54 protein-coding genes (1 of these 54 only partly in view) are annotated in these 57671 nt (G+C 45.8%); 19 read left to right on the top strand and 35 right to left on the bottom strand.

Features of this window, described 5'->3' with window-relative positions; all coding sequences use genetic code 11:
- The 17 genes from QZY95_RS15695 to QZY95_RS15615 all read right to left on the bottom strand — a co-directional run.
- Positions 1-63 carry the 5' portion of a glucokinase gene (locus QZY95_RS15695; protein WP_290925261.1) on the bottom strand. Its footprint begins 915 nt before the window's first position, so 63 of the gene's 978 nt are visible here — the first part of the coding sequence; it begins with the start codon at positions 61-63; its stop codon lies off the left edge, out of view.
- A gap of 191 nt (positions 64-254) precedes the next feature.
- Entirely contained in the window at positions 255-989 is a 735-nt protein-coding gene (gene hisA / locus QZY95_RS15690) for a 1-(5-phosphoribosyl)-5-[(5-phosphoribosylamino)methylideneamino]imidazole-4-carboxamide isomerase (protein WP_290925259.1), read from the bottom strand.
- A complete protein-coding gene (locus QZY95_RS15685; protein ID WP_290925257.1) occupies positions 986-1636 on the bottom strand; it encodes a hypothetical protein in 651 nt (216 codons plus the stop codon). The genes hisA and QZY95_RS15685 overlap by 4 nt, the downstream gene beginning before the upstream one ends.
- Positions 1636-2226, bottom strand: a complete 591-nt coding sequence (gene hisB, locus QZY95_RS15680; RefSeq protein WP_290925255.1) for an imidazoleglycerol-phosphate dehydratase HisB — start codon at positions 2224-2226, stop codon at positions 1636-1638. The genes QZY95_RS15685 and hisB overlap by 1 nt, the downstream gene beginning before the upstream one ends.
- Before the next feature lie 91 nt (positions 2227-2317).
- Positions 2318-3439 (bottom strand): twin-arginine translocase subunit TatC, encoded by a 1122-nt coding sequence (gene tatC / locus QZY95_RS15675; protein WP_290925253.1) that lies wholly within the window; start codon positions 3437-3439, stop codon positions 2318-2320.
- Positions 3439-3816: a Sec-independent protein translocase protein TatB gene (tatB, locus tag QZY95_RS15670; protein WP_290925250.1), complete on the bottom strand. Its 378-nt coding sequence runs from the start codon at positions 3814-3816 to the stop codon at positions 3439-3441. The genes tatC and tatB overlap by 1 nt, the downstream gene beginning before the upstream one ends.
- Before the next feature lie 29 nt (positions 3817-3845).
- On the bottom strand, positions 3846-5396 hold the full coding sequence (gene guaA / locus QZY95_RS15665; RefSeq protein ID WP_290925248.1) for a glutamine-hydrolyzing GMP synthase: 1551 nt from the start codon (positions 5394-5396) through the stop codon (positions 3846-3848).
- A gap of 21 nt (positions 5397-5417) precedes the next feature.
- A complete protein-coding gene (gene guaB / locus QZY95_RS15660) occupies positions 5418-6875 on the bottom strand; it encodes an IMP dehydrogenase (RefSeq protein ID WP_290925246.1) in 1458 nt (485 codons plus the stop codon).
- 346 nt (positions 6876-7221) lie between these two features.
- Entirely contained in the window at positions 7222-7797 is a 576-nt protein-coding gene (locus QZY95_RS15655; RefSeq protein ID WP_290925244.1) for a hypothetical protein, read from the bottom strand.
- On the bottom strand, positions 7790-7924 hold the full coding sequence (locus QZY95_RS15650) for a CcmD family protein (RefSeq protein ID WP_019999436.1): 135 nt from the start codon (positions 7922-7924) through the stop codon (positions 7790-7792). Before QZY95_RS15650 ends, QZY95_RS15655 begins: the two co-directional genes overlap by 8 nt.
- A 36-nt stretch (positions 7925-7960) precedes the next feature.
- Entirely contained in the window at positions 7961-8113 is a 153-nt protein-coding gene (locus tag QZY95_RS15645) for a hypothetical protein (RefSeq protein WP_290925240.1), read from the bottom strand.
- A 35-nt stretch (positions 8114-8148) separates the two neighbouring features.
- On the bottom strand, positions 8149-8823 hold the full coding sequence (gene ccsA / locus QZY95_RS15640; protein WP_290925329.1) for a cytochrome c biogenesis protein CcsA: 675 nt from the start codon (positions 8821-8823) through the stop codon (positions 8149-8151).
- 113 nt (positions 8824-8936) lie between these two features.
- Positions 8937-9614 carry a heme exporter protein CcmB gene (locus QZY95_RS15635; RefSeq protein ID WP_290925238.1) on the bottom strand — a complete coding sequence of 226 codons (678 nt, stop codon included), beginning with the start codon at positions 9612-9614 and terminating at the stop codon, positions 8937-8939.
- Positions 9608-10255 carry an ABC transporter ATP-binding protein gene (locus tag QZY95_RS15630; RefSeq protein WP_290925236.1) on the bottom strand — a complete coding sequence of 216 codons (648 nt, stop codon included), beginning with the start codon at positions 10253-10255 and terminating at the stop codon, positions 9608-9610. The genes QZY95_RS15635 and QZY95_RS15630 overlap by 7 nt, the downstream gene beginning before the upstream one ends.
- Positions 10245-12158 (bottom strand): cytochrome c-type biogenesis CcmF C-terminal domain-containing protein, encoded by a 1914-nt coding sequence (locus QZY95_RS15625; RefSeq protein ID WP_290925235.1) that lies wholly within the window; start codon positions 12156-12158, stop codon positions 10245-10247. Before QZY95_RS15625 ends, QZY95_RS15630 begins: the two co-directional genes overlap by 11 nt.
- 72 nt (positions 12159-12230) lie before the next feature.
- On the bottom strand, positions 12231-12644 hold the full coding sequence (locus QZY95_RS15620) for a cytochrome c maturation protein CcmE (RefSeq protein ID WP_290925234.1): 414 nt from the start codon (positions 12642-12644) through the stop codon (positions 12231-12233).
- A 238-nt stretch (positions 12645-12882) separates the two neighbouring features.
- Entirely contained in the window at positions 12883-13926 is a 1044-nt protein-coding gene (locus QZY95_RS15615; protein ID WP_290925232.1) for a hemolysin family protein, read from the bottom strand.
- A 405-nt stretch (positions 13927-14331) separates the two neighbouring features.
- Between QZY95_RS15615 and QZY95_RS15610 the strand changes: the two genes are divergently transcribed.
- The 4 genes from QZY95_RS15610 (at position 14332) to QZY95_RS15595 (ending at position 18654) form a co-directional block, all read left to right on the top strand.
- Positions 14332-14943, top strand: a complete 612-nt coding sequence (locus QZY95_RS15610; RefSeq protein ID WP_290925231.1) for an HAD family hydrolase — start codon at positions 14332-14334, stop codon at positions 14941-14943.
- Positions 14944-15975: a glycosyltransferase family 9 protein gene (locus QZY95_RS15605; RefSeq protein WP_290925229.1), complete on the top strand. Its 1032-nt coding sequence runs from the start codon at positions 14944-14946 to the stop codon at positions 15973-15975.
- A 62-nt stretch (positions 15976-16037) separates the two neighbouring features.
- Entirely contained in the window at positions 16038-16202 is a 165-nt protein-coding gene (locus QZY95_RS15600; protein WP_290925227.1) for a hypothetical protein, read from the top strand.
- Between the two features lie 136 nt (positions 16203-16338).
- Complete coding sequence (locus QZY95_RS15595; RefSeq protein WP_290925225.1) at positions 16339-18654, top strand: mechanosensitive ion channel family protein; 2316 nt, start codon at positions 16339-16341, stop codon at positions 18652-18654.
- Between the two features lie 2 nt (positions 18655-18656).
- On the opposite strand, the gene QZY95_RS15590 is transcribed toward QZY95_RS15595, so the two are convergent.
- From QZY95_RS15590 to QZY95_RS15570, 5 genes are all read right to left on the bottom strand, one after another.
- Positions 18657-19379, bottom strand: coding sequence for an ABC transporter ATP-binding protein (locus QZY95_RS15590; RefSeq protein ID WP_290925223.1), 723 nt, complete (start codon positions 19377-19379; stop codon positions 18657-18659).
- On the bottom strand, positions 19379-20146 hold the full coding sequence (gene cbiQ, locus QZY95_RS15585; RefSeq protein WP_290925221.1) for a cobalt ECF transporter T component CbiQ: 768 nt from the start codon (positions 20144-20146) through the stop codon (positions 19379-19381). Before cbiQ ends, QZY95_RS15590 begins: the two co-directional genes overlap by 1 nt.
- A 3-nt stretch (positions 20147-20149) precedes the next feature.
- Entirely contained in the window at positions 20150-20803 is a 654-nt protein-coding gene (cbiM, locus tag QZY95_RS15580) for a cobalt transporter CbiM (RefSeq protein WP_290925219.1), read from the bottom strand.
- A 186-nt stretch (positions 20804-20989) separates the two neighbouring features.
- Positions 20990-22435: a sodium:proton antiporter gene (locus QZY95_RS15575; RefSeq protein WP_290925217.1), complete on the bottom strand. Its 1446-nt coding sequence runs from the start codon at positions 22433-22435 to the stop codon at positions 20990-20992.
- A gap of 467 nt (positions 22436-22902) precedes the next feature.
- A complete protein-coding gene (locus QZY95_RS15570) occupies positions 22903-24342 on the bottom strand; it encodes a sodium:proton antiporter (protein ID WP_290925327.1) in 1440 nt (479 codons plus the stop codon).
- Positions 24343-25014: 672 nt separating this feature from the next.
- Here QZY95_RS15570 and QZY95_RS15565 point away from each other — a divergent pair.
- Positions 25015-25605, top strand: a complete 591-nt coding sequence (locus QZY95_RS15565; RefSeq protein WP_290925215.1) for an RNA methyltransferase — start codon at positions 25015-25017, stop codon at positions 25603-25605.
- Between the two features lie 244 nt (positions 25606-25849).
- On the opposite strand, the gene QZY95_RS15560 is transcribed toward QZY95_RS15565, so the two are convergent.
- The gene (locus tag QZY95_RS15560) at positions 25850-27088 is read right to left on the bottom strand and encodes a glycosyltransferase (protein WP_290925213.1); all 1239 of its coding nucleotides are present in this window, start codon (positions 27086-27088) and stop codon (positions 25850-25852) included.
- A gap of 648 nt (positions 27089-27736) precedes the next feature.
- On the opposite strand from QZY95_RS15560, the gene QZY95_RS15555 reads away from it, so the two are divergent.
- The 6 genes from QZY95_RS15555 to QZY95_RS15530 all read left to right on the top strand — a co-directional run bounded on the left by QZY95_RS15555 (position 27737) and on the right by QZY95_RS15530 (position 34209).
- Positions 27737-28912 (top strand): class I SAM-dependent RNA methyltransferase, encoded by a 1176-nt coding sequence (locus QZY95_RS15555; protein ID WP_290925211.1) that lies wholly within the window; start codon positions 27737-27739, stop codon positions 28910-28912.
- A 108-nt stretch (positions 28913-29020) separates the two neighbouring features.
- Entirely contained in the window at positions 29021-29509 is a 489-nt protein-coding gene (gene gpt, locus QZY95_RS15550) for a xanthine phosphoribosyltransferase (protein ID WP_290925209.1), read from the top strand.
- A gap of 76 nt (positions 29510-29585) precedes the next feature.
- Positions 29586-30656, top strand: coding sequence for a BMP family ABC transporter substrate-binding protein (locus QZY95_RS15545; protein WP_290925208.1), 1071 nt, complete (start codon positions 29586-29588; stop codon positions 30654-30656).
- 30 nt (positions 30657-30686) lie between these two features.
- The gene (locus QZY95_RS15540; RefSeq protein ID WP_290925207.1) at positions 30687-31748 is read left to right on the top strand and encodes an ABC transporter permease; all 1062 of its coding nucleotides are present in this window, start codon (positions 30687-30689) and stop codon (positions 31746-31748) included.
- A gap of 2 nt (positions 31749-31750) precedes the next feature.
- A complete protein-coding gene (locus QZY95_RS15535; protein WP_290925205.1) occupies positions 31751-32671 on the top strand; it encodes an ABC transporter permease in 921 nt (306 codons plus the stop codon).
- A gap of 2 nt (positions 32672-32673) precedes the next feature.
- On the top strand, positions 32674-34209 hold the full coding sequence (locus QZY95_RS15530) for an ABC transporter ATP-binding protein (RefSeq protein WP_290925203.1): 1536 nt from the start codon (positions 32674-32676) through the stop codon (positions 34207-34209).
- A 91-nt stretch (positions 34210-34300) separates the two neighbouring features.
- Here the strand turns inward: QZY95_RS15530 and QZY95_RS15525 are convergent, their stop codons facing one another.
- The 4 genes from QZY95_RS15525 to QZY95_RS15510 form a co-directional block, all read right to left on the bottom strand.
- Positions 34301-35836, bottom strand: coding sequence for a phosphoethanolamine transferase (locus QZY95_RS15525; RefSeq protein ID WP_290925201.1), 1536 nt, complete (start codon positions 35834-35836; stop codon positions 34301-34303).
- A gap of 251 nt (positions 35837-36087) precedes the next feature.
- The gene (locus QZY95_RS15520) at positions 36088-36477 is read right to left on the bottom strand and encodes a carboxymuconolactone decarboxylase family protein (protein WP_290925199.1); all 390 of its coding nucleotides are present in this window, start codon (positions 36475-36477) and stop codon (positions 36088-36090) included.
- Between the two features lie 68 nt (positions 36478-36545).
- The gene (locus QZY95_RS15515) at positions 36546-36905 is read right to left on the bottom strand and encodes a MerR family transcriptional regulator (RefSeq protein WP_290925197.1); all 360 of its coding nucleotides are present in this window, start codon (positions 36903-36905) and stop codon (positions 36546-36548) included.
- A 69-nt stretch (positions 36906-36974) separates the two neighbouring features.
- Positions 36975-37382, bottom strand: coding sequence for a VOC family protein (locus tag QZY95_RS15510; protein ID WP_290925196.1), 408 nt, complete (start codon positions 37380-37382; stop codon positions 36975-36977).
- Between the two features lie 306 nt (positions 37383-37688).
- Here QZY95_RS15510 and QZY95_RS15505 point away from each other — a divergent pair, with 306 nt between their 5' ends.
- Positions 37689-38174 (top strand): DUF1269 domain-containing protein, encoded by a 486-nt coding sequence (locus QZY95_RS15505; protein ID WP_290925194.1) that lies wholly within the window; start codon positions 37689-37691, stop codon positions 38172-38174.
- A 348-nt stretch (positions 38175-38522) separates the two neighbouring features.
- Here QZY95_RS15505 and QZY95_RS15500 read toward each other — a convergent pair whose 3' ends face one another.
- Entirely contained in the window at positions 38523-39866 is a 1344-nt protein-coding gene (locus QZY95_RS15500; protein WP_290925192.1) for a multiheme c-type cytochrome, read from the bottom strand.
- 42 nt (positions 39867-39908) lie between these two features.
- Positions 39909-40475 (bottom strand): NapC/NirT family cytochrome c, encoded by a 567-nt coding sequence (locus QZY95_RS15495; RefSeq protein WP_290925190.1) that lies wholly within the window; start codon positions 40473-40475, stop codon positions 39909-39911.
- A 256-nt stretch (positions 40476-40731) separates the two neighbouring features.
- Here QZY95_RS15495 and QZY95_RS15490 point away from each other — a divergent pair, with 256 nt between their 5' ends.
- The 6 genes from QZY95_RS15490 to QZY95_RS15465 all read left to right on the top strand — a co-directional run bounded on the left by QZY95_RS15490 (position 40732) and on the right by QZY95_RS15465 (position 49415).
- Complete coding sequence (locus QZY95_RS15490; protein WP_290925188.1) at positions 40732-43167, top strand: response regulator; 2436 nt, start codon at positions 40732-40734, stop codon at positions 43165-43167.
- Positions 43160-44602, top strand: coding sequence for a sigma-54 dependent transcriptional regulator (locus tag QZY95_RS15485; RefSeq protein WP_290925187.1), 1443 nt, complete (start codon positions 43160-43162; stop codon positions 44600-44602). The genes QZY95_RS15490 and QZY95_RS15485 overlap by 8 nt, the downstream gene beginning before the upstream one ends.
- A 126-nt stretch (positions 44603-44728) precedes the next feature.
- Entirely contained in the window at positions 44729-45331 is a 603-nt protein-coding gene (locus QZY95_RS15480) for a cytochrome P460 family protein (RefSeq protein WP_290925185.1), read from the top strand.
- A gap of 226 nt (positions 45332-45557) precedes the next feature.
- Positions 45558-46889, top strand: a complete 1332-nt coding sequence (locus QZY95_RS15475; RefSeq protein ID WP_290925184.1) for an ATP-binding protein — start codon at positions 45558-45560, stop codon at positions 46887-46889.
- Complete coding sequence (locus tag QZY95_RS15470) at positions 46882-47532, top strand: response regulator transcription factor (protein ID WP_290925182.1); 651 nt, start codon at positions 46882-46884, stop codon at positions 47530-47532. The genes QZY95_RS15475 and QZY95_RS15470 overlap by 8 nt, the downstream gene beginning before the upstream one ends.
- A gap of 158 nt (positions 47533-47690) precedes the next feature.
- Positions 47691-49415: an aldehyde ferredoxin oxidoreductase C-terminal domain-containing protein gene (locus QZY95_RS15465; RefSeq protein ID WP_290925181.1), complete on the top strand. Its 1725-nt coding sequence runs from the start codon at positions 47691-47693 to the stop codon at positions 49413-49415.
- Positions 49416-49478: 63 nt separating this feature from the next.
- Here the strand turns inward: QZY95_RS15465 and QZY95_RS15460 are convergent, their stop codons facing one another.
- The 5 genes from QZY95_RS15460 to QZY95_RS15440 all read right to left on the bottom strand — a co-directional run bounded on the left by QZY95_RS15460 (position 49479) and on the right by QZY95_RS15440 (position 56111).
- Positions 49479-50873: a glutamate decarboxylase gene (locus QZY95_RS15460; RefSeq protein ID WP_290925179.1), complete on the bottom strand. Its 1395-nt coding sequence runs from the start codon at positions 50871-50873 to the stop codon at positions 49479-49481.
- Between the two features lie 143 nt (positions 50874-51016).
- On the bottom strand, positions 51017-51253 hold the full coding sequence (locus QZY95_RS15455) for a hypothetical protein (protein ID WP_290925177.1): 237 nt from the start codon (positions 51251-51253) through the stop codon (positions 51017-51019).
- Between the two features lie 202 nt (positions 51254-51455).
- Positions 51456-52679, bottom strand: a complete 1224-nt coding sequence (locus tag QZY95_RS15450) for a hypothetical protein (RefSeq protein ID WP_290925175.1) — start codon at positions 52677-52679, stop codon at positions 51456-51458.
- A 10-nt stretch (positions 52680-52689) separates the two neighbouring features.
- Positions 52690-54783 carry a TRAP transporter fused permease subunit gene (locus QZY95_RS15445; RefSeq protein ID WP_290925173.1) on the bottom strand — a complete coding sequence of 698 codons (2094 nt, stop codon included), beginning with the start codon at positions 54781-54783 and terminating at the stop codon, positions 52690-52692.
- A 329-nt stretch (positions 54784-55112) separates the two neighbouring features.
- Positions 55113-56111, bottom strand: a complete 999-nt coding sequence (locus tag QZY95_RS15440) for a TAXI family TRAP transporter solute-binding subunit (protein WP_290925171.1) — start codon at positions 56109-56111, stop codon at positions 55113-55115.
- Between the two features lie 243 nt (positions 56112-56354).
- Here QZY95_RS15440 and QZY95_RS15435 point away from each other — a divergent pair, with 243 nt between their 5' ends.
- On the top strand, positions 56355-57038 hold the full coding sequence (locus QZY95_RS15435; RefSeq protein WP_290925169.1) for a GntR family transcriptional regulator: 684 nt from the start codon (positions 56355-56357) through the stop codon (positions 57036-57038).
- Between the two features lie 122 nt (positions 57039-57160).
- On the opposite strand, the gene QZY95_RS15430 is transcribed toward QZY95_RS15435, so the two are convergent.
- Complete coding sequence (locus QZY95_RS15430) at positions 57161-57511, bottom strand: hypothetical protein (protein ID WP_290925167.1); 351 nt, start codon at positions 57509-57511, stop codon at positions 57161-57163.
- Positions 57512-57671: the final 160 nt, after the last annotated feature.

The raw sequence follows: 57671 nt of genomic DNA, 5'->3' as shown, positions 1-57671 counted from the left end.
TGAAAAGGCGGCAAATCTGCTGTTTGTACCGCCAATATCGGCTGTTAAAATATGTTTTTTCATATCTGCGTGGCGTTTTCCTGAATGAGTTGTTTCCTGCTGTAGTATACGCGTCTCAGCCCAAATGGACTGTTATACAATAGGGGAAGCCATCTTTACGAGTAATAACTAGCACTAATAAGCCTGTAAAGGACAAATAAAAAAGCGAACCTGCAATGCAGATTCGCTTTTCATTATGAATTGGTGAGAAGTTGCTAGCTTTGAGCAGCAATCCAGTCGGAAGCTTCTTTAAGGTCAAGTGTTCCGGTATAGATAGCTTTACCGGAAATTGCACCTTCAAGGTTCGCTTCTTTTGTCAGCGGATAGAGTGCCTTGATATCATCAAGAGTTGCGACACCGCCTGCTGCGATTACAGGTACAGAAGAAGTCTGTGCCAGTTTGGTTAACGCAGGAAGGTTAACACCTGTCTGCATACCGTCGCGGTCAATGTCTGTATAGATGATAAACGCTACACCTTGTTCTTCTAAACGAGGAAGAACGTCATAGATAGTAAGGCCGCTGTCTTCCACCCAGCCTTTTGTTTTCAGTACGCCGCCTTCAGCATCAAGAGATACCCCGATTTGACCGGGAAAGGCTTTGCAGATTGAACCGAAAAGTTCCGGTTCGGTCAGCGCAATTGTGCCGATGATAAGGCGGGAAACGCCTGCATCAAGGTACGCTTTAGCGGTTTCCAGATCACGGATGCCGCCGCCGAGCTGTACCGGCATATCTACGCTGGAGCAGATATTTTTAATAAGATCACGGTTGACTGGTTCGCCGGAAAAAGCACCATCTAAATCGATTACGTGGAGCCATTTGCCGCCTTGTTCCTGCCATTTTTTTGCCATTGCTACCGGATCAGATGAGAACACAGTCTCCTGATCGGCTTTACCCTGTTTAAGGCGAACTGCCTGTCCGCCTTTGATGTCTACAGCAGGAAAAATTATCACAGACCAAGCTCCGTTATAGCCTGACGCATTCCTTCTTCTGCAAGCTGCTCAGCGGTAATCCATTTACCTTTGCGCTTGAACCATTTTTTAATGTTAAGAAGGTTGTTTGAGAGGCTTTCTTGGGTTTCTTCAAAGTGAAAACGTGAAATCGCCGGTTCTTCAATATCAACGCTTAAAGCGTAGAAATCCATATTCACACCGGCAGACTGGAATGCGCCCATGTCGCCACCTTCGCGAGGTGTCCAGTCAATAACCTGAGGAATAATGAGAACGTCGGTTTTCATGCATATGCCAACCTGATTCCAGAACTGAAGCGCATTAAGAGGCTCATCCTTGTGCTGTGCTCGTACAATTTCGTAGCACTGACGTGCAGCTGCGCCTTTTGTGTAAACACGCTGGGTTTCTGTCATCAAAAGTTTTTCAAACTCAGCATCGAGTTGATCGAGAGTTTCAGGAGAGACTTTGTACTGGTCGGAAGGGATGTATCCGGCAAGTAAATCCCCAGTATTGGTTGGCTGGGTAAACATAGCAAGCCCCATAGTTAATGGTGGTAACTGTGGTGGCTGTGTAGATTTAGAGCATCCGGCAACCATAAACAAGCCGAGAAGGCAAAGAATAAGGCCGGTATTACGAAGAGTAGTATGCATTAATCGAGACTCCCTTTGGTGCTGAGAAGTTGATTTCGGTCACGTGAAACAGCCATACGCAGAGCTAATCCTAACCCTTTGCATGCTGATTCGAGCAGATGATGCCCATTTTTACCATAAAGGTAAGAAATATGCATGTTTATTCTTGCACCATAACTTACGGATTTAAAGAATTCGCGCCACAGATCGGACTCGTCTCCTGCAATAACAGGAGGCAGCAGGTCGTCTCCTCTGTATACAAGATATGGGCGTCCGGAGATGTCGATGTTCACTTCAGAAATGGATTCGTCCATTGGTACTTTAGCCATGCCGATACGGTTGATGCCTTTATGGTCACCAAGGGCTTCGCGAAGGGCATTACCAAAACAGATACCAATGTCCTCGAGAGTATGATGTGCATCAACGTGTAAATCTCCGTCACAATGTATATGGAGATCAAATCCGCCCCAGAATGCGATAAGGGTGAGCATATGGTCGGCAAAGCCCCAACCAGTTTTCACGTCTACATTGCTGGTTCCGTCCAGAGTAAGAGTCAAAGCAATTTTTGTTTCGCTGGTGTCTCTTGTAATGGTTGCGGTACGTTGAGTCATACGTTTTCCTCAGATTTAGTCGGTAGATGGTTAAAAGCCGGGCAAAAGCCCGGCCTGTAGTACACCTAGAGAGTGTTGGAAAGGAGTCTGATTAGGACTCAGCCACTGCTTCATCATCTTCTTCGTCGTTTTCGTCTTCTTCTGAATGACGATGTTTGCCGAAGAGAGCGGCAATGACAATTGAGATTTCATAAAGAATCATCAATGGTCCTGCCATGAGGAGCTGGGATACAACATCCGGTGGCGTAAGGATAGCGGCCAGAATAAATGAGAAGAGTATAGCAAACTTACGAGCTTTACGCATCATCGTTGCTGTTACAATTCCTAGCCTGCTTAAGAACAGAGCAAACAACGGCATTTCAAAGACTAGACCGAATGCAAAGATAAGCTTCATAGAGAAACTTAAATATTCATTCAGCTTGAGCATCGCTTGAATGTTACCTGTGTTGAAGCTCATGAAAAATTCAAATGCGAACGGGAATACAATAAAGTAGGCGAATGCGCCGCCGCCGATAAAGCAAGCAGCGGAGAAGAAGGCAATCGGAATGATGTATTTGCGTTCTTCTTCGTACAGCCCCGGTGCAATAAATGCCCAGACTTGGTAAAAAATGTACGGGCTGGAGGCAAAAAAGCCTGCAAGTGCAGCTACTTTAAGGTAGGTCACAAACGCCTCGTGTGGCGCTGTGTAGATGAAAGAACTTTGATCCGGCATAACAGCCACCATTGGCATTACCAGATAATCAAAGAGCTTTTCAGCAAAACTGTAACAGGCAAGACAGCCGATGATGATTGCAAAACTGATGCGCTTTAAGCGCAGACGCAATTCATCAAGGTGCTGCAGGAGCGTCATGGACTCCTCTTCTTCATCCTCATCGTCCTCTTCATCCTCATCGTCCTCTTCATCTTCCATTGCAGTAATGCGATCAGTCAGAGTAACGGCATCAGATGGAGCCTGTTCATTATCGGAAGAATCACCGCCGTCCGGAGCAGCTTGTGCTCCGGACGCGGTGTTATCTATATCTTCATCGTCAAGATCTTCAATGCGATCAGGACGTGGACCGTCTGAGAAATCCATCTCAGCAGAAGGATCAGAGTCGTCGCTTCCCTCTACACGTACATCTTCAGAAGACTTGATGTCTTCATTTTGTTCGTTGTTGGAAGTGGTTTCGTCTGCTTCAGAAGGCTGAGCGTCCTTTTTGTTATCAACGCTCATTATGCCTGTTCCTTCTCAGTCTTTTTCTCAGCAGCTTTCTCAGCTACTGGCTGAGCGTCTGCATTATCAGGAGCTACTGCAAGGTTTCCGGTCGAGTCCGGAGCTGAGGTTTCAGCAGCTGGTTCAGGGTCAGATTTTGCTTCCGCTTTCGAGTTTTGCTCACCAAAAATCTTTTTTTCAGCAGCTTTTTTCTCTTTTTCGTGTTCATCTAATGCTATTTCAGTGTTGATAGTACGCTGAAAATCAGTAGATACACGGCGGAATTCCGCAAGACCTTTCCCAAGTGTACGAGCCACTTTTGGCAAACTCTTAGGACCCAGCACAATAAGTGCTACAACAAGAATAACCAGTATTTCAGTAGTACCGATTCCAAACATGCAGTCACGCCCAATTAGCTAAGGTTGGCTTATTCCCACTCGATAGTGCTCGGTGGCTTGGAGGAGATGTCATATACAACGCGGTTTACGCCGGTAACTTCGTTAATGATACGGCTGGAAATTCGTTCCAGCAGTTCAGAAGGAAGGCGTGCCCAGTCAGCTGTCATAGCATCTACACTATCCACAATACGAAGGGCAATAACGTTTTCGTAGGTTCTGTCGTCGCCCATTACCCCAACAGTCTTAAGCGGCAGCAGAACAGCAAAGCCCTGCCACACTTTGCGATACCATCCGGATGCAGTCAACTCGTTCTGTACGATTTTGTCTGCTTTTCTCAAAATAGTGAGACGTTCATCGGTAATTTCACCGATAATGCGGATAGCAAGGCCCGGACCCGGGAAAGGATGACGCCAAACTACGGAGTCTGGCATGCCGAGTTCGATAGCAACTTTACGTACTTCATCTTTGAAGAGCTCACGAAGTGGCTCGATGAGTTCGAGTTCCATATCTTCAGGAAGGCCGCCAACGTTGTGATGGCTTTTAATTACAGCGGAAGGGCCTTTGTGAGAAACAGATTCGATTACGTCTGGGTAGAGTGTACCCTGAGCAAGGAATTTAACGTTTTCAATACGTGCTGCTTCTGCATCGAAAACTTCGATGAATTCGTAGCCGATGATTTTACGTTTTTTCTCAGGATCTTCAACGCCTTCAAGCTTGGAGAGGAAGCGGTCGCGAGCGTCAACTACTGTGAGGTTGAGGTCGAAGTGTTCACGGAGGTAGCTGGAAACTTCTTCAACTTCATTCTGACGCATGAGGCCGTTGTCAACAAAGATGCAGTGCAGACGATGACCGATAGCTTTGTTCAGAAGAACAGCAACAACGGTGGAGTCGATGCCGCCGGAGAGACCGCAAACAACGTTACCGTCAGGACCAACAGTTTCCTGACACTCTTTGATTACGGAATCGATAAAGCCGGACATAGTCCAGTCTGGCTTTACGCCTGCAATCTTGAAGAGGAAGTTGTTGATCATGGTGTCGCCACCTTCGGAGTGGTGTACTTCCGGATGGTACTGAAGCGCGTAGATTTTTTTCTCAACGCATGCCATTGCTGCAACTTCGAGGGTCTCAGTAGAACCGATAACTTCGAAAGAAGGCGGTACAGCTTTAACCTGATCACCGTGGGACATCCATACACGTAAGGAGTCTTCAAGGTTGAGGTCTGCAAAGAGAGGGCAGTCTTTAACCATGTTGAAGTCAGCAGGGCCGTACTCACGGGTTTCAGAGCTAGCCAGTTCGCCGCCAAGGTTGTGTGCAAGCAGCTGCATGCCGTAGCAGATACCGAGTACAGGTACGCCGAGTTCAAGCAGACCCATATCCAGAGTAGGGGCGTCGTCGTCGCCTACGCTGGAAGGACCGCCGGAAAGAATCACAGCGGAAGGGTTCATTGCTTTGACTTCTTCAGCTGTAACGATGCAAGGGTGAATTTCAGAGTATACGCCCGCTTCGCGTACGCGACGTGCGATAAGCTGAGTAAACTGAGAGCCGTAGTCAACAATAATGACTTTGCTAATTGCGTCCATAAGTTCCTCTAGAAAGATATATTAGTTCCCAATACGGTAGTTAGGAGCTTCTTTCGTAATAATAACGTCGTGAACATGAGATTCACGCAGACCTGCTGGAGAGATTTCCACCATTTTGGAAACTTCTGGCATGTCACCAATAGTTTTTGCGCCAATGTAACCCATACCGGAGCGAAGACCGCCGAGGAGCTGGTAAACAGAATCCTGAACAGGGCCTTTGTACGGTACGCGTCCAACAATACCTTCAGGAACGAGCTTTTTGCTTTTTTCCTGGAAGTAGCGGTCGGAGCTGCCGGCTTTCATTGCATCGATGGAGCCCATGCCGCGGTAGTTTTTGTAACGACGACCCTGGTAAAGAACAGTTTCACCCGGGGATTCGTCAGTACCTGCGAAAAGGGAGCCGATCATTACGGAAGATGCGCCAACGCACAGAGCTTTTACAATGTCGCCGGAGTATTTGATGCCGCCGTCAGCAATGATGTGGCGACCAAATTCTTTAGCTGCTTTACAGCATTCCTGAATAGCAGTGATCTGCGGAACACCAACACCTGCAACAATACGGGTTGTGCAGATAGAGCCAGGTCCGATACCAACTTTAACGGTGTCTGCACCAGCTTCGAAGAGAGCTTTTGCGCCGTCGTATGTTGCTACGTTACCTGCAACAATCTGTGCTTCCGGGAAGGTGTCACGGATAGATTTTACAGCTTTCAGAATATTGAGAGAGTGACCGTGTGCAGAGTCGAGAACGAGTACGTCAGCACCTGCGTCGAGCAGAGCCTGAGCACGTTCTTTACAATCAGCACCAACACCGAGTGCTGCCGCAACACGAAGACGACCGCTCGCATCTTTACATGCTTTAGGATATTTAATTTCTTTTTCAATATCCTTCATGGTGATGATGCCCTGCAAGGTGTTGTTGTTGTCAACAACGAGCAGTTTTTCAATGCGGTGCTTGTGGAGATGCTCTTTTGCCTGTTCAAGGGTTGTGCCCACAGGAACAGTCACAAGTTTGTCTTTTGTCATCATGTCAGACACGAGAGTGGTGTCAGCGTCGTCAACAAAACGAACGTCACGGTTAGTGATGATGCCGACAAGGTTGCCATCTTTAACGACAGGAAGACCGGAAATTCTGTAAGTAGACATTACTTCGAGAGCCTGAGTGATGGTGAGATCCGGCTCTACAGTTACAGGGTCGAGAATCATTCCGGATTCTGACTTCTTAACTTTTTCTACTTCGTGGCACTGCTGTTCAAGCGGCATGTTTTTATGAACAACACCGATGCCACCGTGACGTGCCATAGCGATGGCCATCTCTGATTCGGTGACAGTATCCATTGCAGCAGACATAAGTGGAATGTTCAGTGCGATGGAGCTTGTGAGCTGGGTGGAAAGGTCCACCTGATCCGGCGTGGCTTCTGAATAACCAGGAAGAAGCAACACGTCGTCAAAAGTCAGTGCTTTGCCTAAGATTACGCTCATGGTGTGGGTCTCCAAATAAGTTTTGGGTAGCTATTAAAAAAGGCCACAGTAGCGTAAATTCACGCATTTAACCGGCCTGATGTTCAGTACTTTCTTCCCTAACGTGGTTAGGCGGATAGTACTTTAGGTAATCCCGTTAGCGTATGCGTCCTTTGAGTCCATGTCAACGGTTGTTTATATTTTTTAGTCAACGTGAAACCGATTTCGCGGGACTATATCACAACAACTTGAAAATATATTCTGATACAGCATGAGACAGATACGCAACGTGCACGGCACGTAACGGCTATAAAAAAAGCGCATTGCAAGTGCAATGCGCTTTGGGCTTTACAGTAATTGTTTCATTTTATTTGTCATTGAGTTCTTTCTGCGCTGCGGCTTTAAGAGCGTTGCTGGCAGAGGAGTTCACTATTTTTTCAAACTGCTCTTTGGCCTCTGCCGGTTTGTCTAAGTAATACTTGAGCAGCACACCCAGATTATAGCGCGCAGAAGGATCTTCTGCAATAGTCAGTGACGTCTCAAATGCGCCGGCTGCTTTTTTGAAGCTTTCAAGTTTAAAGTTCGCCATGCCGAGCATGTAGAACAGGTGCGCATTATTTGGCTGTGCCGCAATACCGCGCTGGATAAACTTACGTGCCTGACTGAACTCGTTATCTTCCATAAAGTGCTGAGCAATTTCTTCAATCAGCTTCACATTGTTCGGATCTTTTTGGAGTTTACCCATAAGACCTGCAATGTGTGCAGAATTATCAGATGTTGTTTCAGCAGGAGCAGCGCTGCGAGTTTGCACAAATTTAGTCAGACTCGGGTGCTTTGTACGGTACACACTTGACGTGATAAGCATTGCAGCAAACCCCACAAGGATAGCTGCAATGAATATTTTTGCAGCTGATGAAGGCTGCTTCATTGGAGCATTAGTCATTCAGCAACTCCATTTGGCGAACACGTTTGCTCAGCTCACAGTGTTTGCGAGCAATAAAGAAGAGGTAGCCAGCAATGCCAACCCATACTGCAACGTTAGCCATGAGGAGCCAGTTGGAGCTTTCCATGATGAATCTCCTTGAGTGCCTAGTGAATTCAGGCAGTTATATTTCGTTATGATGTGTTAATTGTTCAATGCTGTCGGACATTTCTACTTTAAGGGAACGCATCCCGATAAGTGCTGCGCAGATAAGGCCGAAGCAGATGGTACAAATAACAACTGCCATGTTCGTCATGATGAAGAAAATGTTTTCCATGATGAAGACCTTTGAAGCGCTTCAGTGTCAGACGGTTATATTTCGTCGTGTGTTGTCAGGTTGTCAATTCGATCTGAAAGCGCCATCTGTGAGGAACGGATTCCCACAAGAGCTGTCCAGATAAGACCGAAGCAGATAACGCAGACAATTGCAGTCAGTTTCATTTCCGGTTCCAGTCCACCAGTTTTGCTGTTGAAAACAGCAGGGTGAATCGAACGCCACAGGCGTGCGGAAAGGAAAACAAGCGGTACGTCGATGAAGGCTGCAATGCCCACCACAGCGCTGACAACTGCTTTACGTTCTGTTGAGAGAGACATTGAGCGCAGGATTAAGTATCCGGCGTATACGAACCACATAACAAGCGTAGTCGTGAGACGGGGGTCCCATGTCCACCAAACGCCCCAGCTGTGGCGTCCCCATATCATTCCTGTGACCAATGCCAATCCACTGAAAAGAACCCCAACTTCGGCAGATGCTGCTGCAACGTTGTCCCAGAAGCGTTTGCGGGTTTTCAGATACAGGATGGAGGCAATAAAGACACAGAAGAAACTGAAGAGAGACCACCATGCAAGAGGCAGGTGGGTGTAAAACACTTTCTGCACAATGCCCATCACCTGTTCAACAGGAGCATACTGGTAGATGAGGTACTGGCATAAAGCCATTGCCGGTGCAGCCAAAAGTGCTACAGGTGCTATCCATTTAGTTCGCATCATATCCTCTGTAACTTTTATCTGTATAACATGCCGGTTTCATGTATCAAAACCTCATGTTACTGACAATTCATTCCTATTAGTATGTGCACAGCATGTACTACTGTACTGGCTTATTCTTCACCACTGTAGATATAGCCGAAGAGCAGCAGCCCCGCGGCACCGAACAGTGCGTCAAATGCACAGGCAATGCCGAGCCAGTCTCCGAACCCTTCCGGAATAATGCCGGAAAAAGCAGCGGAACCGACACGTACGCCGGCAAGAAGAATAGGAATGAGCAACGGGAACAGGATAATAGAAAGAAGTGACTCTTTCGCAGCCTGTCCCTGTGAAAGCGCACCAAGCAGTGCTCCGAGCAAAATAAGCCCAAGGTCGATGGCAATGAGCATTGCCAGTCCGATATGCCATAATTCAGACACTGACTGACCGAGGAACACTATGGTTGCCGGTAAAAAGACCGCTTGCGCGCATAACAGAAGAACAAACCCGCCCAATGCTTTGCCAATCCAAACCGCCTGCACAGGGGCAGGAGAGAGGAGAAGACCGAAGCGGGCACCGTTTTGTTCTTCCAGACTGAATAACGTATTAAATACGAGTACCTGACAAAATACTGATGCCAGCCAGAAGATGGCAGCAGCAGCCTGAGCACTCATTTTTTCGCCTATCTGCTGAGATAAACTGAACACAAAGATAAGCAGTAAGCCAAGTAGAAGCGCTTGAATAAGACCGGTACCTCGTGCAAGCACAAGTTTAAGGTCTTTTGCAGCAATGGATACAGCAGCTTTTAGCATACTGCCTCCGGTGTATATCCTTGCGCATCTCCAAAGTATTCCACCTTCTTGTCACGGATGGCGAGTACCTTATCCGCGCGTACAAGGTCGGAAGCCACGGAATGGCTGATCCATACCAGCCCTGCACCACGGTCTTTTGCCGCAGCAATTTCGGTGTGCAGGATGCCCATAGAGCGGACATCAAGTCCCGTACCCGGCTCATCAAGCAGGATAAGGGATGGCTGAAGTAAAAACACACGAGCCAGATTCAGCCGTTGCGCCATTCCTCGAGAGAAACAGCCTGCACGTTCAAAAGCAAAGCGTTTCAGCTCTACACGATCAAGCGCAGCAAGCAACGTGGCTTCATCATTGTTCTGCCCGTGAAGGGAAGACCAGAAGGATAAGTTTTCAAGAGCTGACAAATCAGGGTAAATGAAGGTTTGGTGGCCTACATATCCGATATTGTCGTTTTCTACTGTTAGCTCAACCTTTCCGGCTGTAGGCTCGGAAAGACCTGCCATAATCTTGAGCAAGGTAGATTTACCCGCACCGTTAGGACCGGCAAGCAGTGTGACTGTGCCCGGCTCAACAGTGCAGGAAACATCCTTGATGATCAGACGGTTGCCGTAGAATTTAGCAACCTTGTCCAGTTTAAGCAGCATCCGTTTCCTTTTTAGATTTACGGAATCTTGTGAACCCGATGAACGGGAAGAGACACATGAGTGTACCGCCAATCCAGAACCAGTTAACCATAGGTTCAATACTCAAAGTTACAGTAATGTTACCTTTGGTATCTGCTCCAAGGAGTGAGGAATAAAGCTCTTCTCCAAGGGAAGGGATAATGGATACTTCTGCAAATGTTCTGTTGTTACCGAATTTTTTGTAGATGCGACGCTGTGGCTCAAGGGTGCCGAGGTGCTTGCCGTCTTCGAAAACGTCAATTTCAGCCTGAAGGAAGATATACTCCGTTGCTTCCCCTTCGTACAACTCGTTATATTTAAAGGTGTACCCTTCAAGAGTTGCTTCACCACCGCGAGGCAGTTGCGTCTGGATTTCTTTTTTGTACGGGCCGGAGAACGCAATACCGATAACGATAAGCGCTACACCGATGTGTACACCGTATGCACCGATTGCACGGTTGCTTTTGCGAACAGAAGAGTCTGTTGTAAACATCAGAACAATTCCGGCAATACAGGCAGCAGCAGAACCGACAGCAAGAATGGAAACAGGGATCTGGTAACCGGCAAGGTACATGCCTACGCCAGTTGCGATAAATACGCCTGTTACGGTGCCGAGCATTATGCCGCTCTTAACCCCGCCGTTCCATTTAATCCAAGGACAAATCATCATAAGTACGGAGATGATTGCTGCCAGTGGCATACAGACTTTGTTGTAGAAGTCCTGTTCAAGACCTTGCGGATTGTTTGTAAAGAACTTGGAGAATACCGGCCACATTGTTGCAATGAGGATGATAACGCCGAGTGCAATAAGGAACCATGCAGCAACTAAAAGCATACCTTCACGGCTGAAGAGTTCAGCCATTGGTTTTGCTTTCGGGTTTTTGCTGGTTGCCGCTGCAAAAAGAGATAGTACGGTAAAAAAGATAATAAAGATGAGCAGCGGAGTACCAACACCGCCGTCACCGAATGCGTGTAAGGATTCAACAACACCGCTACGTACAAGGTAGGTTGCAAACACAGCAGAAATAGTTGTGAGCGCAACAAGGAAGGTGTTGGTTCTGTGCAGTTTTCCCCTGCGGGATTCAATAACGGAGGTATGCAGGAATGCAGTGCCTACGAGCCAAGGGATAAGGGATGCGTTTTCAACAGGGTCCCATGCCCAGTAGCCGCCCCAGCCCAGTTCCATGTATGACCACCAGCAACCGAGAATAATACCTGCGGTAAGAGCGAGCCAAGCAAACAGAATCATATTGCGGGAAGCGTCTGTCCAGCTGCCTTCTTCATGCTGACTTCTGTTAAGAGCCTGTGCAAGAGCAAGACAGCTAGGAATGGTAAAGCCACCGTAGCCAAGGAAAAGAAGCGGCGGGTGGAAGATCATTCCTGGGTTCTGCAACAGCGGGTTCAAACCGTTACCGTCAGCCGGAACCGGACTGATAAGTGCAAACGGGTTGGACCATGAAGTCAGCAGGAATAAGAAGAAACCGATAAACGTAAGGAACAGCATCCAGAACCACATTTTTGTGCCGTCTGACAGTGCTCGATACGCATTTGTGTACAGGAAAATGATGCCGCATAACGCAACAGACCAAGCCCAGAAAAGTAAGGAACCTGCCTGTCCTGCCCAGAAGGCAGTTACGCGGTAGAAAAGTGGAAGGTCAAGACTGGTGTAACTTGATACGTAGTAGTTGGAAAAATCAAAGTTAACCAGCGCCCAGAGAAGAATGAACGAACTTACAGTGATGAGTGTCGTAATCATCATCTGTGCTTTTTCGATCCAATGCAGCAGGGTAGAGCGTCCCTGCCAAATCTGCAACGCAGCGGCAGAGCCGAAGCCAACGGCAAACAGCAAAGACGCCACCAGCAGCAAAAATGCTAAGAGATGCATAATGCTCCTTCAGCCGATAAACGGCGACGTGGGGGAAGTAGTACAGGTGGAATAAAACCGATGTGCAGCCGATTATTCCCTGTTTTTCTTTTCGTACTTCGATGGACATTTAGTCATAAGCGTACGAGCCTGAAACGCTTTTGAGGCGTTATCAATGTTGCCTTCAACAATGACTTCCGCACCGGCTTTGAATGTATCCGGTACAGCACCATTGTATACAACAGGCAAAACAAGTTTCTTGTCATTAGCATCTTCAAGAATGAAGGTGACGCCTAGACCCTCCTCATGTCGCTCAATTTTACCCGCCTTAACAGTACCGAAAAGACGTGCAGAACCAAGCTGGTCCGGTGTCATAGCCAAAGCCTCAGAAACTTCCAGGAAGTATACGCTGTTTTGTGAAAAACCGGAGAAAAGCAGATACCCGATGCCTCCCATAAATAGAAGCAGGGCAGCAATATATACGCTTTTGCCGTTTTTCTTTGCCATAGTGTCTCCTGACAGTGTCGAGTTTATGGACAGAAATGTCCTGTGCTATCTGAGCCTTTCTCCCCCGGTTCAGATGCCTTTTTCGAATAATTGGTTTGGTGCTTCATTGCAACAAATAGTTTTTGGGTAAGGTAACGCCATATACTGGTTTTCTCGTTATTCCATAGCAATACGGTCGAGAATAGAGAATATGCCTTAACAGGTTATAATCTGTATATAAAATTGATATACATTACTATTAGCGTTTAATCAATTTTCTCTTACCCAGCTGTTTTCTTTTCTTTCTTGCCAGATCCTGCATATCATCTACACGATCTGTTTCATCGACAATCTCTTTACCCAGAATTTCTTCAAGTACGTCTTCAAGTGAAACAACACCGCTAACTCCTCCATATTCATCAATTGCGACAAAGAGGTGATCTCGGCGTTCAAGGAAGTTTCTGAGCACTTTATCAAGCGTAACGGAGTCGAGAACAAAGTGTACAGGGCGCATTAGTTCAGAAAGTTTTGTTTCTGTGCGTCCAGATGCCAGCTCTTCATAAATGTACCGGCGCATAACAATGCCTACAATATCTTCATTATCTTCAGCATATACCGGAATGCGGCTGTAATTTTTCATATCTAACAGCTGCTTTGCTTCTTTTACTGTGATATCAACAGGTAGAGCGAAAGTAACTGTTCTCGGTGTCATAACTTCGCTGACATGCTTGTGATCGAGTGAAAGAATGTTCTGAATAGAAACTTCTTCACTGGATTCAATTTCACCGGCACGGCGTGACAAGCTTACAATTGCACGGATGTCATCTTCAGTAGCGTTTGGTCCTTTTTCTGAAGGAGTAAGCTTGCGGGTCATCCATGAACAAACATAAATTACCGGCGTGAGTGTAAATACAAGAAAATTCAGTGGCTTTGCAATTATTCCGCTTAATTGTCTTGCATAGGAAACACCGATGGTTTTCGGCATGATTTCAGAAAACAGGAGAATAGCGATCGTAAAACAGATGGCAAAGTACGGCATGTACTCTGCTCCGTAGACTTTGGTGAACGCGGCACCTGCGAGTGTTGCACCAGCGGTGTTTGCCACGGTGTTCAGAGTAAGGATCGCAGTAATAGGGCGTTCCACATCGCTGCGGAGTTTAAAAAGTAAGTTGCCTGCTTTTGAGCCTGTGCTGCGGAGTTTTTCAATATGGCTCCACGGTACAGAGTATAGGATAGCTTCGGTAATAGAGCATGTTGCTGAAACAACGATCGAAAATGTAACAGCCGTTATTAACTCAAACATGTAGTTCCTTCAGATAATTAATCATCATAGTATTGGTGCGGGCAGACCGGTAGGTGGTGCCGCATTATTGTTGTATATCACTTTGTAAGAGTGCCTACCGTGTTGGTTTGCCTCCGGTACGGGGGCTGACCATCTGAGCGCAGGGATATGAGTATCCGATCTGCGCTTTTTGTTGTCCGCGATTCATTGATTATTATTAACTTACTAACGATATAGCAATATCTTACCGGTGCAAAAAAAATTACAGTTTCATACAAAAAAGCAGAACATAATAGAATCTATCACTCTTTTATCTTTCACGATGTGACCTGCGCCGCATTTTCTTGCAAAAAACGCCATGCCGTGCGAAAGAGTCGCGAACGCTTCTCCACTATAACTGATAACAGAAACTCAGGGAAAAAAGAAATGGTGCAGATTAAAAATATACTGCTCGATCGTGACGGTACTGTGATTGTAGACAAACATTACTTGTGTGACCCGCAGGGCGTAGAGCTTGTTCCGGAAGGCGGCAGAGCTCTTGCTGCTCTTCAGCAGGCTGACATGCGAATGTATGTTGTCACCAATCAGTCAGGTATCGGGCGCGGTTACTTTACAGAAGATGATCTGCATGCATGTACAGTGCGTCTTGATGAGCTGGCAGAGCTGTTCGGCGCAATGATTGAAGATACGGTTTTCTGTCCTCATGCCCCTGAAGAAGAGTGTGACTGCCGCAAGCCGCTTACAGGAATGTGGAGTCAGCTTAAAGATATGTATGGCTTATTGCCTGAAGAATCCGTTATGATCGGTGACAAGCAGGCAGATATTGATTTCGGAAAAAATGCCGGTCTCGCCGCGTCAATTCTGGTGTTAACCGGTAAAGGCGAAAAAGAACGTCTGAAATTAGAACTTCCTGAGATTGATGAAAGCACAGGCTATGTTACAGTGACGCAAGAAAACGGCTGGCAGCTTGCCGTAGCAAAAGATTTGTCCGCGGCAGCCCGTTGGATTTTGGAAGAGTTGACACAAGGGGAAAATTAAATGGGCAGAATTGGTATATGGAATACCGCTTTTCTTGGGGATGCTGTTCTGACGTTGCCCCTTATTCGGACTGTGAAGGCAGCATTTCCAGATTCTCCGATAGACTTTTATGTTCGTAAGGGCGTTGAGTCTCTTTTTACGGCTCAACCCGAATTGGACAATGTATACGCCTACGACAAGCGCGGCGCGCAGAAATCAATGTTATCTGCCATGTCGTATGGACGTAACCTCGCAAGAAAAGAATATTCCCTCTGGATTTCTGCTCATACCAGCCTGCGCAGTGGAGTAATCGCGCGTTGGACTTCTGCCCGTACGCGTATCGGTTACAATAAACCTGCATTTAATAACTGGCTTTATACAAACACCGTAGATAGAAAATTTTCTGAATTAGAAGAAATTGAACGGTTGATGCAGCTGGTAGCGCCGCTTTCAATTACGGATATACATGACTGGCCTGAGATGGTGCTGCCGCAACATGCATATGATGATGCGGATACATTTTGGGCAAAGCATGTTGATTCTCCGGTTCTTGGAGTGCATCCGGGGTCGGTGTGGGCAACCAAACGTTGGCCTGCTGAGTATTATGCAAAGGTTGTAGCAAAGGCTGTTGATGCCGGAGCGCAGGTAATGGTCTTTGCAGGGCCGGGTGAAGAACCCATGGCACAGGATGTTATTGAGAAGAGCGGTAAGAAAGAGTCCGGCAGGCTTCTGGACTGTTCCGGTGCATTGTCACTTGTGCAGCTGGCTGCGTATCTTAATAAGGTTAACTGTTATGTAACAAATGACTCCGGCCCTATGCATATTGCGTGGGCGCAGCGGACTCCTGTAACAGCTATTTTTGGACCGACAGTTCGCGAGCTGGGCTTTTTCCCGCGCGGGGAAGCATCAACGGTGTTGGAGGCAGATGTTGACTGTCGTCCTTGTGGTCTTCATGGTCCTAAAACATGTCCTCAAGGACATTTTGATTGCATGCACTCTATCACGCCTGAAATGGTATGGGACGATGCTAAGCCGAAGTTGTTTGGCAAATAAATATATACATCCTGAACGGGGCTTGAATATGCTAGACTACTCTCAATTCTAAGGAGGGTTTTATGGCTGTTTGTAGCGAAATGAAAAAAGGTGATGTGTATTACTGTCCTTCATGCCAGTTAGAAATCAAAGTAGAAAAGTGTTGCGGTTGTAAGACTGACGGTGATGTTGAACATAGATGTTCTGTCCCGTTGCAGTGTTGCGGTAAGCCGTTAAAAAAGAAATAGGTAACATGGGATTCATCCCAATGTAACTATTGAGCGATATATTGAGTAGAGCCGAAAGGTTCTACTCTTTTTTTATGTCATAGAAATAAAAGGTAAAAAAAGAGTATGCTTACAGGATAATGATAGGAGAGTGCCCGTGAGTATACGTAATCAAATTTTCTTTGCAGTGGTGCTGATTCTTCTTGGTTGCCTGCTTGTTAATGTGAGCAGGGCTGCCGAACCTGTTCCTGAGATTCCAGCAGGAGCCAGTGCCGCACAAGTTGACGCTATCTTGGCGGGAATGAGTGATGAGCAAGTGCGTGCATTGCTCTTGGAAGAGTTGCGCAAAGAAGCAGCAGCACCTTCTGCCGCCAGTACTGATAAGAATATTGCAGAGACATTTAATACCTTGCTTACACGGATGCACGACAGGTTTGAATATCTGTTTGGAGACGCAGCACAAACGGCACAGGATATACCTGATGTTGTGTTCAAAGCAGTGAGTGGTAGCGGAAAGGTACCCTTGTATGACTTGGCGGCAGGTATCCTTTTCCTTTCTCTTGTTTGGATTGTTGTCCGCATTCTATATCGTAAGAAAACGCAAAATTTGCGGAAAATTATTGAAACGACTCCCAAGGAATGGGGCTTTTTCCGCAAAGTGACCCGTCTTTGTCTACGTGCTGTTATTGATGTGTTGGGAATTGTGCTTTCGACTGTTGTCATTCTTTGTGTGTATTTGATTTTTTATGAGCAGAACAGCGTCGCAAAGCCGATAATTATTTCGTGGTTTATCACAGTATTGATTGTAGATATCGTTGGATTAGTCGCAAGGTTTGTACTGGTGCCCAAGGCAGAAGGGTTACGGTATCTTCCTTTGTCTAACGAAACAGCTATGACCGTGTACCAGTGGGTGCTATGGGTCAGTAGACTTGGCGCTCTCGGCTTGTTGATTTCATTTTTGATTTTGCTTCAGGGTGAGTCAGAGCGCTGGTATATCCTTTCACTGGCGATCACCGGCTTTATTGTTGTGTGCGGCATTTCGCTTCTTGTTATCTGGGAAGCCCGCAATGGAACAAAGGCGCTTAGAGAAAATGCTCAGCCGGGAACCATGCGCTATCAGATTGCCGGAATCTGGCATGTGATGTTGGTAACAGCATTGTTTCTCGGTTGGGTTCTTTGGCTGTTAATTTTGATGGTTCGCGGTTCAAATGCAATAATCCCTGCGGTTGCAACGCTATTGAGTGTCCCTGTGTTCTGTATTGCGAACTGGCTTGCTCAGCAGCTTGTTGATTGCATGGGGGGCATTGCCCTGAAATCTAAAGAAGCGGCTCAGGATGGAGCGGGTGCACAAAGCACGGAAGAGGGAGAGGCTGATTCTGCAAAAGAAGAAGCAGAAGAGCAGACAGCACAAGAAGAGGATAGGACTTACGTTACTACCGCTACACGGTTCAGCAATATTTTGAGAGTAAGTTTCCGAGTCGGCATATTCGTTATGATCTTAATGGGATTACTGTATGTATGGGGTGTGCCTGTCCGCATTGGGTTGGAAACGGCTCGTTCCTTTATCGGAATTCTTTTTACAGTTGTTGTAGCGTATATTGTATGGGCGTTAATTAGCGTCGCGATAGAGCGTAAAATAAGTGGACATGGTGAAGTGACGCAGGACACAGGTGGAGACGGAGGCGGTGCCGGTGGCGACCGCTTTGCAACGCTGCTTCAGCTTGCCCGTAAGTTTCTCTTCGGATTTCTTGTGATAGTCGTATCGTTAATTATTCTCTCTTCACTCGGCATCGATATTACTCCGCTTCTTGCCGGTGCCAGCGTGTTTGGTCTTGCCATCGGTTTCGGCGCACAGACTCTCGTGAAAGATATTATCTCAGGTATATTTTTCCTGATGGACGATGCGTTCAGGGTGAATGATTACATTCAGATTGGTAATTCCATGGGCACAGTTGAAGAGATTTCCATCAGAGCACTTAAGTTGCGTCATCATAGAGGTTCATTGTTTACAATTCCATTCGGTACCATTGGTTTTGTAACGAATATGTCCCGTGGTTTTGCAATTATGAAACTGGAATATCTTGTGCCGTTTGATACTGATGTGAACAAGATTAAAAAGATTATGAAACGCATTAACAAAGAAGTGCGTGAAGATCCTGAACTTGATGCTCTCTTGCTGGATGATATTAAGTCACAGGGCGTTAAAGCTATTGAACAATATGGCTTACGTATGCGTGTGAAGTTTATGACCAAACCGGGAGGGCAGTGGAGTATCCGTAAAGCCGTATACACGAAGATGCGTAAAATATTTAAAGAGGAAGGCATTGAATTTGCCCGCCCTACTGTTGCAGTGCATGTTCCTGAAAATGAACAGCTTACACCGGAACAGCAGAAAGAGCTTTCTGCTGTTGCACAAAATATGGCAGATGAGGACGCAGCAGCACAGGCAGCGGCTAAAGGGACAAAAGCATAGCTTTATTCATGCTTATGCGCGACGTTTCCACCCTGATGGGTGTGCACGTGTGTATGCGGGATACACTCCGCTGGCTTGGTCACGCCGTTTTCAACATTGAGAAACGTTGTGCAGGTTTTGTCGAGGAAATCCCAATCGTGGGATATGATGCAAAGTGCGAGGTCGAGATTTTTCAAGATACCGATCAGACGATCTCTGGTGTCAGGATCAAGGTCGTTTGTCGGCTCATCAAGGAGCAAGGCTTTTGGTTGCATTGCCAGTACTGAAGCCAAAGCGACCATCTTTTTTTCACCACCGGAAAGCTTGTGTGTGATGCGTTGTTCGAATCCATGGAGACCAACAAGAGTAAGTTTTTCTGTTGCAATGCGCAGTGCTTCTTCTGGTTTTTTCCCTAAATTCAAAGGGCCAAACGCGACATCATCAATCACTGTTGGTGAAAACAGCTGATCATCGGAACGTTGAAATAAGTAGCCGATTTCTGAACGTAGTGTGCGAAAGTCTTTTTCAGCGCTCAGAGCCTCTCCCGCGTACGTAACTGTTCCTTTATTGGGAAAAAGAATCCCCATTGCGGTTAGGAACAACGTGGTTTTTCCGCTACCGTTATGACCGAGAACCCCTAATCTTGAATCAGGAAACAGCTCCAGAGAAGCGCCGGTAAGTGCAGGTGAAGTAGTGCCTGCATAGGTATAGTGGATGTCAGTGAGGGAAAGTAAAGGGGTCGTCATTACAGAAGCTCCATAATCTGGAAATAGTCCGCAGCAAGTAGTGCAGCACCAAGCAGACCGATACAGCTTGCGAATATTGTATCAGCAAGGCGGCATTGCTGCTGATGCAATGTGTGAAAGGTTCCGTTGAACCCTCTCAGCTTCATGGCATTTGAAACTCGTTCTGCTCGGTCATGGCTTTTTACCAGCACCATTGCGATGAGGTTTGCATAGGTTTTGTACGTGTGGCTGTTTGTTCCTGCAACAAAACCGCGCAGAGCTGCTGCGGTGGCAAGTCGCTTATATTCTTCCTGAATTACATGAATGTATCGCCATGTAAAAAGAAAAAGAAGGCTGAGCTTTTTTGGAACATGAAGTCGTTCAAAACCTGCCCCGATGTCAGTTACATTTGACGTGGCAAGAAGTGCAATAAACGCAGAAATAATCGCATTTGATTTAAGTGTGATGAGTAACGTCAGGTCTACACCTTCTTGAGTGACTGTAAAGCCGCCCAAAGAGTAAATAGGTGTTCCAGAGGTGGAAATAGGGAGTGTCAGCCATAAAAAAGCGATGAATGCGTTAATGAATAAAAGGCGTTTACAAAGCTTTTTAAACGGTAATCGGGCGAGAGCTAGTAGTACTGCACTGACTCCAAGCGCAAGCGATGCTGTTTCTAAAGAAGAAAGCAGAGCAGTGCATATTGAGAAAAGGGTTACGGCTGCCAGTTTAGCAGCAGCATCCATTGTGTGAAGGGGACTTGTTCCTTCAGCAAAGGTTTCAAAAGACATGGACTACTCAGAAATATTAGTGGAAGGCTGTGTTAGTAGTGCAGGGGTTGGCGCTGCGAGACTGAAATCAAAAATTTGTGGTGTAACTTTAGCGAGAAAGGCAACAACAACCGCAGTGATTAAGCCTTCAATTACCATTACAGGAAGGCTGGAGAGTAACAGTAGTTTTGCAGAATTAAGGAAGTTGTCACCAGCAAGAGCAAGTGTGCCGGAAGTTAAAATAGCTGAAAGTGCAACAGCTGACATGCCGCATAGCCCCGCTGCGATACGTAAGGACAACGTTCCCTTGCTGAGCATCGGTCGGAAAATGTAGAAGCAGATGACGGGTGGTAGTGCCATGTTTAACGTGTTTACACCAAGCGTGGTAAGACCGCCAAACTGAAACAATATGGCCTGAAGGGTCAGGGCTACCAGAATGGCTGGGAATGCGACCCAACCGAGCATAATCCCGAGAAGGCCGTTCAAAATAAGGTGGCCTGAAACAGGACCAATAGGGATATGAATAAGGGAAGCTACGAAAAAAGCAGCTGAAAGAATAGCGGTGGTCATGATGCGGTCGTAATCAAGCTTTTTTAGACCGATAGCAACTCCGCACGCTGAAAGTACAGCGCTGGAGGCAAGAATGACGGGTGGAAGAACTCCTTCAGCAATATGCATAATTCATATCCAATGGTGAAATGGTTGGTGCAATGGACAACCGATACCATTTGCAGAAGGTTATCGTCAACGTGTTACGAATTTAAAAAAAAGACACGCAATGTCGCGAAGCAGACAGACGCTCTTTTGAGCGTGGATAAAAAAAGCCCCCTGTGTAGTACAGGGGGCTTTCGCTATGCTGCGGGTTTAAAAGAATACAAAAGTAACAAGGACGAACACCGGAACAAGAATTCCGAATGACCATGCCATGTAACCGAAGAAGCTAGGCATGGATACGCCCTGATCTTCAGCAATTGCGCGAACCATAAAGTTCGGCGCGTTACCGATGTATGTGTTGGCTCCCATGAATACAGCACCAGCGGAAATAGCAAGAAGCGTGCTTGCCATGTCTGTCATCAGGTGCAGTGCATCACCACCGGCTGTGTTGAAGAACACAAGGTAGGTAGGTGCGTTATCAAGGAAGGATGAAAGAATACCGGTAAGCCAGAAGTACATGATGTCCACAGGTTCGCCGTTAGCACCTGTCACCAGATTAATGATCGGAGCAAGTGCACCGTCATTACCGGCTTTAAGGATAGCGATAGCTGGGATCATGGAGAGGAAGATACCGATAAACAGTTTACCAACCTCAAGAATCGGGAACCAGTTAAAGTCGTTTAATCTTCGACTTTCTGCATTAGTAAGCTTGAGGGACAGTCCTGCGATACCAAGCAAGAGCAGGTCGCGGACTACGTTCTGTAATTCAACATGTACATGGTAGATGTTGAACTGAACGTTTGGATCCCATGTTCCGGAGAGCAGTACTGCACCGATTACACCAGGAAGGAGGAGAAGGTTTACTTTACCTTCAAGACCAAGCTTTTCAGTGTTGGAAGCGTCAAGACCTTCAGGTGCTGGACGTCCTTCTTTGTTGAAAAGGTAGGTGTCGATGAAGAAGTATAATACTGTAAGGATTGCTACACAGAACAGCATCGGCACGAGCATGTGTTTTGTTGTCCAGAAGAAGGAAACACCCTGCAAGAAGCCGAGGAACAATGGAGGGTCACCAAGCGGAGTAAGTGAACCACCGATGTTTGCTACAAGGAAAATGAAGAATACAACGGAGTGAACCTTGTATTTACGATGCGCATTAGCACGCAGTAACGGGCGGATAAGGAGCATTGCTGCGCCGGTAGTACCCATCCAGCTTGCCAGTGCGGTTCCTATGACAAGAATTGTGGTGTTTACAATTGGAGTACCCACCAAAGTACCTGTCAGGCGTACGCCGCCTGCAACTGTAAACAGCGCCAGTAGTAGAATAATAAATGGGAAGTATTCTAATAGCAGCGCGTGTAGTGTTTCATACAGGGCAAGTGAGAAACCAAACTTGACCGTGAAAGGAACAAGAAAACAAAGAGCCCAGAATACAGAGATTTTACCAAAGTTGTTGTGCCAGAAATGCGGCGCAACCAACGGAAATACTGCAATAGAAAGCAGCATGCAGACAAATGGCAGAACCCATAAACCGGAGAGGGTGGCACCATCAAGATGCGGTGCACCAGCTGAGGCAGCAAACGCGGCGCATGGCAGCGCAAGCGTTGCAATTACTGTTAGTAAGTTAACTAACAGACGATAAGGTTTACCAGTCAACATAGACTCAAACTCCTTTTATCAATTCCAGCGTTGTTTAAAACACAATTAGCTTTGACGCATACTATGGTTTTAAAGAGGCAGTCAATGAATACTCAAAGTTAGTAAGTGCTTGTTTTGGTGAAAAATGAATAAAAAAAGTATATTTTAATAATGTGTTAGAGGTCAAAGCTTGACTTTCAAAATTTATTTGATGCGGAGGCCATTGCGATAAGATGATTTGAACGTAAGGGGCTTTCGAGATGATTTGGGAATGGAAAGAGCACACTAACCTGTTAAGAGTACAACTTTTTTTTGTAAAAAGACAAGCATTAGCGATTAGAGATGCAAGCTTGCTTTGAAAACTCTTTGAGAGGGGGGGAGTCGATGTTTGTTAGACTGGCTATGTCGTTAGCCAGAATAACGGGGGATAGACATAAAAAAACGCCCCTGTGCAAGCACAGGGGCGTAAGAATCATTCAAACCTGAGTCTAAGCAATGAAGACATAGGTGATAAGAACGAAGGTCGGGATGAGGATACCGAAGGACCATGCCATGTAGCCAAAGAAGCTAGGCATTTTTACGCCCTGATCTTCTGCAATGGAACGAACCATGAAGTTAGGTGCGTTACCAATGTAGGTGTTAGCACCCATGAATACAGCACCAGCGGAAATAGCAAGAAGAGTGCTTGCCATGTCGCCCATGAGGTGAACTGCGTCGCCACCGGCAGTGTTAAAGAACACGAGGTAGGTAGGTGCGTTGTCCAGGAAGGAAGAAAGGAGACCGGTGAGCCAGAAGTACATGGTGTTCACAGGTTCGCCGTTGCTTGTAACCATGTTGATTACAGAAGCAAGTGCGCCGTTCTCGCCAGCTTTCAGGATAGCGATAGCTGGAATCATGGACAGGAAGATACCGATGAAGAGCTTGCCAACTTCAAGGATCGGGAACCAGTTGAAGTCGTTAAGACGGCGGCATTCGTCGTCGGTAAGTTTAAGAGAAAGACCAGTGATGATAAGAAGAAGAACATCACGAACAACGTTCTGCAATTCAACATGAACGTGGTACACGTTGAAGCTTACATGCGGGTTCCACATACCGGACATGAGTACAGCTGCAATTACGCCGAGGAGAAGGATGAGGTTAACTTTACCGTCGAGGCCAAGTTTAGGACCTGCACCGCAGTCGTAAATCTGACGACCGTTTTCAAAGCGACAGCGACCAGGGGTAGCTGGCTCTTCATCACAGCAGTCGGATGGAGGAACTGGTTTACCTTCTTTAGCAAAGAGAACAGTATCGATGCCGAAGTAAAGAGCAAGAAGGATTGCAGAAGCAAACAGCATCAGCGGCAGCATGTGAGTGGTGGTCCAGAAGAAGGAAACACCTTTCAGGAAGCCGAGGAAGAGTGGTGGGTCACCAAGCGGAGTAAGGGAACCACCAATGTTTGCTACGAGGAAAATGAAGAATACAACGGTGTGTACTCGGTATTTACGGTGAGCGTTAGCACGGAGCAGTGGGCGGATAAGGAGCATTGCAGCACCTGTAGTACCCATCCAGCTCGCAAGAGCTGTACCGATAAGCAGGATTACGGTGTTCACAACAGGTGTACCAACAAGGGAACCTTTAAGACGAACGCCGCCGGCTACGGTAAACAGAGCGAGAAGCAGAATGATGAACGGGAAGTACTCAAGAAGAAGAGCGTGCAATGCTTCGTAAAGAGCAAGGGAGAATCCGTATGCCATAGTAAATGGCACGAGGAAACAAAGCGCCCAGAATACAGAAATTTTACCAAAGTTGCTGTGCCAGAAGTGTGGCGCAGCAATTGGACCGATTGCAATAGAAAGCAACATACAAGCGAATGGGATTACCCACAACGCAGAAAGGGATGCACCGTCAAGATGCGGAGCGCCAGCAGATGCAGACGCAAATGCCATAGCAGGGAGCAACAATCCTGCTAAAGCAAAGCTAAGACTAGCGATAGCTTTTGATTTCAAAAAGGTAAACACAGCGTAAGACTCCTTCATACAAGTTGTGTATCAAAAGATACAAAACGAAATATACCTCAGTGGAATGCGCAATAAAAAAAGCAAGCTATTGGCATTTCTCCGCTGCATGTGGGTGCAACAGATTTTTAGGGTATATTCACGAACTTCTTGGATTAAACTAGAAGACAAGTGGCTCTTTTACTCGGACACAATGCACATTTCAATAGATTCAGTGTAAAAAAATATAATTTGCAGCGAGTTAGTCCGTTTTGCTTTGAAAATCATTTGGTTAGATGTTCAAAGCATCTAGCTGAAAATTAAAAATCGAACCGGTTTCAGCGCCAACATTGCACCGCGTGACAAGAGTTGTAAAAGGCTGTACACCCAACACGCGCAACTTTACAAGAAAGAAAATCAATTTCTTGCCAATATGCACTTTGGTATGAACCAATTCTGGAACTTTCAATGTAAGGAATATCCGCTTTTGGTGCGCATGTTTTTTATGATTGCGATGCATAAATTGGTGAAGCAAGTATGTGCTGCATCAAATAACTTTCAGAAATACAAAAAGAAACCTGTTACCGCTTCATTGTTGTGTATAGCAGGATATATGGTGTGCTGATGACAAAAGAAAGAACCCCGGAAAGAACTGCGAAGCTTGAACGAGTATTAAAACTCCGTCAGAAAGATTTGACGCTGGTTATGGCGAATGTGCATGACCCGCATAATGTTTCTGCAATTTTACGTAGCTGTGATGCATTCGGTGTGCCGAAAGTCCACCTTTACTACACAGATACTCCATTCCCTAAGCTTGGTAACAAGTCTTCTGCATCTGCTCGTAAATGGGTAGATACTGAGCGTCATGACAATACTGACGACTTGATGAAGTCTTTGCGTGCAAAGGGTATGAAAGTTCTCGCAACCAGCTGTTCTCCGAATGCGAAACCGCTTCGTGACTACGACTTGTCTGAGCCGACAGCCATTATTATGGGTAATGAGCATCGTGGAACAGATCCTGAACTCGTAGAAGTGGCTGATGGCGAAGTGTACATTCCGATGTTCGGTATGATTCAGAGCTTTAACGTATCCGTTGCGGCGGCTGTCATCCTCTCCGAAGCGTCTCGTCAGCGCCAGATTGCTGGTAAGTATGATCAGCCTACGTATACTGATGAAGAATACAAAGCTGCTCTTGAAGATTGGCTTGAACGCTAGAAATAGTTTTCAACGGGTGTTCTTCGTCTTATAGTCAAACATGGGGCAGCGTATCGGGAAATGTTCCGCTATGAAAAGTAAGACACAGTGATTATTGCTTTTCATGGAGGTGAGCTTTTCTGTTTGTTTTACATGTTTGGTCTTCAGTTGAAGTCAGAAAAGGGCTGTCCATACGGACAGCCCTTTTTTATTGCTTTGTAATACGCTTAGGAGACTTTTGGTAACGTGTTTGAATTTTTCCTCGTTAGAGTAAACCCAAATCTTTAAGCCACCCTTCATAGAGCTCTTGCAGCTCGGTTTCTTTAGCCTTACGCGCCCAGTTGGCAAGGCCGGCTGCTTTTTTGGTCAGCCCGCTGATATCTTCCAGTTGGTTGTCGATATGTTCAAGCTTTTCATTTGCCATTTCGAGCAGACTTTCATTTTTAGCAGCTTCAGCGACTGCTGCCAGTTTGCGATATAGTGGCAGCATTGGGAAGAAGAACGTTTGTAACAGGCGAATTCCGCATGCTTCTTCAAATTTTCCCGTCGATTCAAGGTATGCTGCAAGCTGAACGTAGCCTGTTTGCCAGAGTGGTTCTTCAAGGATGAGTGCGAGGCAGGTTGACGGGTCAGGAGACTGCATCATTTGCTCATTCAGCTCCTGCTCGCGTTCTGCTGTAAGGGTCATGTAACTTTCAAGCCAAGGAGAAATTGCAAACTGATAGCCTTCTCCTTTTGCGATTCGATGCTTATCTGGCCCAAAGCAGCCTTTGCAGCGATCATTCAAACGCATTGTGTCTATGCTGAGGTCGTCTTCATCAATGGTTGAAGAGGTGTCCGGTTCAAGCATGGTTGCCTGAGGAATAAGCTCAATAGTCTGTTCGTTGTTTCGCACGACACAGCACAGATCAAGTATTTCCATACCGGTTTTGTACGTCGTATCAAGCATGTTTGCATCGTTGAACGTTTTAGTACGCATTACCATGCCGTTTAACGGTACAGCCTGAAATGTTCGCTGCTTTTTAACTGCCGGATGTGTGGCAGGGAATGAGGCAAACAATGGCTGTGCGTTCAGGGATGGAGTAAACGTCGTTCCGCAGCTTTGTACTCTTCCAGATTGTGGACAGATAAGCAGTGGAGCAGCAATGCCGGTAGAAGGTGTTTCTGCAAGATGTGTGAGTAAAGGCTGGAGACTTTCAGCCGTAATCTGTGTTCCTGCTTTAAGAAAACAGAGGTATTCACCTGTAGCGTTCTCGGCTGCAAGGTTAAAGGCTCTGGCGTTGCTGAGGGGCTGACTAAGTGGAAGTACTGTCGGTGAGCATGGAATAAGCGGGGTCACTTCATCCACTAACGCTAAAATGGCTTTTTCCATTTCACTGTCTGCTGCGATGACGATTTCGCATTCAAGGTTTTCAGGCAGATTTGTGAATGAAGCAAGAGAAAGCGCAACAGCCTCGGTAGAGCTGATGCATGAAACCAGTATGGATAGTGTTTTTGTTGTCATAATTTGGATTCTGCGGGGCTTGAATGTGTGTTCAATCGGGGGAGCCTTATATAATGATGCAATTTGCAAGTAATGTTGATGGAAAGAGAACAAGGTACAACATTTCAGTTCAGCATGGATTTCAATTCTTTTTTGGATGGACCGAATAGTCAGAAAAGGCTGAACATATTTGTGTACCTGAACAGCGGCTGAAGCGTTTCCCGATTGTTGAAAAACAGTGTTTCCCTCTAGTAAACGTATCTGTGGAAACAGGCAACACTCTCAGAAGGGAATAACTGCGTCTGGTTTTATAAAAAAAGGAAAATATTTTTTTGATGTTGATACAACTTTTTTTGTAGTGATACATGTTGAGACGAGAAAAGTGTCTCAGGTTGCATTTGTTTGCAACTTCCTGCTGAGTCATATATATCGTGTCTCATCTTAGTGACTGATACTGATTTTTTTACAAAAAATATCGGAAAATCAATGGGTAAGATCAACTTCGCATTTAAAGGGACGAGCAGGCGGGAGTTTGCTGGGCTTTTTTGCGGAGTATTTGAAAGGGTGCAGGGCAGCTGTCCTGTTTCGTATCTGGTAATATTATGCGGACGGAACGTGTAATTTTGCCGGATTTTTTATTTGTAGCTGCACGAAGAGTGCAGGAGAATCATGAGTATTTTCAACCGTAAGTCAGAGGTGTTGATTACTTGCCCACGAGGCGCAGCACCTATTTTGGCTGAAGAAATTAAACAACGTAACTTCCCTGTAAAAAAAGAACACACAGCCGCAGTAGAGACTTTTACTACAATGGCAGGCTGTATGCGCTTGAACTTGCATTTGCGCACCGCGCACCGTGTCCAGTTCCAGCTGGCATCTTTCAGGGCATATAACGCCGACGATGTGTACAAGTATGTTCGTGAATACATCGACTGGGACGAAATTATCGCACCGGACGGCTACCTTTCCATTTCTTCTTTTGTGCAGAACGACTCCATTCGTGACTCTCGTTATGCCAACGTTCGCGTAAAAGACGCTATCTGTGATTTCATGCGTGATAAGCATGATCGCAGACCGGATTCCGGTCCTGAACAGACTGGCACTGTTTTGTTCCTGCACTGGGTACAGAACCGTTGCAAACTGTATCTGGATACGTCCGGCGAACCTCTTAACCGTCGTGGTTACCGCAAACTTCCCTGGAAAGCTCCAATGTCTGAACCGCTAGGTGCAGCTTCTTTGCTGGCAAGTGGCTGGGACGCGAAAAGCAATGTTGTAAACCCGATGTGCGGTAGTGGCACCCTTGCTATCGAAGCTGCGCTTATCGGATTGAACAGTGCTCCGGGCTTGATGCGTGACAACTATGGTTTCATGCACCTTCCTGATTTTAGTCAGGAGCGTTGGGATAAGCTTCTTGATGAAGCTGAGGCCGGTGAAAACGGCGAGTTGGATTTCCGAATTATTGCTACCGATAAAAGTGCTGAAGCTATTGAAGCAGCTAAAAAGAACGCTGTTGCGGCGGGAGTTGATCGTTACATCGAATTTGATGTGTGCGATTTCCGCGAAACAGAAGTTCCAGAGGGCGGCGGCATTGTGATTATGAACCCTGAATATGGTGAGCGCCTTGGTGATGTACGTTTCCTTGGTGAAGTTTATCAGGCTATCGGCGACTTCTTTAAGAAGAAGTGTCAGGGTTATAACGGGTTTATCTTTACTGGCAATCTGGATTTAGCAAAACAGGTCGGCTTGCGTACCTTTAAGCGAATGACTTTCTTCAGTGCGAAGATTGAATGTAAGCTTTTAGGATATCAGTTGTATTCTGGTTCTAAGAAGTCCAGTAAGCAGCAATAGCGCGCGTTAGAGAGTGTTCAAAGAGAGGTATTTCGATGCCTCTCTTTGTTTAACAAAAATATATTATACTGAAATACTTCCACTTTAAATACATATTGGATTACTACAGTGTCTGATTCCAACCGTTATTCAAAAGTTACTCCTGTTTCTTGGGAGTTATTGCAACGTGATGCCAAGCAGCTTGCTTGGGATTTGCTTAAGAAAGGGAACTGGAAGGGGATCTACGCAGTTACGCGTGGAGGACTTGTTCCTGCGGCCATCCTTGCAAGGGAAATGGAAATTTACCAGATTGAGACCATTTGTCTGAACAGCTACAGCTGGAAGAATCAGGGCGAAATGAATGTTCTGAAAGAAGCTGAAGGTGATGGTGAAGGATGGTTGATTATCGACGATCTGGTGGACACTGGTGGAACCGCACGAGTTGTGCGCGATATGCTGCCTAAAGCACATTTTGCAACATTGTATGCAAAGCCTGAAGGCAGACCGCTTGTAGATACATTTATCAGAGAATATTCTCAGGATACCTGGATTTTATTCCCTTGGGATTCTGAGGTGCAGTTTACAGAGCCACTCGCAAAACGGGTGAGCGATAGTTAATTGGTAGTATCCAGTTGTTGCAGGGGGATTCTGCAACTTATTACTATTCGGGATGACTGTTTCATGGGAGGAAACAATGCGTAAATTCGTGGGTATTGTAATGCTTGCAGCGTTGGTTGCAGTTGCCGGTTTTGGTGCAACTGTTGCGCAGGCAAAAGAGTTGAAGGTTGGTTTTGTGTACGTATCTCCAGTGGGTGACGCTGGCTACTCTTACGCACATGATCTTGGTCGTCAGGCTGTTGCTAAAATGGACGGCGTAAAAACTTTTTATGTTGAATCCGTACCGGAAGGTGCTGACGCAACTCGTGTTATCAACAACATGGCTCGTAAAGGGTATGATGTAATCTTCGGCACAAGCTTCGGTTACATGGACCCAATGCTCAAAGTAGCAAAGAAATTTCCTAAAACAACATTTATGCATTGTTCAGGGTACAAAACTGCTCCGAACATGTCTGCATACTTTGGTCGTATCTACCAGTCCCGCTACCTTGCTGGTCTCGTAGCCGGTTCTATGACTAAGTCCAACATCATCGGTTACGTTGGCGCATTCCCTATTCCGGAAGTAAAACGCGGTATCAACGCATTTACTCTTGGTGTTCGTGCTGTGAATCCAAATGCAAAAGTTCACGTTGTTTGGACCAAAACATGGTACGACCCGGCAACAGAGAAAGAAGCTGCTAAATCTCTTATCGACATCGGCTCCGACGTTATTGCTCAGCATCAGGACTCCCCTGGTCCTCAGGAAGCAGCACAGGAAGCCGGTATCTACTCTGTTGGCTACAACTCTGATATGTCCCAGTTTGCCCCTAAAGCACACCTTACTTCTGTAGTATGGAACTGGAGCGCATTCTACCCTGTAGTTATTGAAAAAGTTAAAAAAGGCGAATGGAAAGCAGACAATTACTGGTGGGGACTTTCTGAAGGTGTAGTTGACCTTGCACCATTCGGTAAAATGGTTCCTCAGGATGTACAGGACATGGTTAACGCTCGCAAAGCGGAAATCAAAAAAGGTACATTCAAGGTGTTTGCAGGCCCTATCAAAGATCAGTCCGGCACAGTACGTATTGCAGAAGGTGAAGTAGCTTCTGATGCAATGCTTACCGGTATGGATTGGTTTGTTGAAGGCGTTGAGGGCTCTAACCAGTAGCCGTTGGGCTAATCTGGAGTATCTTAGCTTATGCTAGGTTTTACTATTGAAAAGCGTCAGGAGCCCCTTAAGTGGGGCTCCTTTTTTATCTTTCTGGGTGCGTTGGTCTTTTCTCTGGGCGTGAGTGCTTTGCTGCTCGCCATTCAGGGAAAACCACCGTTAGAAGCAATGTACCTGTTATGGGACGGTGCTTTTGCTCATGACTGGGCATTAGAAGACACTGTTCTTAAAGCAATTCCGATTTTTCTTTGTTCCCTCGGTGTTGCTGTCTGTTTCCGTATGCAGATCTGGAACATTGGTGCAGAAGGGCAATACGCTCTCGGTGCTATTGGTGCTACTTGGGTAGTTTTGAGTATGCCGGATGCTCCGGTATGGGTACTGATGCCGTTAATGTTCCTTGCAGCGGCAACGCTTGGTGCGCTGTGGGCAATTATTCCTGCGTTGCTTCGTGAGAAGATGGGACTTAACGAAATTATCTCTACACTGATGTTTAACTATATCGGTATCCTTTTCTTAGAATTTCTTGTTTACGGTTCATGGAAGGACCCTGCAAGTTTCGGTTTCCCTATGACTATCATGTTCCCTGACACAGCAATTATCGGTGAACTTTTTGGTCGAATCCATTGGGGGATTCTGGTTTGTGCAGGGGCTGCGACAGCGTTGACTGTGTTCTTAAAGCACACCCGTCTCGGATTTGAGATTATGGTCAGCGGTGAAAACCCGCGTGCAGCACGATATGCCCGTATGCCATACAGCGCCCTAGTTGTTTTGGTCATGGGGATTTGCGGTGCGTTAGCAGGTTGGGCAGGGCTTATTGAGACTTCTGCAACCTTGAACCGTCTTCAGCCCACCATTGTTGTGGGATATGGTTTTACCGCTATCGTTGTCGCGTGGCTTGCACGGTTACGCATTACATCCATTGCAGGGTACTCAATCCTGCTTGCAGGTCTGCGCGTAGGGGTTGAAAACTTGCAGTTGGAATTGCAGGTTCCTGCGTCTTTCACGGGCATCATGCAGGGGCTTATTCTGTTAAGCGTATTGGCTGGACAGTTCTTTAACTGGTATTCATTCCAGAGAAGCAAGCGAGGATAATCGTGGGCTTAGAACTTATTATTCCTATTCTGGCTGCGACGATTCAGTCCGGTACACCTATTTTGTATGCAACACTTGGTGAAATGCTTACAGAGCGTTCCGGTGTGTTGAACCTTGGTGTAGAAGGTATGATGATTTTCGGCGCATTCTTTGCGTTTCTTGTTTCATACTACACCGGAAACCCGTGGCTTGCTTTTATCTGTGCAGGGCTTCTTGCCGGTCTTTTCGGTCTTGCTCATGCCGTTGTCTGTCTTGTTTTTCAGGGTAATCAGGTTGTATCCGGTCTTGCTTTGACTATCCTTGGTGTAGGTCTTGCTGACTTTTTGGGTACTGCATATGTGGGCGTGTCTGCTCCTGGTTTCTCACCATTTGATTTTCCAGTTTTGTCCGCAATTCCTGTTCTCGGAGAGATTTTCTTTAAGCAGGATGCGCTGGTGTATGTTTCTTTCCTGTTACCGTTCCTGTTTTGGTTCTTTATGAACCGTACCCGATGGGGACTTGCTCTTGGTGCAGCCGGTGAGAATCCTGCGGCTTGCTTTGCAGCAGGGCTTAATCCAGTAAAACTTCGCTGGGCCGGTATTTATTTCGGCGGCGTTCTTTGCGGGCTTGGAGGAGCATACCTTTCTCTTGCCTACACACACTTGTGGACAAACAACATGACGGCAGGACGTGGTTGGATTGCAGTAGCATTAGTTATTTTTGCATTCTGGCGTCCCGGGCGCGCTATGTTCGGTGCATATCTTTTTGGTGGCATTATGGCGTTCCAAATGCGTCTTCAGGCTGTGGGAGCAACATTGCCTTCCTCATTGTTGTTGATGCTTCCATACGCACTGACCATCATTGTTCTTCTCTTTTCCTCTGCGCGGGGCAAGGGGCGTCAAGCTCCTGCAGCACTTGGCGTGAATATTGAGCCGGGAGAATAGCCGTGGCAGAATACGTAAATAAGCGAACCAACCGTGGTGCATTTGCCGGACAGGCTCCTTTTGTCCGTTTACAAGCTATCAGCAAGCATTTTGGTAAGGTGCGTGCAAACCACGAAATTACACTCGATATTCGTCCCGGTATGATCAAAGCATTGCTTGGAGAGAACGGGGCAGGTAAATCGACTCTGATGTCTATTCTTTCCGGAAGATTTCAACAGACATCCGGAGATATTCTGGTTGATGGCGCATTAACGGCGTTTCATTCACCAAAAGATGCAATTAAAGCCGGCATCGGCATGGTCTACCAGCATTTTATGTTGGTAGAATCTATGACGGTTGCACAGAACGTTCTTCTTGGGCAGGAAAAAGCTTTTCTGATCAGCCCGAAAGAACAGGAGCGTGAAGTTGCAGCTTTAGCAGAGCAGTACGGTCTGCCAATTGATCCTTCCGCTACGGTTTCTTCTCTTTCAATGGGGGAGAAGCAGCGTGTAGAAATTTTAAAATTACTGTATCGCGACAGCCGCGTTCTTATTCTTGATGAGCCGACAGCCGTATTGACTCCGACAGAGACAGAGCAGCTTTTTGATGCAATGTGGAGAATGGCAGATCAAGGTAAATCGTTGGTCTTTATCTCCCACAAGCTTAAAGAAGTAATGGCTGTTGCGGATGAGATTGCGATTCTCCGTAAAGGGGAAGTTGTTGATGAATTTAAAGAGGCGGACGTTCCTAACGAAGCTGTTCTAGCAAACCGCATGGTTGGTCGTGACGTAGAGCTTGCACTGGATGCACAGCCGGTGGAGCTTGGAGCTACTGTTCTTGATGTTCAGGGGCTTGACGGTGATGGACTTGAAGACATCATGCTGTCTGTCAGGAAAGGCGAAATTGTCGCGATTGCAGGTGTTGCAGGTAACGGGCAGAAAGAGCTTGTTGAAGTTGTTTGCGGGCTGCGGAAACCGGTGCGTGGCGATGTTTCTATTCTTGGACTTGAGTGGCATGATTTTTACCCGCGCCCTCCAAGAAAAGGACGCTCTTTGGCGTACATTCCAGAAGATCGTCAAGGGCTTGCAACGTGTAAATTTGTTGATCTCGTGGATAACTTTTTGCTTACAACACGGCATTCATTTACAACAGGGCCGTTTTTAAACCGCAGTAAAGCAGTGGATACGACGATTGAGATTGTTGAACAGTTTAATGTTCAACCGGGTCATATCGATGCGGATGCCCGTGCTCTTTCCGGCGGTAACTTGCAGAAGCTCGTAATCGGGCGTGAATTCTTTCGCCAGCCTGATATTATTGTTGCGGAAAACCCGACACAGGGACTCGATATTTCTGCGACAGAAGAGGTTTGGCAGCGGCTTCTTGAAGTGCGTAAGCGTTCCGGCATTCTGCTCATTACATCAGAACTGAATGAAGCGTTACAACTCGCAGACCGCATTGCGGTTATGTATCGTGGACGTATTATCGATCAGTTCCCGAAAAGCGATACGAAGAAAGTTGAAGCAATCGGTCTTATGATGGCGGGTGTTACGCCGGAATAGAATGTGTTTCGCTAGATAAAAAACGAAAAGGATGGAGTGGGTTACCGCTCCATCCTTTTTTATTGAGAAATCAAATTTGCCGTAATCGGCTTTAGTTTGGAATAAGCACTGGGAGTGAGGTATTTTTAAGAGCGATGCCACCGAGATTTACTGTCCATGGGAACAGTACGTCGTGTGAAAGGGCTTTACCCACTTGATTTTTAAGTGCCGCAACATAGTCTGGATTAAGTTGTTTGTATTTGTCGGAGTACCAGATGATAAGCGGAACCTCTCGCTGTTCTGGTCGTTTTTTATTGCCATGCATAAAAATGCCGTCTTCGCCAAGTGATTCACCATGATCGGAACAGTAGATCACCAGGGCATTTTGGTTCCGCACCATATCATAAATATCTGCAAGGAAACCGTCCGTTGCTATGATGCTGTTGTCGTAGGCGTTGATCACGGTTTTTAAATTGTCATAGCCGGAATACTTGTCAGGTGTGAACTTTCGATATTTTTGTGAATATTTGGAATGGTATTGGAAATGACTTCCTCTGGTGTGCACAACAATGGCTCGTTTTCCGTCAGTCGTTGAGAGTACTTCCTTAACGACTGGAAGCATCATTTCATCCCTGAAACTTGAATAATCAGCTGTGGTGAAATCGTTTCGAAAAATAGTTTTTTGAGCATTTCCCATAATACGTGTTGTGGGCATGTCGCTACTATAGACAGCACGACTGTTTGCAGAGATCCATGCCGTCGAAAAGCCATGCTTAACGAATAAATCCAAAAAAGAGTTCGTTGTTATTTTAGGGTGTTTTGTTGTTGCCGGAGTAAGCATTACGGGAACAGAAATTCGGGTGAGTGCAGCAAAGGAGCGGATTGCTCCGTATGTGAGTACGTTTTCTTCTTTAGCGAGGCGAGGTGTGGTTTCGCGAGGATAGCCATTAATTTGGAAATGGTCAGCACGGGCGGATTCACCGATGACAAAAATGAGCGTCAGTGGCTCTCGTTGATCAGGTTTCATGACCTCTGAAGAGAGTAGTGCAGAGCTTTGAGGTTTTGGTCGTGTTTTGTACTGCACCCATCGGATAGAGAAATTGGCAACTGAGTCAATGACACAGAAAGGGAATGCGTATTTTGTTGCAATCGCTGGACGAAGTTGTCTCGCCAGTGGATATTTATTGAATTTTGATAATGCGACATTGATCGGAATAAGTACAATGAGCAGAAGAATAGGCCATTTGAGGCTAGGCGGTTGAGTGCACCTTTTCAACCCGTAGTATGCTCCGGTTGAAAGTATGACGGCAGCAAGTATCGCTGCAATAAAAGCAGGGGTAAGCGCTTGTCCTGCTTCGCCAGCGGTAGTTTCAATAAGAAGAAAGAGTAGGTTGTCGCTTATTTTTATATTGAGGAACGTGTATAGGTACGAGCCGATAATGCTTAGAAAAAGAAGAATAGGGAGCAGAATAGCCGTAATCTTTCTGAGGCGTAACGCCAGTGAAAAGATGCTGTAATGAAATAGAAGTAGGTAGACAAAGCAGAAGGCAGCATAGGCTGGAGGCATTTGTGACAGTGGCAGGTACATCATTCCTGCAAAAGCCGTTGCGAGCAGGGCTAATGTCACACTGGTTCGTGAGAAAAGCATGTGTACTCCTGAAGAGCGTCTGTAACGTCGAGTCCGTTTGTGTTCGATTAAGGTAACCCTCTGTTACTATAATATTAACAGGGTGTTGACCAGTGTTGCCGAATGTAGAGAATTTTTAAGAATATCTGATGAGGGATTAACGAGACGTTAATTTTGCTTGCTGATGATTTTTTATGAAGAAGAGTATCAGAAGATAGTTGTATCAATATAAAAAAAGACGGAGAATTTTCTCCGTCTTTTTTGGTTCAGTACTATTTTTCTTCTATGAGCCCCCGTTCAAGGAACACTTCCTTTACGGTAAACATGGCGTTAAGTGCTGTGGGAAACCCTGCATAAACTGCCAGTTGAATGACTGCTTCGACAACTTCTTCCGGTTTGCACCCTACATTTAGTGCGCCATGGGTGTGGACGTGGAGTTGTGGCTGACAGTGTCCGAGAGCTCCTAGTGCTGCTACTGTCACCAGTTCGCGTTGTTGTAGACTTAGCCCTTTGCGCTGATAGATGTCTCCGAAAGGAAATTCAATCGTGTAGCGGGCAAGATCCGGTGCTATATCCTGTAGGCTTTCAATCACCTTCCGTCCTGCCTCACCGTCAATTTCGTGTAGTTTCTCAAGTCCTGTCGTGAAACGATGATTATTCATAGTAACCCCTTATGTAGTTATGATGAAAAAGATTAATCATAAGCGTACAAGTTAGAGTTAACTCTAAGTCAAGCGTTTTGAGATAGAATGAGGTTCTCGTAATATTCTATTTTTTCTTTTAATTTTTTTAGGTGCTGTGTTTCTTGTCGTAACTTTTCTTCTAAAGCTTCTGAGTGGTGTTTAAGCAGATCCATACGTGCGATTGCTGTGGAATTTCCTTTTTCTCGAAGGTCTGCGTACTTGAGAATTTGTTGTAAGGGCATGCCTGTCTGTTTTAGACGGGTAATGAATTCTATCCAGACAAGGTCATTTTTTGAAAATGTGCGGTGACCACTTTTAGTACGCTCAATATGTCTTAGCAGTCCGATTTTTTCATAGTACCGGATGGTATGGGCAGATAGCCCTGTGACTTCGGAAAATTCTTTCATATTCATTTGTTACAGCACCATAAAGAAAGCCCGCACAGCTTTGTGCGGGCTTGTTTGTCGTAAAAAGCTTTAGGAAGGGTTAACGGCATGTACCGGCTTGCAAAATTCTACAAGGTGTCCGGTAGGATCTTTGATCATAGCGGACTCAAAATTCCAAGGTTTTACTTCTGGCGGAGCAATAGTGCTTGCACCGTGTTTGAGAGCTTTGCGGTACATTTCCGTAACATTCTCTACTTCAAAGCCAAGCTGCATGCCAAGTGCTTCGTTATCTGGATGTGCTCTTTGGTATCCTTGAGGTACCAGTTGCGTTGCTAATTCATGATGGGAAAAAGCCAGAACAGTGTCGCCTGTTTCCATTTCTGCGTACATGCCACTTTCATGCGTAAAACGGACAGTAAGACCAAGTACTTTCTCATAGAACTCGATAGCGGTGGGGATGTCATCTACATACAGAGTCACATAGCCTAACTTCATCATTCTTTCCTCCCGAAAATCCGAGTTGTTTGTTGTGGTGGGCGTTCGCTTCGGATTGCACTTGTTTTCCGTGTTATCCTAATATGATCAGTAAGAAAAGAGGGTGAGAGTGTATTTGTCGGGTAAATAAAAGGAAGCAGGTAGTGTTATAGTAAAGTTTTAGAATGAAAAACCCATAAACTTTAATTGGTTGGGGTTGAAAGTTTTAAACTGCAAGAGAGAATTTGCAAAAAATGCGACTTATCATAACTGCCAAATCGTAGGCGCTGTATTCTGTCTGTGCTCATGAAAACAGGTTTGGAGGTCAGTATGGCGGATTTAGTGGTGATTGCATACGACTCGGAGGAGCGCGCTGCGGAAGTTCGTGTGGAACTTTTAAAGATGGCTGGAGAATATCTTGTAGATATTGAAGATGCTGTTGTTGCTCTTCACAAGAAAGATGGCAAGGTTAAGTTGCAGCAGATGCATTCGTTGACGGCTGTCGGGGCAGTTGGCGGTGGGTTCTGGGGCGTATTTATCGGCTTATTGCTGGTACATCCGTTATTAGGACTCGCAGTTGGTGCTGGTGCTGGAGCAGCAGCCGGAGCAATGAGTGATGTGGGCATTAATGATGATTTTATGAAGGAACTTGCCGGAAAACTTACTCCGGGTACTTCTGCGTTGTTTGTATTAAGCTCTAAAATGACCTCTGACAGGGTATTGGATAGGTTGAAAGGCAGTGGCGGGCATGTGATGCAGACATCACTCTCGCATGAAGATGAAGACAGATTGCGTAAGGCAATTGATAACGGATAAGTAGAACGGAGTGTTCTCATGGTAGAATATGTAGCAGTAGCCATTGGCGCATGTATACTGGCTGGAATCACAGTGTTTTCTAAAAGGCGGAAAACTGTACGCGAAGTGCTTCGCGTAGTGCGCAAAAGAAATAGATAATTCTGAAGCGTTGTATAAGAAAAGTAAAAAGCAGGTACCTGTGTGGGTACCTGCTTTTTTGTTGTCTTACCCTGAATTACTGTGAAGGAAGCTTGGGAGTTTTTCTGGGTAGTTGCTGCAAGCGCTGTGTGGTAAGCGCGCAACCGGTGGCTCGCTTTCTTCAAGGTAAGACACGGGCACCATAAGGTGCCCGTTTGTGAGAGGATTCTATTAAACCGGACCGGTACTCATTACCGGACTGAGTTCTTCAATTTTGTTGTTTTTGATACGCCATTCGTAGAGATCTTCCATGTCTTTGTAGATCTGGAATACCTGGAAGAAGCCGTGCCAGTGAGCGTAGTCAGGACCGTCCATGGCTGCGCCGTGACGGGCGCGTCTACCAGCGTGATGCCACAGGTAGTACATGAGTTCCTGGAACGGATCTTTCCACTTATCTTTTTTGAGGAGACCTTTTTCTGCGAGGTCTTTCTTCATTTTAACAGCGCCGTCCCAGTACTTGTTGTACAGAGCGTTTGCGTTATCAAGAAGCTGAACCTGCGCATCAATGTGGGTTTCACCGTGACAGCTTTTACATACCTGGCGCATGCGTTTGCCGCCCTCAATGCCGTCACCGCGTTCTCCGGTGCGAACTTCAGAGCGTTGATGCACCATGTTCCATTTCAAACGAGAAGTAACGTTATGTGTGGAATCAAGTTCACCGATACCGCTCATATGACATACTGCACAGGTTGGTGCAGTGTAGTCACCCGGCTGCCATGCGCCGGAAGCTGCTTCCCAGTTCCATTCATCACCATGAGCAGTGAAGATCTGCCCGTGTTTGGATTCTTCGTAGATTTCAATGTGCGGATGGTCTGGTCCTAAATGACAGGATGCACATGCCTCAGGCTTACGTGCTTCTGCTACGGAGAACTGATGGCGGGTGTGACAAACAGTACAGTTACCGATGCCGCCGTCAGGGTAGCGTGTACCTACGCCGCCAGGCCATGTCATATTGATAGGTTTGTTATCCGGACCAAGTTCAACTTCAGTGCCGTGACAGCTCTGACAGCCGCTTGCACCGGATGCACGGTTGATCATAGTGCCTTTTTTCTCGCCAAGGAAATCAGCGCCTTCTGTAGAGATAAGTTTTTTGAACTTTTCAGACTCAATAAGCGGCTTACCTGCAAGTTTGGCGTGAGCAGATTTAGAGAATTCTTCTGCTTCATGCGGGTGACAACGCGCACATGTTTTTGCAGAAACCATTGGGGAGATGTAAATATTAGTGCCTCTGAGGCCTTCACACTGGCTTGCCATTGGAGAGTCTTTCTCAACAGCATGACAGTCGTAACAGGAGATAGCTGCGCTACCCATACGACCGTTTTTCCAGCTTTCAATAATACCCGGTGTCTTTACAGAGTGGCACTCGATACAAGAAGCAGCTTCTTTAGTGTAGCCGCGTTTAATTACAAGCTTTTTTTCGCCAACTACGCCTGCATTGGCAGCGAGTGCAGTCATAATAACTCCACAGGCTACTGCCATGCTGAGCAGCGTAAGTTTATGCAGAAATGTCCTCACACGTTCCTCCTTCAGAAAAAGAATAATCAGTGTAATGCGTTGTTACTTTTTGGTAGCAAAGTACTTTTTAGTGTGAATTCGCATGTTTTTGTGGCCTACATGCTCGTGGCAGCTTGCACACTTTTTGCCGGTATTGCCGCGCAGGTAGTCTCTATGAGCGATAAGGCCGCCTTTTGAGATTTCCTTTGGTAACAAGTTTACGTGGCACTTACGGCACGCATTGTCATACGTGAACTTAGTACGGTTACGATCAGCAGCTCCTGCCCAATCATATGTGTACGGATCAATAAGCATGTTGTTGACTACGTCAGATACACCGGTGATTGCTTTTGCTGTGAGATATTCCACAAAGGAGCCATGCGGCAGGTGACAGTCGACACATTGCGCCTGAAACCCTTTGGAGTTCATTCCTCCGTGCTTTGATTCCTTCCACGATGTTTGGAATGGTTTCATCACATGGCAGCTCACACAAAATGTATCCGTGTTGGTTGCTTCAACCATGTAGCCAGATGCAAGCACACTGACGACTGTCAGCAAAACACCCATTAAGGCTCCGCTGAGCCAGATGGAGCGTCTTGATTTCTTCCTTACATCTGCCTTTTCAGGCATTAAATCACCCCCTTAACAGTTAGTAGAGAGGGGTTCTCCGAAGAGAATTTGAGCGTGTTCAACACGCTACCCTCAGGTTTCTGAGTCATGTTGTTATGAAAAATATTCCAAGAAGCGTGCCAGTGTGCAGAGAGGAATGTGAAAATAAAATGACGTTATATTTTAGATTCTTATGATTTTATGAATAAGTGGAGGATGTTGTGTCTATTGAATTTGTCAGAAAAATCTGACAAGAATTCAGGAAAATCTGAAAAAGATGTCATATTTTTCTGAAGCGGGTGGTGCGGTGAAAACAAAGATTTTATTTTTCCCCGGGGTAATTCTATTGCTCTGGACAGGACTTATTGTTGCCCTGTTCAGTTGGTTTGTTGTTGGGGAGCAGCAACACATTGAGCAGATAGCTTTGCGGCAGGCCAGAGCTTTTTTCAGTCAGGTTGTTACAGCGCGTCAATGGAATTCCAAACACGGTGGTGTCTATGTTGAGGTGACAGATACCGTGAAGCCGAACCCATATCTGGAAGCAGCAGATAGAGATGTTGTGACTGTAGACGGAAAGACGTTCACCAAAATTAACCCTGCGTATATGACCCGCCAGTTGTCTGAGATAATGTCTACCAGCTCAGGCGTATCATTTCATATTACCAGTCTTAACCCTAAGCGTGCCGCTAATGCTGCAGATGCATGGGAAACTGCTGCGCTTCAAGCTTTTGCAAATGGCGAATCGGAGCGGTTTGAATATATTGATAGAGGAACGGATAAAGCCACTTACCGCTATATGGCCCCCCTGTATGCCACTTCTTCCTGTTTGCAGTGTCATTCTGTGGAAGACGGGGCTTCAGAAGGGGATATCCGCGGGGGAATCAGTGTAGCTATTGCAGCTAACCCGTTACACCTTTTAGCAGATGCCAACTTGAACCGGATGGGGCTGGTGTTTCTTGTGGTGGGGATAACTGGTTTCATAGGATTCGGATACAGCGCGGTACAAATTATTCGAAAACGTGACGAAGCAGAAACAGCAAGCCGGATTAAGTCGATGTTTCTGGCAAATATGAGTCACGATATGCGGACACCGCTTACCGGTATTATCGGGATGTCAGAACTGCTGCGTATGAAACCCGAGCCGCATGAGCAGGAAGAATATGCTTCCTTGCTTCAACTGTCTGCCAGCAATCTTCTTGAAATTGTAAATGACATTACAGACTTCTCACGGATTGAATCGGGCAGGCTTGAATTGAAAGAGCGTCCATTTGCTATGCAAAGTCTTGTACAGCAAAGTCTTGATATGGTGCGTTTTGCCTGTTCCCGTAAAGATATCCATCTTGAAAGTGTCGTTATGGATGATGTTCCTCGACAGTTGGTGGGTGATGAGTTCCGTATTCGCCAAATGTTAGGAAATCTGCTTGGTAACAGTGTAAAGTTTACTCAGCATGGTGCAGTGACGTTAACTGTTCGTAATCAGGGAATAGAAAACGGGGTGTGCACCGTACGTTTTTCTGTGCGCGATACAGGGATCGGTATTGAAAAAAGCCAGCTTGCCTCCATTTTTGACAGCTTTTCTCAAGGTGAAGCAGCCTTGGAAGACGGGAGAATGGGCACAGGTCTGGGGCTTTCAATTACTCGGCAGCTTGCTTCTATGATGAAAGGACGCATATGGGTGAAGAGTAAACTGGGCGCTGGCTCTACCTTTACCTTTGAAATTCCCTTGGAAGTACCTGAAGCAGATGTAATGCTTCCTGATGAAGGAATGACCTGCGTTGCCGTAGATGAAAATAACACGCCTTCCGCTTCCTATACCATTCTTGCTGTGGACGATAATCCACTGAACAGAGTCTATATTCAGAAAACACTTGAAGACAAAGGGCATACAGTTTTGCTTGCAGAAGATGGAGAAAAAGCTCTTTCCATCTTGCAATACCGTTGTGTGGATATTGTTTTCATGGATGTACAAATGCCCGTAATGAACGGAATTGAAGCGACACGACAGATACGTTCAAGAGATGATCTCGCGGTTGGATCGGATGTTCCTATTGTCGCAGTGACAGCGTTTACGGTGGATGGAGACAAGGAGCGTTTTTTAGAAGCCGGAATGAATCACTATATCAGTAAGCCGTTGCAGACAGAGAGCTTGTTGAGTGTGCTGCCTGTTATTTTTGAAGGAAGAGAAGAGTCGTGTGAAACAAAGGCAGTATCGACATCCTCAGATTTGATGGATGAGGTGAATCCTGACCAGATTTCTGATGCAGAAAACGAGGTGAGTGCATTGGTTCTACTTGATAAAGAAAAAGCAATGAGTGCGATGGCGGGGAACACAAAACTGTTTCTGATGCTGTGTTCAAGTTTCCTTGAAGAATCAAAAGCGAAAGAACTTGCGTTGCGACAGGCTGTTGAAGAAGGCAACTGGCATGACGTAATGATCTCTGCACATGCAATAAAGAACTCAGCTGGGTTGCTTTGTGCTTCAGCTTTACAAGATGTGGCTGCCTGCCTTGAGGCAGGGACTCGCTCTATGATTGAAGATCAAACTGATTCGCTGGATGCGGTCATTGATTCAGTTGATGCTACCGCTCGCCAGTACAGTTTTGGAAAGGAACAAAAGGAAGAGCTGCGTTGTATTGCTTCTAATTTATATGAAATGGTAGAGAAAACCCGTACTGCAATTACTGAAATATTGAGCGAGGAAGGCCGTGGCTAAAATTCTTGTAATTGATGATGAGCTTCTTATCCGTACCATGCTTTCCGAAGTTATTCGTTCGTTGGGACATGAGGTTGTTGTTGAAGAGATGCTACAGCAAGGTCTGGCATCAGCGAAACAAACTTGTTTTGACGTAATTTATCTTGATGTTCTTTTACCTGACGGTAACGGTTTGGAGTATATTAAAGACATCCGTGCGGCGTCCTCGTGTCCTGAGCTTATTATTATGACGGGGCATGCAACACCGGACGATGCTGAGCAAGCTGTACGCCATGGTGTATGGGAATACCTGCGGAAACCTTTTACTGTTGAGCATATTGTTCGTTCGCTTACCCGTGTTCTTGCATTCAGAGAACAGAAACGGCAGCAGATGAAGTCAGCGCTTAAACGGGATGCGATTGTCGGCAGCAGTCCGGCATTGATGCAGGCACTCGATCTTGTAGCACAGGCAGCTTCAAGTTCGGTAAATACGTTGCTTCAGGGTAAAACCGGAACCGGTAAAGAGCTTTTTAGTCAGGCTATTCATGATAATAGTACGCGTTCCAATAAGCCTTTTGTGGCGCTGGATTGTGCTTCTTTTACAGAGACGCTGCTTGAAAGCCATCTGTTCGGTCATAAAAGGGGAGCTTTTACCGGAGCAACTTCTGATAGAGAAGGTGTGTTGCAAGCAGCAGATGGCGGCACTCTGTTTCTTGATGAAATAGGTGAGTTGCCGATGCAGCAGCAGAGCGCTTTTTTGCGTGTTTTGGAAACTAAGCGCTTCCGTCCTATTGGTTCAACAAAGGAAATAACAAGCGACTTCAGATTGATTGCTGCAACCAACAAAGATCTGCGAGAAATGGTTCGTCTTGGACTTTTTAGAGAAGATTTATTGTACAGGCTTCGTGGATTGACCATTACGTTGCCTCCGCTTTGTGAGCGTAAGGAAGATTTGCCGGCATTGGTTTCATGGTGGTTGGATAAACGTGCAGAAGAACATGATGAGCCGTGTAAAATAGCATCAGATGATTTTATAGAAACCATTATGGCATATGATTGGCCTGGAAACGTACGTGAGTTCATCCACAGTATGGATAGAGCTTGCACGACAGTCGGGGGAGAATCTGTACTGTATAGTACTCACCTGCCTGTGGAGATGCGAGTAAGTGTTGCCCGGGCAGAAACAAACAGGCAGTTGGGAAGTAAGCTGCCGAGCTCTTTTGATGAAAATGCTGCGCAGATGGCTTCTGTTTCTCCAGTGGTTGATCAGAAAAGTGGAGGGCAGGCGCATTTTGTTCCTCAGTCACTAAAAGAGCATCGACTTGCGAAAGAAAAAGAATATATCGAAGGATTACTTGAGTACACTCAGGGAGACATTAAAGAAGCATACAAGCTTGCCGGAGTTTCCCGGGGACATTTGTATGAGCTTATGAAAAAACACAATTGTTCCAAGTAATCCAGCACGATTTTATAAATTACAAAAGTAAACGCTATACGCTCATATATACTTGAGACGAATGTACGGGGATAAGATACTTGAAAAGATAATAAGAAAAGTATCTTGTATGAAAGGAGCACCCCCGTGAAAAAGTCTCGTTGGAGCATTTGGCGTGTGGTATTTTCGGTTGGGCTTGTTGTTTTTGTTGCATGTTCAGCAATGGCAGTTTCCGTTCCGGATGATGGCATTTCCACTTTTGAAGAGTGGGAAAAAGCATTCAAGGATTGGAATAGTACCCGAAGTGGCTGGAAGCCGCCCAAAATGGCACCTAACAAGCTGCCGTTTCCTACAGATTATCGTGACTGGCAAGTGCTCAGTGTTTCCCATCGTGAGGATCGTGCATCCGTCAGAGTGGTGCTGGGTAATGATGTTGCAATGCGTGCTGCACGACAAAAAGAATTTATTCCGTGGCCTGACGGAGCCATGCTTGTGAAGGTGCTTTGGCGTCAGCGTCGTTTACCAACGTGGCAGGATTCGTGGGTGCCGTCAGAAATTCTTGGAGTTGGTATAATGTACAAGGACAGTGTGCAGTTTGCAGATACGTTGGGCTGGGGGTTTGCGCTTTGGCAGACTTCCGAACTAACGCTTCCTGAAGATTTTAATACCGATGTACAAGGCTGCGTTAAATGCCATGCTCCGCTGAAGGATAGTGATTATGTGTTCACTGTTCCGGCAATATTCCCATAATAACTGATGGGTAAGGGGTGCGGGGACAAGTACATCTCGTAAATATTTTATACATACAATAGAAAAAAAGAGCAGAGAGTCAGGACGGTTCGGCACTGAGTCGAGTTATGCTTTCCTGAGAGCCTCTACTCTTTTTTTTGTTGCTGATTCACGCTATGAGTTGAATACAGTGCAGCTATTATTTCGTAGGTGGTGCGAAAAACGCTGTGAGAGGGAGAGTGTTACGTTGCCGTATACTGCAAAAAAGAATTTTGGTGTTGAAATACTGTGTTTTATCAGTGTGTTGTTGTTTCTGATCATTGCCGGAATGTTGTACCTTTTTTCGGCGGAATTCAGCAAACTTGAGATTGTTTTATTGATGAGCGGGGTCGCGACGATTGCAGTGGGAGCAGTGACCTTTACTCATAGAAAACATGTGCTGGATGTAACACATAAGAATACGAAGTTATTGTTCGAGTTAGCGGATACGAAGTTGCAAGCTCGTATTTTGGAACGGAACAAAACGTTGATGCGGTCTATCTTTAATGCATCACAGAATGTGTATTATGTGTTTGATGAGTTTTGCGTTTGTCAGGGCGTCATAACATCCAGAGATGACTTGTTGGAGTTTTGTCATACCGCAGAGCCAACAGGAAAGAAATTAACAGAATTATTTACAGATGACCTAGCTGACACCATTCGCCGGGCATTGTTAAAAAGCCTTGATTGTAAGCGGCTGCAAATTGTCGAGTATCATGTAGAGCACGCGGGCAAAGATTTTTGGCTGGAAGGGCGAGCCCTTGCCTTACCTCAACATGGTTGTGGCCCGCGTAAAATTGTTTGGGTTGCTCGCGATATCACGGAAGAAAAACGGAACCGTGAAGCGGTTCGGGTTCTTTCAACTAAGCTTGCGTTAACTGAAGAACAACAGCGTCGAAAGATTGCTGTTGAACTACATGACAGCCTCGGACAGATTCTTGCGATTGTAAAAATGCGTTTGAATTTGCTGCGTCGATATTTAACTGAAGGTGATGAATTAACGCTGCTTGATTCCAGCATGGAGCAGTTGGGAAGCGGCATTGAGCTGACAAGAACGTTGGTTTGGGAATTAAGTCCGCCGACACTGTACGCGTTAGGGTTGGTTTCTGCTGTGGAATGGCTTGGTGAGAAATACGCCAAGGAACATGACATAGAGTTTATTATTGAAGATGAAATGGAATGCTGTATTTGGGGTAGTGACTTCAAGATTATGATGTTCCGTATCGTCAGAGAGCTAATGGCAAATGTTGTAAAACATTCTAATGCGTCTGAATGCATCATTGAATTCCAAAGTCGTACAGACGGGCTGATTATTGGTGTTCATGATAATGGAAAAGGATTTCCAGATAGAGCAGCGGGGGGAGTCCGTAAGGGGTTCGGGCTGCTGACTATTCAAGAGTCTGTCCGTCATCTTGGTGGGGATGTTACCTTTTCATCGAACTGTATTGGCGGCAGTGTGCTTATTTTTATTCCTTTCAAACAGACTGCACCGGCATTGGATATGGAAATGAGTGCAGTAACAGGACGATATGATGGATAAGACTATTCGTGTTGTCATAGCTGATGATCACAAGGTTTTTTTGGAAGGCTTGTGTTCATTGGTTAAAGATGAGACCGACATCGAAATTGTGGGGAAAGCTGGCAGCGGGGTAGAGTTACTGGAATTGGTGGCTCAGTTACAGCCTGATGTTGTTATTTCAGACATTAGTATGCCGGATATGAACGGTATAACAGCTGCCCAAAAGATTACTCAGGAATACCCTGATGTGCGTATCATAGCTTTGTCGATGCACAAGGACACACAATTTGTGCGAGAGATACTCAAAACAAACGCGTATGGCTTTTTGCTTAAAGATTGTTGTTTCGACGAGTTGGCACATGCAGTGCGTTCTGCAATGAAGGGGGAAGTTTGCTTGAGCCAGCCTTTGAGAGATTCTGTTGTGATGGATTATATCGGAACCTTACGGAATCCTCAGGATGAAGAAGTGGCTCTTTCTGCAAGAGAGAGTGAAGTACTTAAGTTGATTGCGGAAGGTAACAGCACAAAAGAAGTGGCTGAGCAGCTGTGTATTAGTGTGAAGACTGTTGAGACCCATCGTAGACAGATTATGCAAAAGACCAAGTATACCAATATCGCAGAGCTCACAAAGTACGCTATTCGTTGTGGATTAACGACTGTTTAAGCGCTCAACCAATATGCAATAAATAGAGTGTGTTAAGGGAATGCCTTATTGCTTTTCTACTTTTTCCTGATTGAGAGAAAGTTTGTTTCGACTTACTTCTATACTCCTATCTTGATTTATTTACCGGAAAAAACCGGAGCAATACAAGGAGTTACCTAATGAGAATTCTTAGAATCAATACTCGTACTCAGGAATATGCTTTTGAAGAGCTTGGAGAATATGCTGGTCTTGGGGGACGTGCTTTAACTTCCCGCGTTGTTAACAAAGAAGTACCTGCTGACTGTCACGCTCTTTCCGCTGAAAACAAACTTGTTTTTGCTTCCGGCGTCCTTGCTTGCACCAACGCTGCAAACTCTGGTCGTGTTTCCGTAGGCGCAAAATCTCCGCTTACTGGTGGTATTAAAGAAAGTAACTCTGGTGGCCAGTTTGCAAACCAGATGGGTAAGATGAAGCTTCAGGCTATTATCCTTGAAGATAAGCCGGAAGAGGGTGCTGATTTTACCAACATCTTTATCACCGACGGTGAAGTAAAATTTTCTTCAGCAACAGAAATCGTGGGCATGCACAACTATCCTGCACAGGAAAAATTGCAGGAAGAGTTCGGTAAGAAAGCCGTGACTTGTCTTTGTGGTCCTGCTGGCGAACATTGCATGCAGGCTGCAACCATTCAGTTCTCCGACCCTGAAGGGCTCCCTACCCGTTCAGCCGGTCGTGGTGGTATGGGTGCTGTTCTCGGTTCCAAGAAAGTTAAATCTATTATTCTTGATCCGGAAATCAAAGGCAAAGCTGTTATGGGTGACGAAGAAGGCTTTAAAGCTGCCCGTAAAGAATGGACTGACATTCTCCGTAGCCACCCAGTAACCAGCGAAGGTCTTCCTGCGTATGGTACTGCAATTCTCGTTAACATCATTAACGAAGCAGGTGCACTTCCTACTAAAAACTTCCGTACCGGTCGTTTTGACAACGTAGAAAAAATTTCCGGTGAAACCATGGCAGACACCATCACCAAACGTGAAGGTAAAGTTTCCCACGGTTGTCACACTGGTTGTATCATCCAGTGTTCACAGGTTTACAACGATAAAAATGGTAAAATGCTGACCACTGGTTTTGAATACGAAACCATCTGGGGCTTTGGCGCACACCTTCTTATCGACGATCTCGATTTGATTGCAACAATGGACCGTACCTGTGATGAAATTGGTATGGACACCATTGAAATGGCTAGCTCTCTTGCAATGGCAATGGAAGGCGGCCTTATCGCATGGGGTGATGGCCCAGCTGCACTTGAGTACCTCAGAAAAGTTGGTACCGGTGATCCAGTAGGTCGCATCCTTGGTAACGGCGCAGGCTTTACTGCTGCTGCTTTTGGTGTAGACCGTATCCCGACTGTTAAAAACCAGTCCATGCCTGCATACGACCCTCGTGCTGTAAAAGGTGTTGGTGTTACCTATGCAACTACTCCAATGGGTGCTGACCATACTGCCGGTTACGCTGTATGTCAGAACGTATTGAAGTGCGGTGGTGATATCGATGGTCACGGTAAAGACGGCAACCTTGAAGTTTCTAAAAACCTTCAGATTGCAACCGCAGCAGTTGACTCTCTCGGTCTTTGCCTCTTTGTAGCATTCGCGGTTCTCGATGACGAGCGCGGTGTACCTTGCATGGCTAAACTCGTATCCGGCCTTCTTGGCTCCGAGTACAGCGTTGATGACGTTGTGAACCTCGGCGTGGGTGCTCTTCAGGATGAGCTCGACTTTAACCGTCGTGCCGGCTTCACTGAAAAAGATGACCAGCTTCCACGTTGGTTCACAGAAGAAGCTCTTCCACCTCACAATGTGAAATGGGACTTTACAGCAAAAGAACTTCAGGATGCAAAAGTTTAGCAAACTGAAGTCGCATGAAAATAAAAACGCCGGAGGAGACTCCGGCGTTTTTTTGTTGTTAGGCTATGAATGGTTAAACGACTTTCGTTCTTTATCAGGCGCACATGGTGGATTTTCGTTTAGTTCTGCGATTACTTCGCTAAAGTCTTTTAAGAGCAAGTGGAGCAAATCAACGCTTGTTCCGTGACGCACTACAATACGTTGGACAACTGTTTTTTCGCAATCTGGTGGCAGAGTATACGTCGGGATAAGCCATCCACGCTCTCTGAGTGCATCTGAAAGTTGATAGAGACTGAATGGTGGGGATACTGAGTCTTTAAACTTCCAGCAGATAAGCGGGAGCCCCTTTGAGCTATTGTTCAGGAAGTCGAACATCTTGAATTGTTCAAGCCCGGCTGCAAAATATTGCGCTGCTGCAAAACAGGATTCTTGTACTTTAATATATCCCTCAAATCCTAATCTTAGCAGATTGTAGTATTGTGCGATGACTTCGCCTCCCGGACGGGAGAAGTTCAGAGCGAATGTAGGCATTTGCCCACCAAGGTAATTTACGCGGAAAACAAGATCTTCAGGGAGATCGTTTTCTGTTGCCCAGACAACCCAGCCGCAACCTAACGGTGCGAGACCGAATTTATGTCCTGAGGAATTGATGGATTTTACACGCGGGAGTCGGAAGTCCCATTTGATTTCCGGATGCATAAAGGGGGCAACAAAACCACCGCTTGCTGCATCAATATGCATAGGGATATCAAGTCCAGTTTCTTGCTGTAATGTATCAAGCGCTGCATGAACTTCTTCAATGGGCTCGTAATGCCCTGTAAAGGTCGTTCCAAGCGTTTGTACCACACCTATTGTGTTTTCATCGCAACGAGCAATAACATCTTCAGGAGAAGACATGTAGGTGCCTTCCTGCATGGGGACTTCTCTAAGCTCTATTTCCCAATAGCGGGCAAATTTATGCCAACAGACTTGAACAGGGCCGCAGACAAGATTTGGCTTATCGTATGGCTTTCCTGCTGACTGACGGCGCGCTTTCCATTTCCATTTCAGCGCCATACCGCCCAGCATGGCTGCTTCACTGGAGCCAGTGGTAGAACAACCAATTGCAGGGGAACATGTTGGGTCGTCGCCGCATTCTTTTGCGTTCCAAAGATTAGCAAGCATAGAGACGCATCTGGATTCTATTTCAGCAGTCTGCGGATATTCGTCTTTATCTATCATATTCTTATCAATGCATTCCTGCATGAGATCTTGGACTTCACGTTCTACCCAGGTTGAGCAGAATGTCGCCATATTTTGGCGAGCATTGCCGTCCAATAGTAATTCATCGTGGATCATTTGATAGACGGCTTCTGGATTTCGTTCTTTTCGGGAAATTTTATGGACGTTCAAGGGCTTTGCCATAGCTTCTACTGTGAACAGGTCGTCAATGTTAGCCTTGTGATTATGAAGGGGCATATGTTCCTCTCTACGTTTTGAATCCATTTGGTTAATGAATACAATAAAATAGTTACGTATTGAGGAAAGTATATATTGCGTTGGAGTCTAAAGAAAAGCCAGCATGACATGTGATGATCATACTGGCCTTTCTTAAACATTTTTTAGTAGATGACTGCAAGAGGGCTATCTATGGTGATGCCCGCCATGGTGGCCACCATGATGTCCGCCGCCATGATGTCCATGCTGATGCCCACCATGATGATGGTGGTGATGATGGTGTCCGTGTTTGTGGTAATTAATGTAGTAATGGTTGTTATAGTCGTATGAAGTATACCATGGATTTCTATGATAGTTATATTGTGGATAGCTTCCTGCAGTACATGCCGTAAGTGATGCAAACAGCATGAAGCATCCCGTAAGTAGAATAAGTTTTTTAATCATGTGTCTCGCTCCTTGGCAGCGTTGCGTAAATTCTGGCGTGAATATGCCGGAATAACGCTGCAGCTATGTGTGTCTAATATGACTATAGCAGTAGGAGAGAGCTTAGTTTGAGTATTATCGTCTTGTGGTTATGGGAAATACCCCGCGCAAGACGGGAACTTACGCAAATTGTTGTAAAACTCCTGTATTAGAAAATGTAAGAGCATGTACGCGATCTGAATGCACTGTGGCATTGGCTGTTCTGAGGTCGTCAAAGACGGCTTCGGTAGCCCAAAAATGTTGAAGAGAGAGTGTGTTTGTTATGCGTACAGCACGTATGTTTTCAGGAGCTTTGGCCAGTGCAGCATCAATAACTGCTTTATCTGAAGATAAGGTTATCGGAATTCTGCCACTTGCCCATACGCCGGTTGTAAGAGAGTTTGCATACGTTGCGGCGGTGTCGATTTTATTGGCAAGACGTTGTGGAATAAGATCTGCCATGCCGATTCCGTGTGCATTTCCTTGTGATTGGGGAGTAAGATCAAGGACAGCGAGTGTTTTGTATTCTGGTGTACGGTCACCTGCCATACGTCTCCACGCCCCGATAACATTGGTGTCCATTCCTGTTCCACTGATGTTTTTTCCCATTTCATCAATGATGAGTAGATCAAGTGAATCAACGGGAATACGCGGAAGAATAGCGGAGGATACTGCAAGCAAAGAGGAATCCGTTTTTACGACTTCTTCTGTAGTACACAGCTTGATGGAGTGTAGCTTTTCTACAGCATTTTCTACAACGGCTAGACCGGCAAGCAGGTTGATATTGTCTAAGATACGTAAGGCTGCAGGCTTGATGACTTTTTCAAGCGGGAAGTTGTGCAGATTATCTGCTCCGCGTGGTTTGCCAAGACCGATAGCCAGCATTTTACATAGTCCTGATTCAACTTCGCCGTGGAACAGTGTGTGGGGTTTAACTCTGTTCATTACGAAAACATAGTCAGCTTCTAGAGCATCTTTTGCTACAAAAACTTCTGGACCCTCATCCAGTCGCCCAAGGCTGACCGTTTCAATAGAGGACACAATAGGGCAACCGGCTGACTCTTCAGTAATCCCCAGTTTATTGAGAATCGCTGTTTGGCCTTCTGCCGTGGAGCCACCGTGTGATCCCATTGAAGGGATAATGAAAGGCTTCAGACCCAATTTTTTGAGATTTCCAACTACCGCGACGAGTAAAGGCACAATACGGTCGATTCCACGGGAGCCGACGGTGATGCCTACACGTTTACCTTTTGCATCATTTGGACAGGAAAAAGAAGCAAAGACCGCGTCAACGGTCTTTGCAATATCATCAATCTGAGAGGTCTCAAATGTTTGTTCAACATCATAGAATAGAGGGTATGTCATGGGTATCCTGTTAGGCTGCTTCTGTCAGTGTGGAGTCGTCCAAGGCTTCTTCTATTGAAAATGCATTGGTATATTTCAGTATTCCTGTGAGGATAGCAAAGATACCGACACCTATCCAGCATTGAAGCTCCGGCAGAACGTATAGCAATATTGCAGTTCCACCGAATGCAAGCCGTAACAGAGGGTGGAGTCGACGGATATATACTCCTTCCAATGATACTGCTGTACAGAAGAGTGCCAGCAGAATGATGCCGATGGTCAGTACTGTTTGCCAAAGCGGGCCTAAGAAGAGAATTGCCGGTTCATATACAAACATGATCGGGATAATAAAAAGGCCGCTTGCGAGTTTAAAGGCATGCATGCCTGTTTGAAATGGGTCTGATTTAGCAATTCCTGCGGCTGTGTATGCGGCAAGGCATACTGGCGGCGTAACGTTTGCTGACTGTGAGTACCAGAATATAAGCAGGTGAGCTGCCAGCAGGAATATGGTTGCATGTTCTGTTGGAACTTGTGTGCTGACAATGGCAAACAATGCTCCGGCGGCGGTCGGGTCAGAAATCATATCGAGACTTAGCCCCATGGACTCAATGAATTGAGGTTTAACCGCAAGAACATATCGAAGTTTAATAAGGTTTACTAAGAACGGTGCACTAAGAGTGGCAAGAATGATGTAGGATGCTGTAACAGGGAGTCCCATCCCAAGGATAAGCGATGCTACACCTACAAGGCCGATAGTAACCAGCAGGCTGGAGCCGGCAACCGTTGAGATAAGCATTGAGAATTTTACTCCAAGGCTTACTAACAATACGATTCCGATAACAACGCCTGAACAGAGCAGGATGATAGCTGTAGCAACCATGTTTTTCCCGCCGAGAGCCAGAGCATCGATGATGTCCATAAGCCCCATACGGTGATTCTTTGTCAGCCAGCTTGCACCAATGATCGCAGCAATTGCACAGCACGCAGCGTATGTAGGGGTGTAGCCAATGCTCATAAGGGTAATGAGGACGCCGATAGGAATAAAAAATGGCCAGCCCTCTTTGAGAACATCAAAGAAACGTGGAATATTTTCTTCTGCTGTTGGCTGTAATCCCTCACTTCGAGCGCGTGAGTGAACAAAGAAGATTACGCTGACGAAGTAAAGGATTGCTGGGATAAAGGAAATTGCAACAATTTTAAGATACGAAATCTGTGTCCACTGCGCCATAACAAAGGCACCTGCGCCCATAATCGGGGGCATAATCTGGCCGCCAGTACTTGCGGCAGCTTCAACAGCAGCAGCAAATTTCGGGCTGAATCCGGTACGCTTCATCATTGGAATTGTAATGGAGCCGGTACTTACTGTGTTTGCAACAGCACTGCCAGAGACAGACCCCATAAGTCCGCTGGAGAATACGGCCATTTTAGCAGGGCCACCCACGCTGCGTCCGACAAGTGATATAGCGAGTTTTATGATAAAATCACCCGCTCCTGATTTAACAAGGAAAGATCCGAAAAGCACAAACAAAAATACGTAAGAAGCCGATATGGTTGCAATGCTTCCGAATATTCCATCAGGTGCAAAGTACATCCTGTATAAAACTCGTGAAAGCGTTACACCCGGAAAGTTCCAGTTACCTGAAAGGAACTGTCCCCAGTACAGGGCGTAGCTTAAAAAGAAAACAGCAAGCAATGGAATAATCTTACCGGCTGCGCGTCGCGCAATTTCAAGCATAAGCAATAAGGTCAGACCGGCAAAAAAGATATCAAGCCCTATCATTTGTTCATTACGGGCATGTAGCGCGTCTTCAAAGAATACAAGGTACAGTCCACAGATGATACTGAGAATCGCTAGTGTCCAGTCTAAATACGGTTTTTTATCCAGACAATTGCTGTTGAACGGGTAGATCATAAAAGCAAGTGGCACAAAGAACGCAAAGTGCAGGGCGTTTCTATGGATTTCCGGCATAAGCCAGACAGTGTTTGTAAGTATGTGGAATACGCTTGCCACAATACACAAGCAATAAAAAACAACAGCAGGGCGACCGGTCAACTCGCGTGTGCTGACCATTACCTCACCGGAGTCTTCAGTTGCTTTGACTCCCTTTTTTCTAAACAATCCCATATCAGAACCTTATTCAATAACGTTTGAGCTGTGTGAATCACAGCAATCAGTAGTACATACCATTGTTATGCTGCATAGAAGACATCGATGTTAATGGCAGGTAATGGCTTCAATGCACGTGCAAGAATTGTTTTGCTCATAGTGCCTATGTACAAAGAAGCAGAGCAGCGTGAAAGTATGCATAAGAAAAGGTTGAAATATAAAAATTCAACCCAACATTGTGCTAAGCAAAAGTGAAGGCCGTAATAGCGGTGCCATCAAAAATCTGTGGAGCAGCTCTTCGTTAAGAACTGCTCCACAGCTGTTATTGGTAGATGACTGTGGATTTTTTATTTTGCAATTAAGCGTTCTGGAATTTCTACGCCAACTTCTAGGTAATATTTTACTGCGCCCGGATGCAAAGGAACAGGCAGGCCATACAGTGCGTTATCCAGCTTCATATTTTTTGTTGCGGAGTGGATGGTGCCGAGGAAGTTGAGATTCTCATAAATGGTTTTGGTAACCTTGTAGACAACTTCATCAGGAAGGTCGGCACGTACTGCAAGGAAGTTTGGCTGTGCAATTGTGCGGATATCTTTTTCTTGGCCAGGGTATGTTTTCGCAGGGATTACATAACGGTACCAAATTGGAAATTCTTTCTGGATGTGGGCAAGCTGCTCGTCAGAAAAATCAAGTACGGTAGCCTTGCCGTGGCTCATGGCAAACAGTTGAGTAATAGCTGCTGCAGGAACACCGGCAGGAATGTTTGCACCTGCAATACGGTTATCCAGCATAGCTTGTGTTGAAGGGGTGTAACCCAAGAATTCGAGTTTCAGCTTGTTTGGGTCAATGTTAAGCACGTTCAATAAAGCCCTACCGGAGCCTTCCGTGCCACTGCCTCGTTTGCCGATAGAGAAGCGCTCTGTCAGTTCCGCAAGATCGGCAACAGTTCCGGTTTTTACGTATTCATTCATCAGGGCAAAATGTTCAACATTAGGCCAGAGCATTGTGACTGAGCGGAAGGAGTCTACAGGCTTTCCTTCGTAGAAGCCTTTACCGCGGGAAGCCTGAAGGCCAAACAGTGATTGCAGGATAGCAAAGTGAGCCTCACTGTTATTGAGCATTTCAATGTTTTCACCGGAGCCTGCGGAGTTGATTGCAGTAGCAGTGATACCATCATTTTTGGCAAGTTTTAAGCTGATAAGAGTGCCGATGCCAACACCAACAGGGTAATATGTTCCACCTGTGGTGGCAGTAGCAATTATGAGACGCTTATTGTTCTGAGCCATAGCAGGAATGCTCATGGTCAATAACGCAGCAATGATAACGAGAGAACAGAATTTACGCACAGTCACACTCCTTGTTAGTAGTAAAATGTAGAAAGAACAGATTGTTGAAAGTTGAATGTCAGGGCTTGACAAGATTGTCAACAATTTTGTTGTATGAATTGTTAGACATCAATTGTACGATAGCTGGACATAGGATGCTAGATATTTTACTCAGCGTCTTCCCTTTTGTGGAAAGTTGGGTATTATCCAGACCGCCTTTTTTATGGTGGTTTTTCTAAAAGATAGTAATGGTAGGAATTTGGTATGAAGGACTGTCCACCTAGCCAGCGTGTAGCTGATCACTTGGAAGATCTTATTCTTTCGGGTCAGCTGTTACCAAGGGAGCGCCTTGGTGAAACAGACATGGCAGATAGGTTTTCCGTTAAGCGTCACGTAATTCGTGATGCCTTCAAAACACTCGAGAGCAAAGGGCTTCTTGAAATTAAGCGATACAAAGGCGCGCGCGTTGTCAGTCTTTCTATGAAAGAGATAAGCGATGTTTTTGATATCCGTATTAATCTTGAGCGCTTTGCATACAGCCTTGCTTTGAACAATATGCGGGAGGAAGATTTTGAAGGGTTGCAAACAATAGCCCAGAAATTCCTTGATAGTGTGGATACCGCAAGTATTGAAGAGTTAAGCAGACTGAATACGGAGTTTCATAATATTATCTACAAACGGGCAGATAATATTCCGTTGCTCGAAATCATTACAGATTTGCACATTAAGCTTTACATTACACGTTTTGCTGCATGGGATAAGCGAGAAAATATTATCCAATCAGGAGAAGAGCATTTTGAATTTATTGATGCTTTGAGGAAAAAAGACCTTGGAGTATTAAATGACCTTGCCCGTAGGCATATTTACAATTCAAAGATTGCATACGAAAAGCGCGTGTCCAAAATTACTCCACTTGCTTTATGTGAAAAGGAAGTTGGATTTGAGTAAAAGAGGGTCGAATATCGTCGGATATTCGACTTTTTTTATGAAGCTATATGAAGATGAGTCTGTTGCAAAAAGGCGGCTACCGGGTGGTGCCGCCTTTTTATATGCTGACTCAAGCAGGGTGTTTATTCTTTAATAACAGCTGTAAGACTTGGAGCTGGTTTGAACGAAACAGTTTTTTCACCGTTCACGTTGGTAACCGTGAATTCTCCGAAGCCGCTGAAATCAATTTTCTGTCCATTTTTTAGTCCCATGACAATTGCTGCTTTAACAATGTCAAAGGCTAAGAATGCTTCATACTCATCTTTAAATTTATCACCCATTGCAGTTGTAAGGTTGTTTACAACGTTCTTGGTGTATCCGGCAATCGGATCATGTTTAACGCGTTCCCGTACAGCTTGAATATCGGGCGCTACAACTTGGCATTCTTCTGAAGAACATGACATGCAGACGCCAGGATAATCTTGGTTAGCCATGAAAAATCTCCTTTCAGTATAAATGTTCTGCAAGGATAGCATGCCCAGTTTACTTCGGTCTATTTTATAGGGGGTAGAACTTTTACTCTGCGAAGCTTGATCAAAGCCATAGAGGGAGATAACAACTCTTCTGCACACAATTCACAACCTTTTATAATCG

Source organism: Halodesulfovibrio sp. (assembly GCF_015482765.1).
GTDB lineage: Bacteria > Desulfobacterota > Desulfovibrionia > Desulfovibrionales > Desulfovibrionaceae > Halodesulfovibrio.
This window is presented reverse-complemented; position numbering and strand designations above follow the sequence as displayed.

Bases quoted from the DNA above. Each gene is read 5' to 3' on its own strand.
- QZY95_RS15685 (WP_290925257.1), bottom strand. From the start codon at position 1,636: ATGCATACTACTCTTCGTAATACCGGCCTTATTCTTTGCCTTCTCGGC.
- hisB (WP_290925255.1), bottom strand. From the start codon at position 2,226: ATGACTCAACGTACCGCAACCATTACAAGAGACACCAGCGAAACAAAA.
- tatC (WP_290925253.1), bottom strand. From the start codon at position 3,439: ATGAGCGTTGATAACAAAAAGGACGCTCAGCCTTCTGAAGCAGACGAA.
- tatB (WP_290925250.1), bottom strand. From the start codon at position 3,816: ATGTTTGGAATCGGTACTACTGAAATACTGGTTATTCTTGTTGTAGCA.
- guaA (WP_290925248.1), bottom strand. From the start codon at position 5,396: ATGGACGCAATTAGCAAAGTCATTATTGTTGACTACGGCTCTCAGTTT.
- guaB (WP_290925246.1), bottom strand. From the start codon at position 6,875: ATGAGCGTAATCTTAGGCAAAGCACTGACTTTTGACGACGTGTTGCTT.
- QZY95_RS15655 (WP_290925244.1), bottom strand. From the start codon at position 7,797: ATGACTAATGCTCCAATGAAGCAGCCTTCATCAGCTGCAAAAATATTC.
- QZY95_RS15650 (WP_019999436.1), bottom strand. From the start codon at position 7,924: ATGGAAAGCTCCAACTGGCTCCTCATGGCTAACGTTGCAGTATGGGTT.
- QZY95_RS15645 (WP_290925240.1), bottom strand. From the start codon at position 8,113: ATGGAAAACATTTTCTTCATCATGACGAACATGGCAGTTGTTATTTGT.
- ccsA (WP_290925329.1), bottom strand. From the start codon at position 8,823: ATGCGAACTAAATGGATAGCACCTGTAGCACTTTTGGCTGCACCGGCA.
- QZY95_RS15635 (WP_290925238.1), bottom strand. From the start codon at position 9,614: ATGCTAAAAGCTGCTGTATCCATTGCTGCAAAAGACCTTAAACTTGTG.
- QZY95_RS15630 (WP_290925236.1), bottom strand. From the start codon at position 10,255: ATGCTGCTTAAACTGGACAAGGTTGCTAAATTCTACGGCAACCGTCTG.
- QZY95_RS15625 (WP_290925235.1), bottom strand. From the start codon at position 12,158: ATGCATCTCTTAGCATTTTTGCTGCTGGTGGCGTCTTTGCTGTTTGCC.
- QZY95_RS15620 (WP_290925234.1), bottom strand. From the start codon at position 12,644: ATGGCAAAGAAAAACGGCAAAAGCGTATATATTGCTGCCCTGCTTCTA.
- QZY95_RS15615 (WP_290925232.1), bottom strand. From the start codon at position 13,926: ATGTTTGAGTTAATAACGGCTGTTACATTTTCGATCGTTGTTTCAGCA.
- QZY95_RS15610 (WP_290925231.1), top strand. From the start codon at position 14,332: ATGGTGCAGATTAAAAATATACTGCTCGATCGTGACGGTACTGTGATT.
- QZY95_RS15605 (WP_290925229.1), top strand. From the start codon at position 14,944: ATGGGCAGAATTGGTATATGGAATACCGCTTTTCTTGGGGATGCTGTT.
- QZY95_RS15600 (WP_290925227.1), top strand. From the start codon at position 16,038: ATGGCTGTTTGTAGCGAAATGAAAAAAGGTGATGTGTATTACTGTCCT.
- QZY95_RS15590 (WP_290925223.1), bottom strand. From the start codon at position 19,379: ATGACGACCCCTTTACTTTCCCTCACTGACATCCACTATACCTATGCA.
- cbiQ (WP_290925221.1), bottom strand. From the start codon at position 20,146: ATGTCTTTTGAAACCTTTGCTGAAGGAACAAGTCCCCTTCACACAATG.
- cbiM (WP_290925219.1), bottom strand. From the start codon at position 20,803: ATGCATATTGCTGAAGGAGTTCTTCCACCCGTCATTCTTGCCTCCAGC.
- QZY95_RS15575 (WP_290925217.1), bottom strand. From the start codon at position 22,435: ATGTTGACTGGTAAACCTTATCGTCTGTTAGTTAACTTACTAACAGTA.
- QZY95_RS15570 (WP_290925327.1), bottom strand. From the start codon at position 24,342: ATGGCATTTGCGTCTGCATCTGCTGGCGCTCCGCATCTTGACGGTGCA.
- QZY95_RS15565 (WP_290925215.1), top strand. From the start codon at position 25,015: ATGACAAAAGAAAGAACCCCGGAAAGAACTGCGAAGCTTGAACGAGTA.
- QZY95_RS15560 (WP_290925213.1), bottom strand. From the start codon at position 27,088: ATGACAACAAAAACACTATCCATACTGGTTTCATGCATCAGCTCTACC.
- QZY95_RS15555 (WP_290925211.1), top strand. From the start codon at position 27,737: ATGAGTATTTTCAACCGTAAGTCAGAGGTGTTGATTACTTGCCCACGA.
- QZY95_RS15545 (WP_290925208.1), top strand. From the start codon at position 29,586: ATGCGTAAATTCGTGGGTATTGTAATGCTTGCAGCGTTGGTTGCAGTT.
- QZY95_RS15540 (WP_290925207.1), top strand. From the start codon at position 30,687: ATGCTAGGTTTTACTATTGAAAAGCGTCAGGAGCCCCTTAAGTGGGGC.
- QZY95_RS15525 (WP_290925201.1), bottom strand. From the start codon at position 35,836: ATGCTTTTCTCACGAACCAGTGTGACATTAGCCCTGCTCGCAACGGCT.
- QZY95_RS15520 (WP_290925199.1), bottom strand. From the start codon at position 36,477: ATGAATAATCATCGTTTCACGACAGGACTTGAGAAACTACACGAAATT.
- QZY95_RS15515 (WP_290925197.1), bottom strand. From the start codon at position 36,905: ATGAAAGAATTTTCCGAAGTCACAGGGCTATCTGCCCATACCATCCGG.
- QZY95_RS15510 (WP_290925196.1), bottom strand. From the start codon at position 37,382: ATGATGAAGTTAGGCTATGTGACTCTGTATGTAGATGACATCCCCACC.
- QZY95_RS15505 (WP_290925194.1), top strand. From the start codon at position 37,689: ATGGCGGATTTAGTGGTGATTGCATACGACTCGGAGGAGCGCGCTGCG.
- QZY95_RS15495 (WP_290925190.1), bottom strand. From the start codon at position 40,475: ATGCCTGAAAAGGCAGATGTAAGGAAGAAATCAAGACGCTCCATCTGG.
- QZY95_RS15490 (WP_290925188.1), top strand. From the start codon at position 40,732: ATGTCATATTTTTCTGAAGCGGGTGGTGCGGTGAAAACAAAGATTTTA.
- QZY95_RS15470 (WP_290925182.1), top strand. From the start codon at position 46,882: ATGGATAAGACTATTCGTGTTGTCATAGCTGATGATCACAAGGTTTTT.
- QZY95_RS15465 (WP_290925181.1), top strand. From the start codon at position 47,691: ATGAGAATTCTTAGAATCAATACTCGTACTCAGGAATATGCTTTTGAA.
- QZY95_RS15460 (WP_290925179.1), bottom strand. From the start codon at position 50,873: ATGCCCCTTCATAATCACAAGGCTAACATTGACGACCTGTTCACAGTA.
- QZY95_RS15450 (WP_290925175.1), bottom strand. From the start codon at position 52,679: ATGACATACCCTCTATTCTATGATGTTGAACAAACATTTGAGACCTCT.
- QZY95_RS15445 (WP_290925173.1), bottom strand. From the start codon at position 54,783: ATGGGATTGTTTAGAAAAAAGGGAGTCAAAGCAACTGAAGACTCCGGT.
- QZY95_RS15435 (WP_290925169.1), top strand. From the start codon at position 56,355: ATGAAGGACTGTCCACCTAGCCAGCGTGTAGCTGATCACTTGGAAGAT.
- QZY95_RS15430 (WP_290925167.1), bottom strand. From the start codon at position 57,511: ATGGCTAACCAAGATTATCCTGGCGTCTGCATGTCATGTTCTTCAGAA.